We start from the raw sequence: 57671 nt of genomic DNA, 5'->3' as shown, positions 1-57671 counted from the left end.
GCCGGAATCAGTATACTTTAAGTTGATAGAATCAGCATCGCCGCTTGGAGTAAATTCGGATACGCCCATTTTTTGTACGTCTTTAAAATTACTTTCACACGAAGCAATGGTAAGGCAAAAAATGACTGCAAAAAGTGGTGTGCTATTTCTAAGGAATCGATTCATTACTTAACGGGAAAAGTGATGGTTTCGTTAATCCAACACCCGATGGTCAATGTTTTACCATTCATTTTTTCTTTGCTGATTTCGGAGGCTGTTAATGCTTGTGGTGCAAAATCTTCCGCCATTTTATCGGCAGCTGCTTTTAGTTTTGGATCCGCGATTGCTGCTTTTTGGGCTGTTTGAGCCGCTAACGTGAACACAGCTTTCTTTTCAAAATCGGTTTTGCCACATTCCTCAGCGCTGTAAGAATAAAGTTGGGCAATGAACAAATAAGCTCTTCCCATTTTCGGGTCAAACTGTAAGGCTTTGTTCAGGGTTTCTTTGGATTTAGCCATATCATTAGCCAACAAACCGGTGCCAAGAGTAAAGTAAATTTTGGCTTTTTCCTGTGGGTTGGTTTCTAAATCAGCGGCTTGGTTGTAATATGTTACAGATTCTTCAAATTTTCTTTGCTTTAAAGTAGCTAACGCCATAAAGTAGGCGGATTTTGAGGAGGCTTTTAAACTGTATAGTTTCTCTGCCATAGAGCTGAAAACCGGTTTGGCACTGCATTTAGCGGCCATGTTGGTTAGTGCTGTAATAAGCCAGGCTTCATTTTCTTTGTTGATGTTAAATTTTTTTTGAAAATAGGATTCTAAATTGTCACAGGTTACCAAGTCTTTTGCCAAGGCATTGATGCCGCGTTGAGCTGTTTTATAATCATTGGTGTTTTGTGTTTCAGAATTTTGGAGGTCGGTTAATAATGCATTGACTAATACGTATTTGTCCAAGGTTGAATCGGCGTTGTATTGAGATTCACCGGCATTGTATTTTTCGTGGCACAAACTGAAAAAGGTATAGATAGCATTGGCATCTTTAACCTCTTTAGCGGCTTTAGCAAAACCGCTTTCTAATAGTGCTAAAATTTCATTTTTAGTGCCGATTTGGTTATGGTGTAAAGTCATCGCTTTACTAACTTCGTAGTAAGGTATTGCTTTTGGGAAGTTTGTGTAAAATTGATCGTAAAGGGTTAAAATTCCACGGACTAATTTTTCCTTTTCCTCTGCGTTGGCTGCGTTATCAATTTTATATTGTAATATGGTCAAGCCATCTTGGTATAAAGTTTCACTATCTTTCGGACACTTTTTGATTACTTCGTTCCAAACCTCGTAAGAACCTGTGAAGTTTTTGGCTTTTAAGAGTTCTTGGTATTCTTTAGTTTTTAGCGCACAATCATATTTTTGTGCTTGGCTTACTGTTAAAACCAAAATACTTAGTAAACAAAAAAGTGCTTTCATATGAATAAGTTTTAGTCGAATTTACGTTTTACAAACCATTTATCACTCAATGACAAGCCGACACTGATGTTAAAATAATTTTCTTCTACTAAGTTATAATATTTTGTACCTCGTTTACCGTATTCGAAGTTAATATCAACATTGGAGAAGGTTCCGCTTAACGGTAGGCCGAAACCTATGTTCATAGCGGCATCTGTGATGGATTTATTTTGAAGTACCAAACCGGTATTTTCATAACGCAAACCGGCCCGGTAAACTATCTTTTTCAAATATCCTGTATAGGAATTATAATTAGGGATGAAATAACCGCCCAGAACATATCGGGTAGAGTTTTCAAAAACAGCATCGTCAATGTCGGTAAAACGATTGCTCATTACACTATTGTTGATTAGCGTGACCTCGCCGCCTAACAACCACTTTTTGGGTTGACCAATTCCGGTTCCAAATGATAATTTCGAAGGAATTTTGATTTCGGTATTATCTACTTCAATCTCTTCTCTTTGGATAGGTGTGATGTTTCCGTTAACTGAAAATTGTATCAGCTCAATATTTCTTGAGTTATCCAACTTTAATTTCGATTCAGGGCTGTAAGTTATACTGCTGAATAACGAGAGTTTTTCATTTAGCTTGGTTCGGTGGGTTAATCCAAAATCAAGATTAAATCCTTTCAAGTCTGAGAAGTTATTCTCGCGGGTGCCGTATTGTACCGTTTCGAGATATCTTAAGTTTCTGGTTTCTATGTTGCCGAAATTATATTGGATATTGGCTCCGAAGTTGATTTGCTTGGTGATTTTATAGCCTATCCCGGCGAATACTTTGTTAACCCCTCCAACGCCTGTGTATCTTGAAAATGTTGGGATAGCATCATCGGTTAGACTTTGAATTTTATAACCAACGGAAGAAAATGGGATCAATCCGAATCCAATCCCGAACTTACCGGCAGGTATCCCAACAGCCAAATAATCTAAAGAAGTTCTTCGAGCTTTACCATCGGTGGTTTCTGATTGGAATTTTGTATTAGCATAAGTACCACCAACAGCAAAAGAAGTCAGTTTTAAACTGGCAAAATGTGCCGGATTTTGAATGTTTAAGTGAATACTATCGGGAAAAACAGTTAAGCCGCCCATAGAACGAGTATCGACTGTGCCTTTGAACTTTATGTCTCCAATTCCGTAAAAAGAATAGGGTGAAGAAGTTCCTTCTTGGGCTAAAGATGTCAATGAAAAAAGTAAGCTCAGGCTTACTACAATTTTTTTAATCATTTTGATTGTATTGAAATGTTTGGTTCAAACTTTCCAGTAAGAAATTTGAATTGGCAAATATGGTATTTTTTAATTGTTTAGCCAAAAAATCTGCATCGCCTCCCGTTAAAATTATGATAAATTTATCGTAATCTGACTGATAGGCTCCAATAAAGCCTTCGATTTCATATCGAATACCGTTAACAACTCCGGAATGGATGGATTCTGCAGTAGAATTTCCAACGTAGTTGTCCAGATTTTTTTGATCCAACAAAGGCAGTTTGGCAGTGAATCGATGTAACGATTCGTAACGCAAACGGATTCCGGGAGAAATGGCACCGCCAAGGTATTGGTTGTCTTCGTTAATAAAGTCATAAGTAATGCAAGTACCGGCATCAATAACCAAACGATTTTGATTAGGAAATTGCAAAACTGCTCCGGTAGCCAAAACCATGCGGTCTAATCCAAGCGTTTCAGGTGTGCTGTACAAATTTTGAAAAGGAAATCGGCTTTGACGTGTAATCTCATAAATAGCGACCCTTTCTTTGAAATAATCGAAGAAGTTTTTGTCTAATTTCCCAACGGAAGAGATAATAAATAGTTCAATTTTGGGATACTCATGTAAAATAAAGCTAATTTTTTCCAGCACTTCTTTGTACTCGATATGAAACACTTTTAAAAGAGTATTGTGTTCAAAGACAGCGCTTTTAATTCGGGTATTCCCAACATCAATGGCTAAAAGCATGGCATGGTTTTTAATTAGGCTAAGGTAAGAATAGTTTTTTTTTATTATTTGTTTTGGATAAATTAAAAATCGTTCTATATTTGCACCCGCAACAGAGAAGGCCTAGACTTCGATGTAAAGTAAAAATGGTACCTTAGCTCAGTTGGTAGAGCAATGGACTGAAAATCCATGTGTCCCTGGTTCGATTCCTGGAGGTACCACTTCAAAACCCTGATAAACCCTTATCAGGGTTTTTGTTTTTATGCTCTTTATGATCCCAAAAGTTACTTAAAATGTTTTTTTGAACTCAAATGTTGCTCGGTCTTTGCAATTTTTTAGTTCAAATTTTTGTATTTCATTTAGTTATATTGATTGCTTGGCCTTTTTTGTAAGTCTATTAGTCGATTCTTTTTTGTTTTATAGTTAATTTACTATAGGAAATGCAAACCGCTTATCGACGCTTTTATGCCTTTCATATGGGTTTTACTTTAGTTTAACTAAATTCAAAATGTAGTAGGTTTTTCTAAGAGAAATTTGCAATTCAATATTTCGAAATTTAACCTCATGAATACTCATTTTAAGAGCATTCGTCTCGCTTTTTGCTTTTGCTTACTCTTTGTAAGTACACTATTCTCCCAAACACCCGGAACAATTTACAAACAAGCCAATTCTGTCCTAGGATAATCAATTTTGGATCCTAACGGTGATGGGTTTATATCCTTGACTAACAGTGGTTTTTCAGGAACGGATTATGGCGCAAATTCAGAACTCAGAATGGTGCCTTTGCCAATTATCGTTGGAGAGCCCGTTAATGATATTGTAACCGGTTCTAACGGAGGTCATACAGACATTGTCAGTTTCCAAGTTTCCGGAAGTAATTCGAGAGAATCTGCTTATGTGTTGTTCAAAACTGTTAATGGAGTTGATTATGTAATCATTAGGATGCGAATAGGGAAGGCGTCAACTTCTCCAAAAGGCTACTCTTTTTTAATTGATACCGATGGTGTTTTTGGTAACCAATACCCAAGTAATGCCAAAAACCCCGGTTTTGAAAGAGAAATAGTGTTACAAACCGGAAATCCGGATGCCGTTGTGGTTTATTCTCACGGTAACGGCGCACCAGTAGCTATAAAAACTTATCCGAACAATACCAATGTGCAACGCTCAGTAGCTTTATCTACAGTGAGTGGTGATGCAGATTATTTTTATGATTTCTTTATTCAATATTCAGATTTACAACTTTCCAGCGGTTCTCAACCGGTTGGGATAACTGCGGTAACTGTTACATCTGCAGGTAGTGGAATTTCAGGGACCATTTCCGATTTTAACGGAATTAATGACCAACAATATGGTGGAGACCCAATTAACATCATGAATGTGTTGATGACCACTTTTCCACCTTTGCCTTTATCAGCATTGACAGAAGATTTCAATCCCGATACATGGACCACCAAAACTACCAAGCCTATAGTTAATGAAGGTATAGTTGCCTCTAGCACCTCGATATCCGGCACTAGTTTAGAGGCTAATGGGACTGTAATAACAGTTTATAAAAACGACGTTTCAATTGGAACTACAACAGTAACTGGGAATTCATGGACATTGACCGGCGTTTCAGGATTGGTGTCTGGTGATTTAATAACTGCCAAGGCATTGGCCAGCAATAAAACCTTATCGGATATTTCCAATACTGTTATTGTTTCCCCTACACAGGAATGTTACATAGCGCCACCAGTAATTACCTCAAGATCCTCAACGAACATTTTGGGTACTTGGAGTGGAACCTCTCCGGTGCCAAACGGATCAAATATTCGAATTCAGTTGTACACACAAACAGACGAAAATACGATTACACTTTTTTCACATGCCAATGCTTTTGTTTTAGCGAATGGGACATGGACAGTGGTTACAGGTTTGGCAACTCCGGATTTTAACAATACAAACTTTGTCGCCAAGGCCGTTGATGTTAGCGCTAATTGTTTTTCAGGGCTTTCTAATGTTTCCCGTAAGTCTAGTGGAAGTACAAACCAAATTGGTGAAATTACGACCACTCCTACAGTAAATACTAATCCAATTTACCAGTCTGCTTCGGCTCAAACCATCAATGTAACTAACAATGCAACCTATGTAGCTTATTTAATCCTATACGTTAATGGATCAGAATTCAGCAGAACGTCAACTACCGTAGCTGCTGCCGGAAGTGCTAATTTTTCAGTTCCTGGGTTGCAGGAGGGAGATGTAGTTACCGCACGTGCTCAAGGCACCGGGACAACACCATCGTATTGGATTTCTAATGTTTCTAATGCTGTTGTTGTTCAGTTAAATACACCAACTCAGTCTATTGCTCCTGTTATTACTGGAACATACACCGCTGGTTCAGGAAAAACGATTACAGGAACGAGCACAGAACCTGCCGGTACTGAAATTAAAGTCTATAAAAATGGTGTTTTGTTAGGAACAACTACTGTAACTATTTTCGGGACTTGGCAGTTAACCAATCAAACATTGGCTGCAAATGATGTTTTAATAGCCACAGCTAAAGCAGTTGGGAAATCGGTGAGTGGGAATTCAAATAGTGTAACGGTTCAAGCTTCAGCACCTTCCCCTCCAACGGTTACCGGCTCCTATGTTGTTGGAAATACCAGTATCACAGGAACGGGGGGCAACACTTTAGTTAGGATTTATGTTGATGGTGCGCCTGTAGGTACTGCTACACCAAGTTCGGGGAATTGGACCTTGAGCGGACTATCCAGTAGTGAATTATACAGAGGAGCCGTAATCCACGCAACCAATGTTGTCAATGGTATAGAGAGTGCTATTTCTAATACTGTAACTGTTGCAGGTGTCGTGAGCTTTTGTATCACGGATGAAAATGGAAATCCATTAACAGACAAATATTCAGGCCAACCATTCAATATTAAAATCACAGCAAAATCTGCTTCTGGATGTGGTGCTTCAGATTTTACTTCATTTCAAAATAATGCCAATTTGTCTTCAAACAAATGGTTTGATCCATCAGGTGCTTCTCCAAATTTCACAAACGGAGTGCTCATTATTAATAATGTAATATTAGGTGGTACAGGTTCCGCTACCATTAATGCAATTAATCAAGATGATCCATCAGTTACCGGCAGCGCCACAATTAATATTTTAAATCCGGCTATTTGGGTTGGATCCATTAGTACTGACTTTAATACAGCTGGTAATTGGCTATACAATTATGTCCCGGGACCTAACGCTGATATTCGTTTTGCTACCCTTGCTTTAGACGGTGTTGATGCCATTCGAAATTGCCACTTAGATACTTACAGAATTATTGGAAATTTAGACTTTAAGAATTCTGATTTTAAGTTTAATTTAAATGGCAATAAACTTCAGTTGCGCGGTCAAATAACCAACAGTAACAGTACCTCCGGTTCATGGATGTCTAATAGCACTTCAGAATTGGAAGTGAAAGGGTATGGCAACACCGGTACTTTGCATTTTGCTACCGGAAGTGAAATACTGAATCTAACTTTAAACAATACCTCTTCGGGTGCCTTAACCTTGGCGAGTCCTCTTTCTATTAGAGGTGTTTTGAATATAGCAAATGGTACTTTCACTACAGGAAATGAGCTGACTTTTAAATCAGATGTCAATAAAACAGCTATTGTTGCTCCGGTTACTGGGTCTATTTCAGGTGCCGTTATTGTAGAGCGCTATTATCCTGCCAGACGAGCTTTTAGATTTGTTACTTCATCTGTTACAACTACTTCAACCATAAGAGCTAATTGGCAAGAAGGGGTTAATAATTTGAGTACCGATTACAGTTTGAACAGCAATCCTAATCCGGGCTTTGGCACCCATATTACCGGTGATATCACAGCAGATTATGGTTTTGACAGAACCAATACCACAAATCCTTCTATGTTTACATACAATTACCTAACCAATACTTGGACTGCTGTTCCCAATACCAATGTATTAACGTTAACAGCAGGTGTACCTTACAGAATGATGATTAGAGGAGACCGATCCATCGATTACAATACCAATACACCTCCACCTACCAACACTACTTTACGAGCCACCGGATTGTTGTATACCGGGACAAAAACGTATAGTTTCAGTAATATTCCTACCGGAACAGGATATTTGTTTATCGGAAACCCATACCAATCTCCGGTAGATTCCAAGAAAGTGCTCAGAGCCTCATCAGGTGTAGTGACTAACTACTTTTACTATTGGGATCCAAGGGTCAATACCCGAGGTGCTTATGTAACATTACAACATGACGAATTGGATGAAGCCAACGATATCAAAAGTGTGTCTCAAAGTAATGTTAGCCGATATATTCAGCCCGGACAGGCCGCTTTTGTTAAAAAAGCTGCCAATCAAACTAATGCCGCTGTTGTTTTTCAGGAAAGCTTTAAAAACACAGCAGCCAATGCTACCAATACACCGACAGTTTTTAGAAACAGTTCAGTGGTAAATTCATCAAATGCCTTTTTGCGTTTAGAGCTTTTTGAAAGTCAAATGTATCAAAATCAGCAACAAGCTTTAGATGGTTTGGTTATTAAATTCAATACCGATTATACGAGTACTGTGGACGAACAAGATGCTTCAAAGCTTCTAAATCAGGATGAAGATTTAGCGTGTAATTTAGAGGGTCGTTATTTCTCTATTCTAAGTCATAATTTGCCAATTGAAAGTGAAGAAATTCCGTTGTATACTAATAAGTATAGAAATGTTAACTACACTTTTGTAGCCAAGCTGACCAACTATCCGGGTATCAATACTTATATCTATGATGCCTATACACAACAATATTACCCGCTTACCAACGGAGAAACGCTTATCAATTTTACGGTTAATAGCACTATTGCCGAAACTACAGCTACTAATAGGTTCAAAATTGTGTTCTCTACTGCTGCTTTAGGAACCAATATGTTTGAAACAGGAGCTTACCTTTATCCTAATCCGGTAAATGAAGGAATGTTTGCCATATCTACCCAAGCTAATAATGAAAACATCAAAGTGTCTTTATACAATTCATTAGGTCAAGAGTTAGAAATCAGTACCAACAAAACCAATTCCAATTTGTTGCAGTGTAAGTCAGTAACAAATTTACAGTCGGGGATTTATCATGTGGTGATTGAGAATGATGGAGTAAGAACTACTAAGAAAATAATTGTAAAATAAAGAAAAAATGAAAAGTATAAATATAGCAAACAAGAAAGTGATTTTTTTATTTCTTGTTGTTTTCGTTTGTTCAACCATAAGCACCTTCGCACAAGACGAGCCTACATTTGATGATGATGTTTTGGATAATCCGCCGCCAACAGCTCCAATAGACTTTTGGCTGTACCCTATGATACTATTGGGTTTGTTATATGTTTATTTCTTTCTAAAGCGTTACAATAGTAAACTTAAGAGTGAATAATTTATCCGAAATTGAGAAGCAAGATTTTCTAATCGCTTTTGCGGCATCAAATCTTTATAACTACAGTTGCTGTTCTTTTTTAAGTATAGTTAAACCACTTAACCCTGATGAAAAATATCAGGGTTTTTTGTTTTCAGGAATTTTGCCAGTGAAAAATACATGTACAAACGCATTTAACACAAAAATAAGAGGTCAATTGTAAAATTTTCACTAAAATTGACGTCTTTAAACAGTCATCTATACAATGAAAACGAATTCAGTTTTAATCTTTTTGCTGTTATCCGCTTGGGTTACAGTAGCGCAACAAAAAATAAGTGTAGAAGAAATTTACGGTGGTGCCTTCAGAGCCGAAAACATGGAGGAGCTTTTTGCCATGAAAAACACCAATCAATACGCGGTTTTAAACTTTGACAGAAGTACCCGCAGTATGCAAATTGATTTACATGATTTTGCCACACTTCAAAAAGTAGCTACGATTATCGATACCAAAAAATTCCCTGAATTGGCCAACGGTATCGATAGTTTTGTTTTTAGTGCCGATGAAAAGCAGTTGCTTTTGGCCAATAATACCAATCCGATTTTCCGTCACTCGTTCACGGCAGATTATTTTTTGTATAACCTAAGTACTCAAAAATTAACTAAGGTATTAGAACAAGTACAAGAACCAACGTTTTCGCCCGACGGATCTAAAATAGGTTTCGTCAAAGCGAACAATTTGTACATTTTTGATATTACTTCAGGAAAGACAACACAAGTCACTTCCGACGGCAAGAAAAACAGCATCATCAACGGAATTACCGACTGGGTTTACGAAGAAGAATTCGCCTTTGTAAGAGCGTATGACTGGAGCGCCGACAGCAAAAAATTGGCTTACATCCGTTTCGATGAAACCGAAGTGCCGGAGTTTTCGATGAATGTTTTCAAAAAAGACTTATATCCTACGGTAGAAACTTTCAAATATCCTAAAGCCGGAGAGAAAAACGCCTTGGTTTCTTTGCATATTTACGATGTGGCTTCGAATGCTGTCAAAACAGTTAATTTGAGTAATTATAACGACTTCTACATTGCCCGCTTAAAATGGACCAACGAGGCCAATGTGCTTTCTGCTCAAGTATTAAACCGTCATCAAGACAATTTGGATTTGTTGTTTATCGATGGCAATACAGCTATTGCCAAAGTGGTTTTAAACGAAAAAGACAAAGCTTATGTAGATGTAACCGATAACTTGACTTTCCTTAAAGACAATAGTTTTATTTGGACTTCCGAAAAAGACGGCTTTAATCACATCTACTTATACGATAAAACCGGAAAACTCAAAAATCAAATTACTAAAGGACCTTGGGAAGTAACGGCTTATTACGGTTTTGACGAAAAAACAAAAACGGTTTTCTATCAATCGGTAGAGAAAGGTTCTATTGTTCGCGATGTGTACCGAATTAGTTTAGACGGCAAAAACAAAGTGAAGTTGTCCAATCAAATCGGAACCAATAACGCTACTTTCAGTCCGAATTTCCAGTATTTTATCAATTCGTATTCCAGCGTAAGCCAGCCTACTATTCATACTTTAAACAATGCTAAAGACGGAAAAGTAATCCAAACTATTATCGACAACAAAGCCTTAGCTGAAAAAGTCAAGAAATACGATTTGCCTACTAAGGAATTTTTCGAATTAACCACTGAAAAAGGACACAAATTAAACGCTTGGATGATCAAACCGAAAGATTTCGATGCGTCCAAAAAGTATCCTGTTTTCATGTTTCAATATTCCGGTCCGGGTTCACAACAAGTAGCCAATCAATGGTTAAATGCCAATGATTATTGGTTTATGATGTTATCGCAACAAGGATACATTGTAGCTTGTGTAGACGGAAGAGGAACCGGTTTTAAAGGTGCCGAGTTTAAAAAATGCACCCAAAAAGAGTTAGGGAAATACGAAGTGGAGGACCAAATCGATGCCGCTAAAGTCATTGGGAATTATGCTTATGTGGATAAAACCAGAATCGGTATCTTTGGCTGGTCTTACGGCGGATTCATGAGTAGTAATTGTTTGTTCAAAGGAGCCGATGTTTTCAAAATGGCCATTGCGGTAGCTCCGGTTACAAACTGGCGTTTTTACGATAGTATCTACACCGAAAGATACATGCAAACACCTCAAGAAAATGCAAGTGGTTACGATGATAATTCGCCTATCAATCACGTGAGTAAATTGAAAGGAAAATTCCTTTTAATCCACGGGACAGCCGATGATAATGTGCATGTACAAAACACTATGCAAATGATTGAAGCTTTAGTGCAAGCCAACAAACAATTCGACTGGGCCATTTATCCTGACAAAAATCACGGGATATACGGAGGCAAAACCCGCATTCAGTTGTATAACAAAATGACCAATTTTATCAAAGAAAATTTATAATCAACCTAATAAACTAAAACCAATTTTATGAGTGAAACTACAGTAAAAAAAGGACATCCAAAAGGGCTGTATTTCCTATTCTTTACCGAGATGTGGGAAAGATTCAGCTATTACGGAATGAGAGCCATCTTCATTTTATTTATGACTGATCAGGCCATCGGATTAGCGATGAACGATGCCGAGGCTTCTCAAATCTACGGAAGCTACACCGGATTAGTCTACTTAACACCTCTTTTGGGAGGTTATCTTTGTGACAAGTACCTTGGTAATCGAAGAAGTATTGTTATCGGTGGTTTGTTGATGGCAATCGGACAGTTCTTTATGTTTTTAAGTGCCTCTGCAGGGTCGGAAGGTGGTGTTTCTTTAATGTGGATGGGATTAACAGCATTGATTGTAGGAAATGGCTTTTTCAAACCAAATATTTCTACAATGGTTGGTCAGTTGTATCCGGCTAACGACAGAAGAATTGATAGTGCTTTTACCATTTTCTATATGGGAATCAACTTAGGAGCGTTCTTCTCGCCTTTAGTTTGTGGTTCCATGGATTTCAAATGGGGCTTCTTAGCTGCTTGTATCGGGATGTTACTCGGATTGGTTGCTTTTGTTTTATTCCAAAAGAAATATTTAATTTCTGAAGAAGGTAAAGCCATTGGTCTTCCGGTAAAGAAATTAGATGCTAAAAGTATTGCCATGATTATCGGTTCAATAGCCATTATTTTCTTTATGCTTAATTTCAAGCAAATGTTCCAAAGCGATATTGACATCATCAGTTATTTTATTTATGGTGCGATGGTTTTGATGCCGGTATTAATTTTGACTGATAAAAGTCTCAGCAAAATTGAGATGCAAAGAATTATCGTTATTTTCATCTTGGCCTTCTTCGTAATTTTCTTTTGGGGTGCCTTTGAACAAGCCGGAGCTTCGTTAACCTTATTCGCTGAAAGACAAACAGAAAGAACGCTTTTCGGCTGGGAAATGCCGGCGTCCTACTTCCAATCGGTTAATCCTTTAGCCGTTATTGCTTTAGCGCCAATATTCACCATTATCTGGGGCTTTTTATACGCCAGAAAATTAGAGCCGTCATCCCCAAAAAAGATGGCTATAGGATTGGCTTTGGTGGCTTTAGGGTACGTTGTTATTGCAATTGCAGTTAAAGGATTAGGAGTAGAAGATAAAGTGTCTATGTGGTGGTTAATTGCGTTGTACATTATTCATACCATGGGTGAATTGTGTTTGTCTCCAATCGGATTATCAATGGTGTCTAAATTAGCCCCTTTGAGATTGTCTTCTTTGATGATGGGAACTTGGTTCTTAGCCAACGCTGCTGCTAATAAATTTGCCGGAACGTTGAGTGCTTTAATTCCACCTACAGCAGGTGCTGATGCTACTACAGAGCCGGTAGTTTATCCAACGTTTTTAGGTTTTCAAATCACCAACTTGTATGAGTTCTTTATGTTGTTTATCATCATGACAGGTTTAGCGGCTGCTATATTGTTTGTGTTGAGCTCTTGGTTGCAGAAAATGCAACACAACGACCATATCGAAGTAAGAGAAGAAGTTGGACATTAATAGTTTAAAATATTTTTATATCTTTCAAACCTACAAGCAATCCTTGTAGGTTTGTTTTTTAAATTCAAAAAATTATGTGGAAAAGTCATCCTAAAGCACTGCCTTACTTGTTTTTATCCGAAATGTGGGAACGATTCGGTTACTATTTAATGATTGGTATTTTTACCTTATACCTTAAAGATGTTGAAGCCGGTTTTGCCATGACCGAGAAAGAAGCCTCCGATTTATACGGGACTTTTATTGCCTTGGTGTTCTTAACGCCTTTTATTGGCGGATTGATAGCCGACCGTTATTTTGGGTATAAAAAATCTATTGTTATTGGTGGGTTAATGATGGGTTCCGGGTATATGTTGATGGGAATCCATGATATTACCATGCTTTACATAGCAATGACTTTGGTAATCTTGGGGAATGGTTTCTTTAAGCCGAATATTTCGACTTTATTGGGGAATTTCTACAACGATGAACAGTACAAAGACAAGAAAGATGAAGGGTACAATATCTTCTACATGGGAATCAATGTGGGAGCTTTTGTTTGTAATTTCTTTGGTGCGGCTTTACAAATTTTGTTAGGTTGGCAATATGCCTTCATGGCTGCTGGTGTTGGGATGTTCATAGGAGTAGTGGTTTTCTTAATGGGAACCAAACACTATGGTGATAAAACCGAGAAAAAAGGCGTACAAGATGGTGATATGCCGTTCTATAAAATTGTGTTGTTTATCCTTTTGCCTTCAGTAATCTTCGGGGTTATCGGCTGGTTGATTAAAGGGATTCAGTCTGACACCAATTTAGACAGTTATATTTTTGGTTCCGATAGTACCGATGCATTTATCTTCGCCTGTATCCCGGTTATTTTCTTCTATGGTAGTTTGTACTTTAAAGCCAAAATAGAAGACAAACGACCGATAGGTGCTTTATTGGCCATTTTTGCAGTGGTAATTTTATTTTGGGCGGTATTCAAATTGAACGGATCGGCTTTAAATACCTGGGCGGATCGATATACCGACAGAGAAATTACCGGCACAACACAAACGGTTTTCAATAGTTTAAAATTGGCCAAAGAAGTCGAATACAAAAAGGATTCCACCGAACTATACGATGCAGGTTTCCGTCTGCAAAAGGAAAACGGAGAGGTAAAAAAAGTAGTCGATTATCCAATTTATTTCAGAAATGTAAAAGAAGACCAAAAGCCTGAAGAAGGAAGTAAAGTTAGTATTTGGGCAACTAATTTAAGTCAGTCCATCAATCCTGGTTGGGTAATCATTTTAACGCCTTTGGTAGTGGCCTTTTTCACCTTTTTACGAAGCAGAAGAAAAGAGCCTAGTACACCAACCAAAATTGCTTTCGGACTATTAATCTCCGCTTTGTCTGTTTTGGTTATGGTCGCCGCAGTGCAAATTGGAAACAACGGCACCGAGAAAGTTTCTGTTTGGTGGTTGGTGGCCAATTACGGGGTAATCACAATCGGGGAATTATTTTTAAGTCCGATGGGATTGTCCGTAGTATCCAAACTCTCTCCAAAAAATATCACGTCTTTAATGATGGGAGGTTGGTTTTTATCAACCTCTATCGGAAATAAAATGTCAGGTGTTTTGGCCAGTTTGTGGGATACTTATGATGACAAAGCCAATTTCTTCTGGGTAAATTTTGCTTTGTTGATGTTTGCCACTTTGTTAATGTTTGCTTTGTTGAAACAGTTGAATAAAGTCATGAAAGAAAAAGGAATAAACTAAACAACTTATGGCAAAAGATTTAACCCTCGAACAAATTCAAAATTTTGAAGGCAAGTATCCGAAACAACTTTGGTATTTGTTCTTCAGTGAAATGTGGGAGCGTTTTTGTTTCTACGGAATGCGCGGAATGCTTACCTTTTTTATGGTAGACCAATTGCTGATGAATGAAAAAGTAGCCAATTTGCAATACGGTGCTACTCAGGCATTCGTTTATGCATTTACATTTATAGGCGGTTTATTTGCCGACAAAATATTAGGCTATAGAAAATCGCTTTTTTGGGGCGGTATCATGATGATAGTCGGAAGTATTATTCTGGCTGTTAACCCACAAGAGTTTTTCTTTCTAGGAATTTCATTTACTGTAATCGGAACGGGTTTCTTCAAACCGAATATTTCCACTATGGTCGGAACTTTGTACAAAGCCAACGACACTCGTAGGGATGCAGGTTTTTCCTTGTTTTATTCAGGAATCAATATCGGGGCTTTACTCGGAGGATACGTTTGTATTTATTTGGGTAAAAATTACTCTTGGAATGTAGCCTTTGGTTTGGCCGGAATTGTGATGACGATTAGTCTATTGACCTTTGTATTTACCCAAAGAAGTATGGCAGACATAGGAATTTCTCCACTATTGCATCTTGATAATTCTAAAAGAAAGGTTTACGAGTATGCGACCTATATCGGAACTATATTAGCGATTCCATTAATCATGACGATGGTATCCAATCCCGAGTATACCGATTATTTTATGTATACCATCGGACCCATCACGCTGATTTACTTGGCCTATGAAATGCGTAATTTCTCTCTCAACGAAAATAAAAAGCTGTTGGCAGCGATGGTCTTTATCATTTTCTCCATTTTGTTTTGGGCCTTTTTTGAGCAAAGTGGCGGTTCTTTGAGTTTATTTGCAGCCAATAATTTAAGCAATGACATATTAGGGGTACCATTAGATCCTAACGGTGTAAACAACGCGGCCAACTCTTTGTTTGTGATCATTTTTGCGCCTTTGTTGGGAATTGTTTGGATATGGTTAAGCGGAAGGAAGAAAGAGCCTAATACCGTAGTCAAATTTGGCTTTGGCTTTTTATTCCTGGCTCTGGCTTTTTACACTTTCTATGCCACCCGATTTTTTGCTAATGCTGAAGGACTAACTTCCCTGGAATTATTCACGTTAGCTTATTTCATCATTACCTTTGGTGAATTGTGTTTGTCACCCATCGGACTTTCCATTATGACAAAACTTGCGCCGGTAAAATTACAGGCAGTTATGATGGGGATGTGGTTCTTAGCCAGTGCATATGGTCAATATGCGGCGGGAATTCTGGGAGCAGGAATGGCTAGCGCTGATGAAAACGCAACCAAAATCGAGAAGTTAAATACATATACCGATGGTTATCAGCAATTGGCTATTTATGCCTTAGTAGCCGGAATAGTGCTTATAGTGATTTCTCCGTTGGTCAAAAAATTAATGCAAGACGTAAAATAGCCTACTGTAGATGGTATTGTTTTTGTATATATTTGTAAATAAAATTAGTTAATATGAAAAAAGTAATCCTTACGTTATTCTTGATTCTGGGATCGTTAACGATAAATGCTCAGGAACTGACATGGCAAACCGATATCAACAAAGCCATGGAAATCTCCAAAAAAACAAAAAAACCTTTGCTGTTATTCTTCACCGGAAGTGATTGGTGCGGTTGGTGTATTCGTTTGCAAAAAGAAGTGTTGAAAACGCCTGAATTTGCTAAATGGGCCAAAGATAAAGTGGTTTTAGTGGAATTGGATTTCCCGAGAAGAGCGCAACAAAGTCCGGAATTGGTTAAACAAAACATGGAGTTGCAGCAAGTTTTAGGCGTACGTGGCTATCCTACGGTTTGGTTTGTGAATGCTTCTAAAAAAGATGGAAAAGTCAACTTAGAGCAAATTGGCAGTACCGGTTATGTGGCCGGAGGTCCAAGCGTTTGGTTAGATGGTGCCAACAAAATTTTAGCCAATAAAAAATCGTAATTCAACACCAAATTAAATCTTATAGAATCCCTTTTCATTTGTATAGTGAAAAGGGATTTTGGCTTTATGGCAGGTCGCTTTCCATAGCTGAACATAACTTTTAAAATTGGAACCGTCGGCTACAATCTGTTTGGGGTTGTATACTGAAATGTATCGTTCTAAATTAATTTTAGGTGAATTCACTAAGACGAGTATATCCGCTTTTAGCTCTGGCAAGACGGTCATACTACTGTCAATCAAAAGAATTTTTTTCGAATTGAAGTAATACAAGTGTCGCAACGATTTCGATTGTGTCCGTTCTGTAAAATTAGCTGTCAGATAGGATTGAAGAGTTCTGTTGTCTTTAACCGAATTTTGGATGCTGTCGTTGCCGAATACAGTCACAATATTTTGTTTTCGCACGGTTATCATCGTGGTTTTTTTGAGGTGATAAACAATCATTTCCTGAGTGTTTACTGTATTCCATTTGTTATGAATAAAAACGACTTGTAACAGCAAAATACTAATCAGAGTAGTAGCCGCTCTTCTATAAACCGGTTTTTCTAGCCAAAGCACCAAAGCTATGATAGTGAAATAGGAAGTCCAAAGCATACCCGAAGTAAATCCGATGTTTTTAAATACAAACGAATCCAACGAAGCCACCCATGCAATGCACTTATTCTGAATGGCAATCATCATTTCTAACGGGACAATCACGAACGATGGAACCATCCCGAAACATCCGATTATAACTGCCAACAAGCCAACTATCATTATGATGCCCAGCAAAGGCAATACCACCACATTAGTCACAAAAAACAAGCCCGGAAATTGATGAAAGTAATAAATACTCAAGGGTAACGTTCCCAATTGTGCTGCAAATGAAACGGTTAAAATATCCCAAATGTAGCAAGCAATTTTGTTTTTAGGTTCCCATAATTTAGCCAATAACGGTTGCAGCCAAAGAATGAAAAATAGGGCCAAATAGCTCAATTGAAAACCAACATCAAATAAAAACGAGGGTTTCCAAAGTAAAATGAGTAGTATAGAAACCAGAAGGCTGTGGTAAATATTAACATTTCTACACAAATGATGACCAACTGCTACAAAAGAAAACATTGTAACCGACCGAACAACCGATGGTGCCAAACCGGCTAAAATGCCATAACTCCAAAGAGCTAGGATAATAATTAATAATTTTAAATAGCTGTTTCGACGCGTATTCGGAATGGACTTCAACAGAAAGCCAATGAAGAGCATGATAAAGCCCACATGCAAACCCGAAACCGACAAGATATGAACGGCGCCGGCCAATTGATAGTCTTGTAGAGTTTCCGGATCGATGTCTTGTTGTTGCCCGAGTAAAAGTGCAATCATTATGGCTAATTCCTTCGAATTGAAGTTGGAGCGTTTTAGATTGTCGATAATCTTTGATCTGAAATTGGAGAATTTAGACCAAATTGAAGTTCCTGTTTTAACAACTTTTAGCTTTGGCCAAGACGCATAAATTTGGGCGTAAATCTGCTGGTTTTCTAAATAATGACTGTAGTCAAACTGATTCGGATTGAAAGGTGCTTTATTCCGGTAGAGCAAGCCTTCAACGTTCAATCGACTACCGATGGGTAAAGTTTTGTTTTGTGATGAATGCCTGATGTTAAGCAGTATAGTGCCCTCGCTTTTGTGGTTGTCAATGCGTTCGATAATGGCGATGTATCTTTCGTTTTTAGGTGTATTCTTTAATTTTTCATGAATGATGAGCCGAAAGTTGTAAGCTGCTTGGTCTTCGGTTTGGTGTGTGTAATGATGGCGACTTTTATTTTCCTGATGAAAAGTCGCCGTAGATAATCCGATACCGAAGGATATCAAACATACCAATCCTCCGAAGCCATTCCATCGCCCTAAATATTTCTTTTTGAAGTGTAAAAGCGATAGTACGCCTAAGCCAAGTAAAAGGGCAATAAAAATTTGGGTTGTCTTGGGTTGAAAGCCTTGTTGATACAAAAGCAATCCCAATACAAAGAAGATACAAACACGTACTAATGGAAATTGTAAGATTTTCATGTAACTAAATTACACAATAAATCTTTTTCTTACAATAAAAATACTACAAAACCCTGTTTATTTGTACGAATGTCTTGTTGTAATAAGGTTCTTTGGTCGAAGAGATGATTACACCACTTTGGGTAGAGGAATGAATAAACTTAACTTCCTCATTAGTAACTTCCACCACCATGCCTACGTGATTGATTCTTCTTTGACCTCGATTAATAAAGAAAATTAAATCTCCTTTTTGAGCACTCTTTAAATCTATTTTGGTACCAACCGTAGCCATTTGGTGAGAAGAGCGCGGTAAAGTAATATCAAATTTTTTGAAAGTAGTATAAATCAAACCTGAACAATCAAAACCATCTTTAGAAGTTCCGCCACCACGGTAAGTAACGCCTAAATTTTCAGAAGCCGTGTTGATTAATTGACGAACCAAATAGCTGGTGTTTTCATCATCAACAATAATGTCAGGCTCATTTTGGTTTTCTATATTTACTTTTTTGGCTAAAGTTGAAGTCGTGACCACCGGTTTTGAAGCCACCACGGTATTGGTGTGTTTCTTTTTCTTTTCAGGCGTTTTTGTTTCTGCAGTAGTTAAGGGTTTCGGTTCCGAGTATAAGCCCTTCTTTACAGCAACTTCTTTAGAGGTCACTATAGTGGCTGTCGGTTTACAAGCTAAAAACAGCAAAGATAAAACGAATATGTATAGGTGTTTTTTGATAACTAAGACATTTATGCAAAGTTAAAAATTACCTTTTAGGAATCAAAACTACTTTAAATCATTTATAATAAATTTAGCAGTTTTGGCACTCGCCCCGATTCCGCCAAGTTTGTTTTCTAATTGGATGTATTTTTCTAAAAGTCCCTTTTTATGGTTTTCGTCTAAGAGTTTTTTGAGCTCTTTTTTCAAGTTTTCGGTGTTGAATTGGTCCTGAATTAATTCGGTCACCACTTCTTCATCCATAATCAAATTCACTAATGAAATATATTTCAAAGTAATAATGCGTTTGGCAATTTGATACGAAATCCAACTGCCTTTGTAGCAAACAACCTCAGGAACTTTGAACAATGCGGTTTCCAAAGTGGCTGTACCCGAAGTAACCAAGGCTGCTGTGGCTATGCTTAATAAATCATAGGTTTTATTCGAGATGAATTTAACATTCTTATGTGCTAAAAATTGCTGGTAGAAAGCGTATTCCTGACTCGGCGCACCGGCAATCACAAATTGATAAGTCGGAAAATCGTCTGCCACGCTCAGCATGACGCTTAACATTTTGGCAATTTCCTGTTTTCGACTTCCGGGAAGCAAAGCAATAACCGGTCTTTCGTCAAGTTCGTTTTCTTTTCTGAAAGCTTTTTCATCAGTAGGAATTCTGTTGTTAATAGCATCAATCAATGGATGACCAACAAAATCCACAGGAAAATGATGTTTCTTTTCAAAAAAATCTTTTTCAAACGGCAGAATTACAAAAAGCCTGTCAAAATCTCTTTTAACCGCTTTGATTCGGTTTTCTTTCCAAGCCCAAATTTGCGGAGCAATGTAATAATGGGTTTTGATGCCTTTTTGTTTTGCCCATTTGGCGATGCGCATGTTAAAACCGGGATAATCAATAAAAATTATCACATCTGGTTTGAATTTTTCGATATCGCTTTTGCAAAACTTGATATTGTTTAAAATGGTTTTCAGGTTCATCACCACCTCGGCAAATCCCATAAAAGCCAAATCGCGGTAGTGTTTTACCAAAGTACCGCCAACGTTTTGCATCAAATCGCCACCCCAAAAACGAATCTCAGCCGAAGCATCTTCTTGATACAATGCTTTCATCAAATTGGACCCGTGTAAGTCGCCCGAAGCTTCTCCTGCTATGATGTAATATTTCATGCGATTTTCGTTATTGAGTTCTATTTACTGTTACAAATCCCAAGTATTCAATTGTTGAATGGCGTGATGCGCAGTCAAATCAAATTGCACCGGAACCACCGAAATATAACCATGCGCCAAAGCCCATTCATCGGTATCTTCTCCTCTGTCCTGATTGACGAAAGCACCGGTCAACCAATAATAATCTTTGCCGTAAGGTGTTTGTCGTTTGTCAAATTTCTCCATCCACATGGCTTTGGCTTGACGGCATATTTTAATGCCTTTGATTTCTTCGTATTTCAGTTTCGGGAAGTTGACATTCAAAACCGTTCCTTCCGGTAATTTTTTATACAAAACTTCCAATGCGATTTTTTTAATAAAAGGTTTGATGGTGTCAAAGTCGGCATTCCAATCGTAATCCAACAAAGAAAAACCAATGGCAGGAATGCCCTCGATTCCGGCTTCCACTGCGGCACTCATCGTACCCGAATAAATTACATTGATAGAAGAATTTGATCCGTGATTCACACCCGATACACACAAATCGGGTTTCTTTTTCAAAATTTCATTGACCGCCAATTTGACACAATCTACCGGAGTGCCGGAGCAGGCATATTCGGTAATGGCAGCGCCGTCGGTTGAAATTTTATTCAAATACAAGGTGTTGTTAATCGTGATGGCATGTCCCATCGCACTTTGCGGACTGTCGGGTGCCACCACCACCACATCTCCGATTTCTGCCATAACAGCAATTAAAGCTCTGATTCCCGGTGCATTGATACCGTCGTCGTTGGTTACTAATATAGTAGGTTTTTGAATCATCTTTTTGAATTTTTGTAACAAAGTTTGGCTTTTTAACGTCAAACAGCGCATGCAAAATTAACCATTTTAAGGCTTTACAGCGCTACATTTTTTTATAACTTTGAGCCAATAGACGAAGCCGTAAGAGCAAATCGTTTATTTTAACAAAAATTTAGTCCGACCGGAAATTCTTGGCATGGTTTTTTGTTTAATTTAGAAAAAAATTAATGAATGTTATAATGCAATTTATGAGAAAGAATTATAAAATACTGTTGGTAGTTTTAACACTATCAGTGGCTTTGCTTGGATTTAGCCTATTTCCAAGCAAAAAGGAAACCGATCCGGAGAAGGATAAGTTGTTGATAGAATTGTTGACTTTTGTCATAGAAAAAGGACATTACAGTCCGGCGGACATTGATGATAATTTTTCTAAAGGAGTTTATAAAGATTATTTGAATGCGTTGGATCCTTCAAAACGCTTCTTTTTGCAATCGGATATTGATGAGTTTGCCAAATTCGAAACACAAATCGATGATCAGATTTTAAATAGAGACTTGTCGTTTTTCGAACTGACTTACAGTCGTTTGATGCAACGTATGGAGGAAAGCAAAAGTTACTACAAAGATGCTTTAGCTAATCCGTTTGACTATAAAGCAGACGAAACTTTTAATGCTGACTATGAAAAGATTCCATATTGTAAATCGACTAAAGAGTTAAAAGAAAGATGGCGTTTGCAAGTGAAACTTTCGGCTTTGTCAACCTTAGTGGAAAAACAAAAGTTGGAGGAAGACAAAAAGAAAAATCCAGAAGCCGGCAAAAACGACGCTCCTAAGTCGTTCGAACAAATGGAGAAAGAATCCAGAGAGTCTACTTTAAATTCTTTAAATGACAATTTTAGTTTTATCAAAGATTTGGACAGAAACGATTGGTTCTCAATCTACATCAATGCCATTTCCTCTCGATTCGATCCTCATACATCTTATATGGCTCCTAATGAAAAAGATCGTTTTGATTTGAGTATGAGTGGGAAACTGGAAGGAATTGGAGCACGTTTGCAAAAGAAAAATGATTTTACAGAGATATCAGAATTAATCTCCGGCGGCCCTGCTTGGAGAGGAAAGCAATTGGAATCAGGTGATATTATTCTCAAAGTAGCACAAGGAAGCGGAGAACCGGTGGATGTGGTTGGCATGCGTTTAGATGATGTTGTAAAGAAAATCAAAGGGCCTAAAGGGACCGAAGTGCGCTTGACTGTTAAAAAACAAGACGGTACTATCAAAGTGATTACCATTATCAGAGATGAGGTGGAGATTGAAGAAACTTACGTTAAATCAAGTGTAGTAGAAAAAGACGGTTTCAAATACGGGATTATTTATTTGCCTAAATTCTACATCGATTTTGAAGACCAAAACAGTCGTGATGCCGCTAAAGATGTAGCCATCGAAGTAGAGCGTTTGAAAAAAGAAGGCGTTCAAGGTATTGTTATGGATGTGAGAGACAATGGCGGTGGTTCATTGAAAACCGTTGTAGATATTGCCGGATTATTCATCGAGCAAGGGCCGATTGTACAAATCAAATCGGCTGCCGGTAAGAAAGAAGTACTATACGACCGTGATGCAAAAGTGCAATGGGACGGACCTTTAGTAGTCATGATTAACGAGTTTTCGGCTTCGGCTTCCGAGATTTTAGCCGCTGCTATCCAAGATTACAAACGCGGCGTGGTTATCGGTAGTAAACAATCGTACGGAAAAGGAACCGTTCAAAATCTAATCGATTTGAATCAGTTTGTACGAGGTAGTACTTACGGAGATTTGGGTGCTTTGAAAACAACAACTCAAAAATTCTACCGTATTAATGGCGGTTCTACCCAGTTAGAAGGAGTGAAGAGTGATATTGCTATACCGGATAAGTATGCCTATTTGAAAATGGGTGAACGCGATATTGACAACGCTATGCCTTGGGACAAAATTGATCCGGCTAATTACAATATCTGGGACAAGCAAAACAACTTTGAGTTGGCTATTAAAAAGAGTAAATCCAGAATGCAAGCGAATCTTCAACTACAGTTGATTGATGACAATGCCAAATGGTTAAGTGAACGCAACAAAGAAAATGTGTTCAGTTTGAATATTGATAAGTTCAAAGCAGAGCAAAAAGCATTGGAAGACAAAAATAAAAAATACAAACCTATTGCCGATTACAAAAATGAGTTTGTATTCAACTCACTTCCTTATGAGCTGGAAGCTATGGAAAAGGATAATGTTTTGAAGGAAAAGCGAGAGAGATGGCATGAGAGCTTGTCAAAAGACATTTATATTGAAGAAGCCATTCATATCCTAAACGATTTGCAAACGGAAAACAGTAAAGGACTTTCCAATAAATTAAAGAAAGAAAAAGTTGTGATTAAATCATAATGGATTTCAAGTCCATAACAAAAAGCCACCCAATTGGGTGGCTTTTTTTAGTTTCTGAGTTTGTTGACTTTCTTTTCGGCTTTGTCAATATCTTCCTGAATTTCTTTTATTTTAATTTGTTGTTTACTGATTTTGATGTTTTCTTTCTCAATATCAATTTCGGAAATTTTACCTTTTCGTTTGTTTTTTTCAAGTTTGGCTTGCATTTTCTCTAGCTGCTTTTTCTCTTTGATTAACCTCTCTTTAGATTTAATCAATGATTTTTCGGCAGAAGCGATTTTCTTTTGTTCCTTTTCAAAACGCTTTTGTTCTTTTTCCAGTTTGCGCTGTTCTTTTTCCAGTTTTTTAACATCTCTCTCTGCTGTGATTTTCATTTTCTCAGCCTCCTTTTGTTTCTGATTTGCCATTTTTTTGATGGCTGCAGCTTCTTCGGGAGTCAGTGCTTTGTCAATGGTTACTTTGGGTAATACAACTTGTTTCAATGCAATGGAATCCACAGGTTTGGAAACAGTATCTTTCACCACTTGAGCAGACATGGAGAAACCGCTTAAAAGCAAGATTAATGTTAAGGGCAATGTAGTTTTCATAATGAGATGATTTAGTGTAATCCCAAATTTACAAAAACTATTCAGCATTTACCATTCATTCACTTTATTAGCATCCATTTTTAAGAAAATAAAAAGCAAAATAGTAAAGCCCCACAAACCGGAACCCCCATAGGAGAAGAAGGGTAACGGTACACCTATGGTTGGAAATACACCTACAACCATGGCAATATTCACAAAGAAATGAATAAATAAAATAGAGGCAACACAATAGCCGTAAACCCTGCTGAATTTCGTTTTTTGTCGTTCAGCCAAATAGATAACTCTTGTGATTAAGATAACAAATAAAGCAATAACAAAGAGGGAGCCTACAAATCCCCATTCTTCACCCACAGTGGTAAAAATATAATCGGTATGTTGTTCGGGCACGAATCCGCCTTTGGTTTGGGTGCCTTCCAAATAGCCTTTGCCAAACCAACCACCGGAGCCAATGGCAATTTCCGATTGGTTAGTGTTGTATCCTACTCCTTTCATATCGACTTCTTTCCCCAATAAAATATTGAAACGGTCGCGGTGATGTTGTTTAAAGACATTCTCAAAAACATAATCAACCGAAAAAACAAAACCTGAAATGGCAACAAGCACTATAGTACTCAGAATCCAGTTTCTGTTGATAATACGACTGCGGTAATAGATGAACAAAATGACGGCTAAAGCTATGCCGATAATTACCAGTGGTTTCAGAATCAAAGCCAGTACGAATAAAATGATGGCAATAAATCCGGTCCATAAATACCACGACGGTAATCCTTCTCGATATAAAACCAATACAAAAGCACTGTAAATCAAAGCACTTCCTGGATCGGGTTGCGGTAAAATGAGTAAAACCGGTAAAAAGATAATAATCATGGCTTGCAATTGCCTGTTAAAATCTTTTAAGTTTACCTGAACATCACTTAAATATTTAGCTAAGGCTAGTGAAGTGGCGGCTTTGGCAAACTCGGAGGGTTGCAATGTGAAACTTCCGATGCCGTACCAACAGCGCTGTCCGGCTATGGTTTTACCAAAGACAAAAAGCCCGACTAAAGATAAAAGCGAGACCGCAAATATGATACTCGAGTATTTTTCGTAAAATTTGGCATCGACAGATAGCACGATGAAAATAATCGGAATCGAAAATAAGATGAATAAGAATTGTTTTCCGTAAATCTGACTGAAATCAAAAATCGAGGTTTCTCCTTCGATGGAAGACAAAGAAGAGGAATAAATATTCAACCAGCCTAATATTACCAATACCAGGTAAATTACCACGCTGATCCAATCTAAATTATTTGTAACACTCTGATTTTTCATGTGCAGAAATTATCCTTGTGATGCAGCACTTTTATTGGCCGCACTGCTGTCTTTAGCAGCGGGTTTTAGAAGACTGTTGTTTTTGTTAACATTGATTAAAGTATCTTTTACCGGATTTTTAATGTAGCGGTTGTATTCTGGGTTTAAGTCTCTGGCCAAAATTCTGGTTTCTAAATCTTTACGGGTTATTTTTCCCCTAATGTATTTTTCAATCATCAAACTGGCAATCGGTCCGGCAATGGTAGCACCATAACCGCCGTTTTCAACCAATATGGCAATGGCAATTTTCGGATTGTCTTTGGGAGCAAAAGCTACGAAAATCGAGTGGTCTTTTAATTGAACCCTTTTTCCTTCAATGATAGCAAAGTTCTCTGCCGTTCCTGTTTTACCGCAAATGTCAATGCCTTCTACTTTTAAACTGCTGGCAGTACCAAAATTATACACATCAAACAATCCGCTAACCATCGTTTCGAAGTGGTCTTTGTCTACCGTAGTTACGTGTTTTGTTCTGAATTTTTTGTCGATTACCTCTCCTTTGATCTTCTTGATGATATGAGGTGTGTAATAATAGCCTCGGTTCGCTACTGTGGCCATCATATTGGCCAATTGAATCGGAGTCATCAAAACTTCTCCTTGCCCAATAGCATTAGATACAATGGTCTTACTACTCCAACGCCAACCCGGATAAATCTTTTTATAGGTTTTAGAATTAGGAATATTCCCTTTTCTTCCGGTCGGTAAATCATAACCCATAAATTCTCCTAAACCAAAAGTTTTCAAATGCTTACTCCAAACATCAACGCCTACAGAAGCATTGCCGAATTTGTCCAAAGTACGCATGTATGAAGTAGAAAAGAAAGTATTACAAGATTCATAAATACCGCGATGCAATTGAACAATCCCTCCGTGACAGTGACATCGCATGAATCTACCCGGAGCAAAACTAAAACCGTGATTACAGGAGACAGAAGTGTTTAAGTCGATAGCACCTTCTTGCAAAGCAATCAAACCGGTTAAGATTTTAAATGGCGAACCCGGCGGATATTGTGCTAATAATCCTCTGTCGTATAAGGGTTTGGCAATAGAATCGTGATACAACATGGTGTAGTTTTTGGAACGCTGTCTTCCAACTAAAATTGCCGGGTCATAAGATGGTGCAGTTACCAAAGCTAATATTTCTCCGGTTTTAGGTTCGATGGCCACAATACCGCCACGTTTGTTAATCATCAACTCTTCTCCGTATTGTTGCAAAACCGCGTCGATGGTTAAGGTGATGTCTTTTCCTTGTTCGGCAATGGTGTCAAATCGACCTTCCTTGTACGAACCGATTTCACGGTTGTATTTGTCGCGCTGGATATATTTTACACCTTTAATACCACGCAAAATTTCTTCATAACTTTCTTCAACACCTTGTTTACCAATCAAATCTCCGCTTTTGTAATACTTGTTCTTTTCAATGATACCTTCGTTTACTTGAGTGATAAAACCAAAGATATTGGCGCCAACACTCACTTGATAATCGCGCAAAGAACGTTTCTGAATGTAAAAGCCACTGAAGTTACGTTGTACTTCCTGAAAGGCGGCGTATTCTTTTTTGTTCAATTGCGCTAAAAACAAAGATGGAAGTCTCGGACTGTACACTTTGGCTTTGGCAATTTTTTTCAGAAATTCTTCTTTGGTAATATTGAGTAACTGACAAAACTCCACAGTATCAATATCCTTGACATCTTTAGGGATTACCATGATGTCATATGAAGGCTGATTTGCTACCAGAAGCTTTCCGTTTCTGTCGTAAATGTAACCTCTCTCAGGGTATTCGTATTTAATCTTGATGGCATTATTGTCTGATTTCAGTTTGAGTGAATCATCGATAATCTGTAAATAAAACAAACGCAATACTAATAAAGCAGTAGCCACTAAAATGATGGTTGGCAATAAAACTTTTCTCATCGTTTACTTGGCTTTATAATGTAGATTATTATAATACAAGTGATAAGGGTAAAGATAGTACTCAAAAAAGTACGCATTAAGATTTCCCAAAGGAAACTCAATTTGAATACTTCCAGTAAAAACATAATAGAGTGATGTAACACTACGGCAATCAATAGAAATGAAAAGCGTTCCGGTGTAATAACATCGTTGAGTTTTACCGTTTGGTATTCATAACTCAAACCGAAAGAGAATTTAAAAATAGCCGGTCTGAAATAAGCTAAAGTAATGCAAGCCGCCGCATGAACACCGCCCGAATTGCAAAACATATCCATTAACAGGCCTAAGAAAAAGCTTGCTGCCAGAAGTCCGGTTTTATTTCCGTTTACCGGGAACAAGATGATGAATAAAATATATGGGAACGGATTGATAAACCCGAATAAATCAATTCGGTTAAAAATCAGTACCTGTGCCAAAAGCAACAAGATGAAACGGGCGATATTTCCAAGTAAAGCACTATTCATCTTTTTTGGTTTGTTTTTCTAAATTGGTTATTTCTTCGGCATCCTTATTTTTAATGATGTAAACATGACCGAGATTTGTCATGTCGTTAAATAGTTTAACTTGAATTACATAAAAGTTGGTGTCTTCTTCAATATACACTTTGTCAATGGTGCCAATGCCAATGTTCTCCGGGAAAATAATAGATTGTCCACCGGTTACAATAGTGTCACCTTTTCTAACACTAGCCAATCGCGGAACGTCAATTAATTGCACAAATCCGGTACTTTTCCCGTTCCAAACTAAAGATCCGAAGTGATTCGATTTTTTGAGTTTGGCATTGATTTGCGATTTTACATTCAGTATACTGATGATAGTAGCGTAATTTTTCGAGGTTTTATCAACTATACCCACAATTCCGGCACTGTTGATGACACCCATATTGCGCTTGATGCCCGAAGCGGAACCGTTGTTAATGGTCAGGTAATTTTCGAAAACACTGTAAGAATTATGGATGACTTTTGATACAATGATGTCCGTTTTTTTAACGCCTTTGATGGAGTCAACTTCCGGTAATTTGGTAGTGTCTTTTTGGTTGAATAACAACGATTTTAATCGGGCGTTTTCTAAAGCCAATTCTTCGTTTTGCGATTTCAGATTGAAATACTCGTTTATGTTGTTCACCCTTTCATAAATACCGCCGGTAAAGAAATTTGCCGAACTGATGATTTTGCTTTTGTGATAAGAATGCGACTGAATAGTTAGTGAAAGCGATATGACCAAAAGCAGCAAAAACAGTAAGCGATTACTGTTTTTTAAAATAAAATTAACTATTTGCTGCATCTTTTTCTAGGCTTCAGTGTTCAGTATTGAGTCTTGAGTATTCGGTTAGTAACCGATACTATTTAATAAGTATGCTTCTGAATTTCGGGATGTTTTTAAGTGCCATTCCGGTACCGCGAACTACGGCTCTTAAAGGATCTTCGGCAATATAAACCGGTAAATCTGTTTTTTGAGAAATACGCTTGTCCAAACCTCTTAACATCGAACCTCCACCGGCTAAGTAAATACCGGTATTGTAAATATCGGCCGCTAATTCCGGCGGTGTTTGAGATAAGGTTTCCATAATCGCATCTTCGATACGTTGGATAGATTTATCTAAAGCTTTGGCGATTTCTCTGAACGATACTTCAACTTGTTTCGGTTTTCCGGTTAACAAGTCACGACCTTGTACCGACATATCATCCGGTGGTGTTTCTAAATCGTCAGTAGCTGCTCCGATAGTAATTTTGATTTTCTCAGCAGTACTTTCTCCTACAAATAAATTGTGTTGGGTTCTCATGTAGTACACAATATCGTTAGTGAAAACGTCACCGGCAATTTTAACCGATTTGTCACAAACAATACCGCCCAAAGCAATTACCGCAATTTCTGTAGTTCCACCACCAATATCTACAATCATATTTCCTTTCGGCTGCATAATGTCGATACCGATACCGATAGCTGCTGCCATAGGTTCGTGAATCAAATAAACTTCTTTACCGTTTACGCGTTCACACGATTCCTTTACTGCGCGCATTTCTACTTCTGTAATTCCGGAAGGAATACAAACCACCATGCGCAAAGCCGGCGTAAACATTTTTTTCTTCAGGGCCGGTATGCTTTTGATAAACATACTGATCATTTTTTCCGAAGCGTCGAAATCAGCGATAACCCCATCTTTCAACGGACGTATGGTTTTGATGTTTTCATGGGTTTTACCTTGCATCATATTGGCTTCTTTTCCAACCGCAATGATTTTACCTGATATTCGATCGCGTGCTACAATTGACGGACTGTCAATTACAACTTTGTCGTTATGAATAATCAGCGTATTGGCTGTACCAAGGTCAATAGCAATATCCTCGGTCATGAAATCAAAAAATCCCATAAGTCTTTTAAGGGTTTAAATGTTTATATAAAATTTTAACGCACAAAGTTAAACAAATTAATGTTTAAAATGACGTGTTCCTGTAAATACCATTGCAACTTTATTTTCGTTGCAAAAATTAATGCTCAACTCGTCTTTTATAGAACCTCCGGGTTGAATAACTGCCGTGATTCCTGCGTTGTGAGCGATTTCTACACAATCCGGAAACGGGAAAAAAGCATCACTGGCCATTACTGCTCCGTTCAAATCAAATCCGAAAGTGTTGGCTTTTTCAATGGCTTGTTTCAAAGCGTCAACTCTGGAAGTTTGTCCTGTGCCCGATGCTACTAATGTACTGTTTTTTGCTAACACTATTGTATTCGACTTGGTATTTTTGCAAATTTTTGAAGCAAAAAGCAAATCTTCAATTTCTTGTTCGGTCGGCTTAGTATTAGTAACGTAAGTTAGGTGCGATTTATTGTCCGTAATATTATTTCTTTCTTGTACTAAAACGCCGTTCAAACAAGTTCTGACGTTAGTTTGCGGCAAAGCCGTTTCTTTTAAAACCAAAATAATTCTGTTTTTCTTTTCAGAAAGGATGGCGATGGCTTTCTCGTCAAAACTTTGCGCAATCACTACTTCACAGAACAAACTGTTGATTTCGTTGGCGGTAGCCTCGTCTATATTGCCATTGGCAATCAATACACCACCAAAAGCTGAAGTCGGATCGCCTGCTAAAGCCGCTAAATACGCTTCTTTCATGGTGCTTCTCGTGGCCAAACCGCAAGCATTGTTGTGCTTTAGTATAGCGAAAGTCGGTTCGTTTTCTTTGAATTCTAAAATCAGATTCACCGCGGCATCTACATCTAACAAATTGTTGTATGACAATTCTTTGCCGTGTAATTTGGTAAACATAGCGTCGAAATCGCCAAAGAAAAATCCTTTTTGGTGCGGATTTTCTCCGTAACGCAACACTTGTCCTTTTTGCTCACTGATTTTCAACACGACTTCTTCGTTGTTTTGATTGAAATAATTGAATATGGCTGAATCGTAGTGCGAAGAAACATTGAATGCTTTAGTGGCTAAGGTTCGTCTTTGCTCCAAAGTAGTAGCGCCGTTTTGTGTGGTTAACAAATCGAATAAAAATCCGTACTCATTTACCGAAGCCACAATAACAGTGTCTTTAAAATTTTTGGCAGCAGCGCGAATCAATGAAATCCCGCCGATGTCTATTTTTTCTATAATTTCAGCTTCACTTGCTCCGGAAGCTACTGTTTTTTCGAAGGGATATAAGTCAACTATCACCAAATCAATTTGAGGAATTTGGTATTCAATCATTTGTTGGGCATCACTTTCATTGTCCTGACGGTTCAAAATACCGCCAAATACTTTAGGATGTAAGGTTTTTACGCGACCGCCTAAGATAGAAGGATAGGAGGTGACGTCTTCCACCGGAACTACAGGAATACCCAATTGGTTGATAAATTCTTCCGTTCCCCCGGTAGAATAAATAGTGACGTTTTGTTCGTGTAGTTTGCGAACAATCGGCTCCATACCTTCTTTGGAAAAGACTGAGATTAAGGCCGATTGGATTTTTTTTGTTGTGTTCATGTGCGTTGTGTTGTGTGTGTAAAAAAGTTGTTTCTTATAAGACCGCAAAAGTAGTTTTTTTAAAAGCAATATTCAAGTTTGAGGTGTAACAATCTGTTGTTTTTTGACACAAATAAAGCGAAACAAAAAATAATAGGGATTTCCATTAATTTTATGGAAATTTACCATTAGATAAATCAACTCTATGCTACTCTATTTAAGACTGCTCAAAGAAAGTTTTGCTTTTGCCATGAATGCATTGCGAAACAATAAACTCCGAACCATGCTTTCTTTGTTGGGCGTTACCATCGGGATATTTTCCATTATTGCGGTTTTAGCAGCAGTTGATTCGTTAGACCAAAAGATCCAAAACGATTTGAGTACTTTGGATAAAAACACTATCTATTTAACAAGTCAGTCTTTTGGTCCGACCGAAGTGCCGCGTTGGAAAAGAGAGCAATTCCCAAATGTGACTTTCGAAGAATACCAATACATGAAAACAGCGATGAAGAATGTGGAGAACTCCTGTTTTCAGTACTTTACCGTGGGTCAGAATATCACTTTTGAATCGAGAACTTCCGAAGCCGTTAATATGGTGGCGGTTACCGCAGAATTTGTAGACATTCAGCGATTGGAGTTTTCGGAAGGACGCTTTTTTAACGAAGCCGAGTCCTATTCCGGAAAGCAAGTGGTGGTTTTAGGATATGATATTGCCCAAAATTTATTCGACGGTTTTAGTCCGATAGGAAAAACGGTTAGAATGTACGGTCAGAAGTTTACCGTTATCGGCGTCACTAAAAAGAAAGGAAGTTCCGGAATCGACATAGGTGGAGGCGATGATACTTCTGCATTTTTACCGGCTACTTTTTTGAGAAAAATTTATGGCGATAACAACCAGCAAGTTTTGCCCGTAATTGTAATCAAGCCAGAAAAAGGAACCGATATTCCTGCTTTGAAAAGTGATATTTCTCAGAAACTACGCAATTACAGAGGTGTCAAACAAGGCGATATTGACAATTTCTTCATCAACATTCTATCGGGTTTGACCGATATGATTGACGGACTTTTGGGCAGTTTAAGAGTGGGTGGTATTATCATCAGCATCTTTTCGTTTTTAGTCGGCGGTTTTGGAATAGCCAACATTATGTTCGTTTCTGTAAAAGAAAGAACCAATCTTATCGGTATTCAAAAATCGCTCGGTGCCAAAAATAAATTCATCTTGTTCCAGTTTTTATTCGAAGCGATTATCCTTTGTTTGATTGGTGGCGCTATTGGTTTGTTGATTGTTTGGTTGTTAGCCATGTTGCTCACCAATATTCTCGATTTCGAGTTTGTGCTGAGCTTCTCCAATATACTTATCGGAACGAGTTTGTCCGTTATCGTAGGTCTCATTTCCGGAATTTTACCAGCTATTTCTGCTTCTAAATTAGATCCTGTAGAAGCCATCCGCAGCGGAATGTAAGCAAGTTGGCTTAAGTTTAATACCATAAAAAAAGGCACAAAATGTAAAACTTTGTGCCTTTTGCTTTTCGAGTAAACCGATTGTTATCGGATATCTTGATTCAAAATCAAATCGATGTACAAATTGATTTTGTTTTTCAATTCTTTTCGGTGAGCGATGAAATCCAAGAAGCCATGCTCTAAAACGAATTCAGCGGTTTGGAAACCTTCCGGTAAATCTTTTCCGGTAGTATCGCGCACTACACGCGGTCCGGCAAAACCAATCAAAGCACCCGGCTCCGAAATATTGATGTCGCCTAACATAGCGTATGAAGCTGTTGTTCCTCCTGTAGTAGGATCGGTACATAACGAGATGTACGGAATTTTAGCTTCAGCCAATTGAGCTAATTTAGCCGATGTTTTGGCCAACTGCATCAACGAGTAAGCAGCTTCCATCATACGAGCACCACCCGATTTCGAAATCATGACAAACGGCGTGTTGTGTTTGATGGCATAGTCTATACCACGAGCGATTTTTTCACCCACTACTGCACCCATAGAACCACCGATAAAGGCGAAATCCATACAACAAACTACCAAGTCTTTTCCTTTGGATTTACCAACGCCGGTGCGAACCGCATCTTTCAATCCGGTTTTGTCAATGGCGTCTTTTAAACGATCCGAATACTTTTTAGTATCTACAAAGTTCAAAGGATCTTTGGAAGTCATTTTAGCATCCAACTCTTTGAATTCGTTGTTGTCAAACAAAATTTCAAAGTATTCTTTACTGCCGATTCTCACGTGAAAATCATCTTCCGGACTTACCCATAAATTTTTGGCTAATTCCTCTTGATCGATAATTTTTCCGGTAGGTGATTTGTACCAAAGTCCTTTAGGGACGTCTTTTTTATTTTCCGTAGGTGTTTGAATCCCTTTTTCTGTTCTTTTAAACCAAGCCATAATTAAGTTAGAAGTTAGAAGTTGGAAGTTAGAAGTAATCAATCTTCTATTCCAACACTATATTATTACTATTCTGTTTTTTCTACTTCGTACTTTGTACATTGTACTCCGTACTTTATAATGTGTTTACGTTATTTAAGTCGGCAAAAGCTTGCTCTAATCGTTTGTTGAAAGTCACTTCTCCTTCACGAATCCATTTTCTCGGATCGTAATGTTTTTTGTTAGGAGAGTCAGCACCTTCAGGACTTCCGATTTGGGTTCTTAAATAATCAATTTTTGAAGTCATGTAATCTCTGATACCTTCGGTGAAAGCGAATTGTAAATCGGTATCGATATTCATTTTAATTACTCCATAAGAAATTGCTTCTCTTATTTCTTCCAAAGTCGAGCCTGACCCGCCGTGGAATACAAAATCAACAGGATTGTGTCCGGTGTTGAATTTATTTTGAACGAAATCTTGTGAGTTTTTCAAGATTTTCGGAGTCAATTTTACATTGCCCGGTTTGTACACGCCGTGAACATTTCCGAAAGCAGCCGCAATGGTAAACTTAGGCGATACTTTCATTAATTCTTCGTAGGCGTAAGCTACTTCCTCCGGTTGGGTGTATAATTTTGAGCTGTCTACATCGGAATTGTCAACACCGTCTTCTTCTCCGCCGGTAATTCCTAATTCGATTTCCAAAGTCATTCCCATTTTGCTCATACGAGCCAAGTATTCCTTACAGATTTCTATGTTTTCGTGTAATGGTTCTTCCGACAAGTCAATCATGTGAGAAGAGTACAATGGTTTTCCGGTTTCGGCAAAGTGTTTTTCGGAAGCGTCTAACAAACCGTCAATCCAAGGCAAAAGTTTTTTGGCGCAGTGGTCTGTATGTAAAATTACAGTGGCACCGTAAGCTTCGGCTAAAGTATGGATGTGTTTGGCTCCGGCAACTGCTCCGGCAATGGCTGCTTTTTCTCCTTCATTTGAAAGTCCTTTTCCGGCATTAAATTGCGCTCCTCCGTTTGAAAACTGAATGATAACGGGTGCTTTTAGTTTAGCAGCCGTTTCTAAAACACCATTAATGGTGCTGGAACCGATAACATTAACAGCGGGTAAAGCAAATCCTTTTTCTTTAGCGTAGTTGAAAATTGCTTGAACTTCGTCTCCGGTAGCTACTCCGGGTTTGATATTGTGAGCCATTGTTTTGTGTCGTTTTTAAGTTAAGGGTACAAAAATAATAATTTCTGATTTTAGAAAGGGTAATTTATTCCAATATTTAAAACCGATTTGTCGAAGCGCATTTCTTTCAACCATTTGTCTCTCACAAACTCGGAAGGATTATAGGTTTTGAATCCTAAATCCAATCGGACGATGAAGAAATTAAAATCGTAGCGGAAGCCGAAACCACTGCCAACGGCAATATTTTCAAGTGATTTAAAGCCTTCAAAGATGGCTGCTTCGTTTTTAGAATTGTCTAATACGTTCCAAATGTTTCCGATATCGGTGAAAAGCGCACCATTGAGTTGTTGGAAAATATTGAATCGGAATTCGGCACTGAAAGCCAATTTCATATTAGCTTCGTTAAAATCCAAGAAACTACCGCTGGCGCCCGGTCCTAAACTGTAAGATTGCCAAGCTCTGTTGTCGTTGGTTCCTCCGGCAAAATAACTTCGAGAGAACGGCACGTCATCCGAGTTGCCGTAAGGAACTGCAATTCCGGCGAAGATTTTAGTAGCGAACACTTTTTTGCGACTCAAATCCCAGTGTTTGATGTATTCAAATTCGCCTTTGAGGTATTGGGAAAATTCGACATCCAGAAAAGTATTGGCCCCGTTTTGGTTTTGTAATTGTTTGGAAGCTCTGGCTAAAAGTGACAACAAGTTTCCGGCCGATTCTATTTTGGCTTTGAAGGCATAAAATTCATTGTCTAAAAGATCTTTTTTCGAAGTTTTAGTGAACGAAATATTGGAGGCGAAGATCAGGTTGTTTTCAATTAATCTTTGTCTTCTTTCCACAATGCTTAAAATCGATTTGGCATCATTTAAACTGACCGGAACAGTAGCATTGGAAACATCTTGTAAAAAGTTGAGTACACCGTTTTCAATAATCAGATTGCCGTTTTCGTTGAAATATGTCGGGTCAACACCGGGATAACTTTGCGCTATTTCATTAACTGTATTGTAAGACGATTGGTAAATGTTGAAATAATTGGACGGATTTAGGTTTTTTACAAACTGAATATTGACTAAGTCCAGCTTAAAGTTAGTGTTTCTTTTTGGGGTCCAATTGTAAGTTAGCGAACTGGTAAAGTTTTGTTTGTCGAGTCCGATATTGGTCTGTTTGGCATAACCCACGCTCAATGTAGTGAACGGAATCATGGTTTTCGGAATAATTTTATCAGTTTTGAACGGCAAGAAAATCCGCGGAAAATTCAGCTTGGCATCCACCCCGATTTCCGAAATATTAAAGAAGGTATTGTTCGGATTGGCTAAATCTTTAGAGGAGCCAATATTGCCTCTGAAACCAATTTCAAAAGTTTCGGCACCGTTAAATACATTTCGGATACCTAAAAAAGTACTACCTGTAATACCGAAATCCTGAATGTTCGAATGGGTAAAATCGGTCGAAAAACCAAATGTGTATTTCTTTCTCGGCGTCAGATAAACATTGGCAATTAAACTGTTTTTTTGGGTTTTGTCTTCTACATACTGAATCAGCGGATAGTTAAATACTTTTAGGTTGCTCAAATAGCGCGACGTAATAGACGACCTGAAGTCGGAGAAGTAATTTCCTTTGGTGACAAAAATACCGTCTGTAATGGCTTTTGGTCTGTATTTTAGTTTGTTGGTGCTATACAGTGTAAAATCGTTATACACTAAACTATCTTTTATTGGCGCATTTACGTTGGTCGGACTGTGATCGGTAAAAATGTTAACCTTGCTGATTTTGTACAACTCGAATGGCTGCGTCTTTAAACTGTCTTCTACGCGGATGGATTCGTTTTCAATCACCAAATCAACGTTGGCAATGTGTGTCTTTTTTAAAGTATCGATATCAAAAGTGACATAGTTTTGTTGGAATCGGAAAGCACCGTTGTTTCGGAAATCTTCGGTAATTCTTTTGCGTTCTTCGTCAAAAACAGCCGTTTCAAATTTCAGTTTCGATTTGAGTAAAGAATTGCGTTTTCTGGACTGGTAAATAGAATCGAGGGCCGGACTGGAGATAAAGGTTTTGAGGCTGTCGATGATGTAAGGTTTGCCGGTTTTGATGTCGTAGCGCAACTTCACTTTTTTCTTGTCGATGCTGTCTATTTTGTATTGCGTAGTAACATCGAAATACCCACGATTGAAAAAATAAGAGCGCAATCTTTTCAACGATCTTCTCGTGCTGCTGGTGTCCAATATTACCGGTGCTTCACCTGTTTTTCTTAAAAAATTATCTACGCCTGAATAGAGGAAAGATTCTCCCAATCGCTTCACTTGTTTTTTCGATAGCCATTTGGCTTTGCGGTAATAGCGTTTCGGATTTTGAATCATTTTGGCTTTGAAAAGCGAATCTGATTTGGGTTGGGCTAAATTGTAAATGTTCAAACGAAGCGGAAAACCTAAAATAGCACTGTTTTGTTTTTGGTACAACTGATTGAAGACTTCTTCAGCATTGTCTTTCTTGTCGTCAATATAAATGTTGTTTTTGGTGAGCAAGCTTTTGCCGTCGGGAACTCTTTTGGTCGAGTTGCAACCAAAGATAATTAGTCCAATTAGAATAAATAGTGATATTTTTGCGAGACTCTTTTTCAAGCGGTGTAAATATTTAATTCAAAAATACAGTATTTTATGGTTAGTAAAAACCAAATAAAATTAATTACCGGTTTACAACAAAAAAAATACCGAAACGAGCATCAGTTGTTTATAGCCGAAGGGGTAAAAGTAATACAGGAATTGTTGCAATCAAATATCGTGCTCGACCATTTATTTGTGACCGAAAGTATTTTTGATATTGTACCGACCGCCAAAAAAACTTTGATTAAAGAAGTTGATATGAAACGCATTTCTGCGCTAAGTACTCCGAGTTCTTGTTTAGCCGTTTTTCATATTCCACTACCCAAAGCAATTTTGTCTCAAGGTTTGATTGTAGCTCTGGACGATATTAGAGATCCCGGAAATATGGGGACTATCATTCGTTTGTGCGATTGGTTCGGTATTGCTCAATTATTGTGTTCTAAGGAAACTGTAGACCTCTATAATCCTAAAGTTATTCAGGCTACTATGGGCTCTGTTAGTCGGGTTCAAGTGAATTATGTTGATTTGGAAGCTTTTATTTCGGAAACGACTTTGCCGGTTTTCGGGACTTTTATGGACGGGAAAAACATCTACAAAGAAAATTTGCCTTCGGAAGGGATATTGGTTTTCGGTAACGAAGCCAACGGCATTTCTTCGGCTTTGGAGAAAAAGATAAAAAACCGAGTGGCCATACCAAGATTCGGCAACTTGCAACAAACTGAAAGTTTGAACGTGGCTACAGCTACCGCTATCTTTTTAAGCGAGTTCAGAAGAAATTCTTAGTGGAAGGTAAAGTTAATCAAAACCGCACGGGTTTTCAATGATTCGATGTTGCCTGTCCATGGACTGTTTGGGTCGTCATCGCGAATCAATTCGTCGCCGAATCCGAAAACACCACGAATCGACGGAGAAAATTTGAAGTATTCAAAATACAAGTCAATTCCAAATCCAAACGTATAATTGTTGGTCCAAGGTTTGACTCTGAATTTTTGCTCGGAGTTGTCATCTTTCGATTTAGAGTTGCTCGATAAGTTTAAAGTGGTTCCCACACCGCCTAATAAATAAGGTCTTACATTTCCGGTGCGCAATGATGAGAATTTTAACAGTAACGGAAAGTCAATATAAGTAGCTTTTACTTCTCGAATGGCGTCTCGATCGTTGGTGAATCCCGGATAGGTTAGGGTTCGACTGGCATAATACAATCCGGGCTCGAAACGCAATTCTACGTGTTCATGAAGTCGCAAAACGCCTACCAATCCTACGTTAAAACCGGTATTGCCTTTTACATTGATATCTTGTCCGGGCACTTTGTAATCAGTTTTAAAATCGAAAGTACTAAAACCTAAAAAGTAGCCCCAATACACGCGTTGCTTATCAAAATTCTCCAAATTGATAATAGGATCTTTTGAAAAAGTACTTTTCCCAAATTGCGCTTGGGAAACGGAGGTGATTAGTAAAAACAGGGCAATTAACTTCTTCATGCTTTGGCTAAAGTACATATTTTATTTTTTGGTCGCAGTATAAATAGTAGCAACGCCAAAAGTTTGTGGCATGGCTTTACAGTCTATAAACGAAACTTTTCTTAAAATATTGTTTAAAGCTTCTCCAAACGGGAAATGGCTGGCCGATTCCGAAAGGTATCCGTAAGCGCTATTGTCTTTAGAAAATAGTTTCCCTACTAAAGGTAATATCACTTTAGTATGAAACGCATATCCTTGTTTGAAAGGGAATTTTGTCGGTACCGAAGTTTCTAAAATCACAAAAAGGCCGCCCGGTTTTAACACGCGGTAAATTTCTGCCAAACCTTTCTCTAAAGTTTCAAAATTGCGTATGCCAAAGGAAACGGTAATGGCGTCGAAATGATTGTCGGGATAAGGAATATTTTCACTGTCTCCCACTACCATTTCGATTTTGTCGGCTAAATTTTTAGAAAGCACTTTCTTCTTCCCAACTTCCAACATGCCTACTGATAAGTCTAAACCGATAATTTTCTCAGCTGCGGTGGCTTCCGCCATCATGATAGCTAAATCTCCGGTGCCGGTGGCAATATCGAGAGCGATTTTAGGGTTGTGGGCTTTGACCAATGCAATGACTTTTTTACGCCATTTCATATCGATTCCCAAAGAAATTACTCGGTTCAAACCGTCGTATTCGCCCGAAATATTATCGAACATTTGGGTTACTTGTTCTTTTTTGCCTAAAGTAGATTCTTTGTAGGGTTTGATTTGCTTTGACATGGTTGCAATTTTCTGCAAATATACGCTATTATAGTGCAGAGTTGCAAAGTTCCTTAGTTTCAAAGTTTTGTAAAAAGTGTAATAAAATGAAGTGCCGAAAGTAATGGTTGTGACCGGTTACTTTTTCAGATACGTTTGAAAGGTAAAAGCATAGTCATGACGTTCGTCTTTCGGATGGAATTCCTCAAAAACCAACTCCCATTGGGTCAGATTGATTTCCGGGAAATAAGTGTCGCCTTCGAAAGAAGCGTGGACTTTAGTCAGATCGAGCTTGTCTGCTACTTCAATAGATTGTTGGTATATTTCTCCACCGCCAATGATAAAAACTTCTTCTGTTTTCGGGCAGGCTTCAATGGCTTTTCCCAAGGAGTTTACTACAATACAGCCTTCCGGGTGGTAGTTGGGCTGACGGGAAATAATAACGTGCGTTCGATTGGGCAATGGTTTTGGGAAACTCTCAAAGGTTTTTCGTCCCATTATAATATAATGTCCCGAAGTGATGGCTTTGAATCTCTTAAAATCATCGGGTAAATGCCAAAGCAGTTGGTTTTCTTTTCCCAAGGCATTGTTTTCGGCCACTGCCGCAATTACTGTAATCATTAGGGGTTGAGTTTGGAATTTTCGAGGTCGTTTTTGAGTTGTTCTATTTTCTTGGTTTGCTTGAGCATGAGCTTGTCTATTTGGGCACGCTCCCAGTTTTTATTCATAAAACTGTCGGTAATTAAAACCTTGATGGCGTGAAAAACAAACAAACAGCACCACAAACTAGCCACCCAAATCCACCAATTGGTTTCATCGTGATAGGAAAGCAAATGGTTGGCCGCAAACAAAAACACACAGCCAATTACAAAAACTATAAAATGCTGGAATAATCGTTTTTTTTGTCTGATACGATCACGCGCATATTCGTATAATTCGTGTTGGTTAGGCTCCATAAGACGAAATTTATGGTTTAAAGGTAAAATTTATTTTCAAAACAGTAAAATCTGTTTTTAAGATAATGTATTACGAAACCGATTTCTTAACTGCAGATGTAAAATTAAAGGCTATGGAAATTGTAAATCTTCTTTTAAACAGGTGCTCTTTTTAGTAATGTCGTAAAAATAAAAGGGCTTGTAAAAGCTACTCTAAAATCGCTTTACTTTGCTACAGTAATCTATAAATGAAATAGTTATGGCTATTAAAAAACAAGTTATTAAGACGAAACCGGTTGTAAAAGTTACTTTTTCAATCCAAGCGAAAGGAGCCAATTCGGCTGCCGTAGTAGGTGATTTCAACAATTGGAACCCGGCTGAAGGAGAGTTGTCTAAATTGAAAAACGGCACTTTCAAAGCTACTTTTGATTTGCCCAAAGACAACACTTTTGAGTTTAAATATTTAGTGGATGGTTCCTATGTGAATGATCCTGAGGCTGACCGTTATGCCTACAACGAGTTTGCCGGTTCAGAAAATAGTGTTTTAGCACTATAGGTTTTAGTTTTGGTTAGAAAAAATCCGTTTCGAATTTCGAAACGGATTTTTTATTTACTGAAATCAAGTGTGATTGGTAAGGAATACATACATCTTACAGGGATACCTCTTTGTTCTCCCGGGAACCATTCAGGGTATTTTTCAAGTACATTGATGGCTTCTTCATCTAAACCATGGCCCAATCCTCTTGCGATTTTAATATTACTTATTTTGCCTTCTTTATCCACTACAAAATACAGAACAATTTTTCCTTTTACTTTGTTTCTGACGGCTTCACGAGTTGGTTTAAAGTTGCTGGAGATAAACTTATAAAAATGTTGTAAGCCTTTTTTGGGTTCAGGTTTTTTCTCTAAAACTTGATATTCCTTCATGAACCCGTTTTTGTCAGTATAATAACCGCTGATAAAATTACCGTCTTTATATTCATCAACATAGGTTTTTTCAATACTTGTAATGGTCCAAACACCATTTTTGACGCCGTTTTTATATTCGCCTTTTGTATGAATTTTATCCTTTTGAACATCAAATAAGCCATTGCCGCTTTCAACCATTTTGGTTCCGTTTTCGTTCCAAATAGTTTCAACTAAGTAATATTCATTGGTGTTGAATTTTTCAGGGTTAAATTTCCCTATTTGCTTTAAATTGCCATTCTCAAACCATTCCGTATGTATCCCGATTTTTCTTTTATTTTCGTAAAAGGTGGAACTTTTTTTCTGCCCATTTTCATAATATTTAATTTCTTCTCCAATGGGATATCCGTCATCTTTATAGTTCGATTTTTGTTCTGATTTAAGAGTGCCTGATTTGTAATATTCTAAAACTTGGTACTCACTTTTTTCGGTGTAGTACTCTTTGATAACTCTCTTGTAGCTATGATTTTCAATGGTTGTTTCTTTGTTTACAGAATCCAGATATACAATCTTATCTTGGTCGTTTTGCGCCAAAATAAATGTTGAAAAAGGGAGAAAGAAATAAAGTAGTTTTATTTTCATAGCTAATTACACGGCTACTTGTCCTTTGATATGCGGATGCGGATCGTAATCTACTAAGGTGAAATCCTCAAAAGTAAAATCGAAGATGTTTTTTACCTCCGGATTTAAAATCATTTTAGGCAATGGTCTTGGTTCACGTGACAATTGCAATTCTACTTGTTCGAAATGGTTGTTGTAAATGTGTGCGTCGCCAAACGTATGAATGAATTCGCCCACTTGTAAATCGCAAACCTGAGCAATCATCATAGTAAACAAGGCATAAGAAGCTATATTGAAAGGAACGCCTAAGAAAATATCAGCACTTCTTTGGTAGAGTTGACAAGACAATTTGCCGTCGGCTACATAAAACTGAAAGAAGGCATGACATGGTGGTAAAGCCGCTTTTCCGTTGGCTACGTTTTCGGCAAACGATTTTGAAGTATCCGGTAAAACCGAAGGATTCCAAGCCGAAACCAACATGCGTCGGCTGTTTGGATTGGTTTTAAGGGTTTCAATCAATTCCGTGATTTGGTCAATTTCTTCGCTGTTCCAGTTTCGCCATTGGTGACCGTAAACCGGACCTAAATCGCCGTTTTCATCGGCCCATTCGTCCCAAATTCGAACACCGTTTTCTTTTAAATAGCCAATGTTAGTATCGCCTTTTAAGAACCATAGCAATTCGTAGATAATCGACTTTAAATGCAGTTTTTTGGTGGTTACCATAGGAAATCCTTCGCTTAAATCAAATCGCATTTGGTAGCCGAAAACACTTTTGGTTCCGGTTCCGGTTCGGTCTCCTTTTTGACAACCGTTTTCTAAAACGTGTCGCATTAAATCGTGGTACTGCTTCATGTTGGTTTCGCGTTTCGGGTTAAAAGTTTCACGGTTTTAAGATTCGCGTTTCGAAATTTCATCTCTAATTTTGGCTGCTTTTTCATAGTCTTCATCTTGAACGGCTTTTTCTAAAGCATCGTGCAATTCGGTCAGACTCATGCTTACATAAGCGTCGCCGGCATTGCCTTCGCTGTCCAGGCCGAAAGTTTCGGGAGTAGACAATACGCCGTCGTCGTCGGCATTTTGATTGTCGATATCAGTTGGGTTAGGATTCAGGTATATTCCGGCTTTGTCTAAGATGTTTTTGTAGGTAAAAATCGGTGCGCTGAATCGCAGTGCCAAAGCGATGGCATCTGAAGTTCTGGCATCGATGATTTCTTCTATTTTATCGCGTTCGCAAATGATACTCGAGTAAAAAACACCGTCGACCAATTTGTGGATAATGACTTGTTTCACTACGATATCAAAGCGATCGGCGAAACTTTTGAATAAGTCATGTGTTAACGGACGCGGTGGCTTGATTTCTTTTTCTAAGGCGATGGCAATAGACTGCGCCTCGAAAGCACCGATAACAATAGGGAGTTTTCTTTCGCCGTCTACTTCATTTAAAATTAAGGCGTAAGCACCGTTTTGCGTTTGGCTGTATGAAATTCCTTTGATGGTTAGTTTTACTAAGCTCATTGTAGCTTTTAGATTGCTGATATTAGAATTTAGATTTCAGATTAAATATGTAAGAAACCCAGTTACCCGACATTCAATACAAATCCTTCATAGCCCTGACAGGAGTGAAAATCCTTTTTTTGTGCACTCGGTAGTTGACGTAAAATCAAAAAAGTGAACGAACAAAAAAAGATTGCAACGTATGGCAGGAATACGGACTGCAAAGTAACAAAAACTTTTCGCTTCTTAAAATGGCAGGCATAAAAAAAGAGCCGCTAAAATCAGTTTTAACGACTCTATATTCTATGTGTCCGAAAGCTTAGGCGTTTTGCGCTTTAAAGGCTGCCAGTTTCTCGGTTAATTTTGGTAAAATTTCGAAAGCATCCCCTACAATTCCGTAGTCCGCTACTTTAAAGAAAGGCGCTTCGGCATCGCTGTTGATGACTACTTTTACTTTGGAAGAGTTGATTCCGGCGATGTGTTGGATCGCTCCGGAAATACCCACGGCGATGTACAAATTGGTCGCTACCGGTTTTCCGGTTTGGCCTACGTGCTCACTGTGAGGTCTCCAACCCAAATCGGATACCGGTTTAGAACAAGCTGTGGCAGCGCCTAAAACTGAGGCTAAATCTTCCAATATTCCCCAATTTTCAGGACCTTTTAAGCCGCGACCTCCGGATACTACTACGTCAGCATCGGCGATGGTTACTTTTCCGGTTGTTTTTTCTACTGAAGCCACTTTTACGTTGAAATCGGCTTCGTTTAAACTCGGTGCGAAATCTTCTTCAGTTGCTGAAGCAGTACTTTCAAAAACCCCGTAAGAGTTTTTGGCTAAGCTCAATACTTTGACATCGGTAGCAATTTCGGTAATATTGAATGCTTTATTAGAGAAAGCTGTTCTTTTTACTTGGAAAGGTGAAGTGCTTACCGGTAATCCAACAACGTTAGAAGCAAATCCGGCGTCTAAGCCAACGGCTACCAACGGTGCCATGTACAAACTGTCGGTAGTAGAAGACAATAAAATTACTTTAGCACCTTCTTTTTGAGCAGCTTGTTTTACCACATCTGCGTAGGCTTTGGCGTTGAAGTTGGCCAATTTATCGTTGGTTACTTTTAATACTTTGTCAACACCGTATTTGGATAAATCCGATACATTTCCGGCGTTTACCGTTACAGCTGTAACAGTGGTTCCTAATGATTCGGCTACTTTTTTGGCATAAGATGCTAATTCAAAAGCTACTTTTTTGAATTTTCCATCAGCCGATTCTGCATATATTAATAATGACATGATTTTTTTGTTTTTAAGTTGTACGTTCTAAGTTGTAGGTTAAAAACTGCCTACTGCGACTGAACACTGAATACTAAATTACCTTTGCTTCGTTGTGTAAAGCGTTGATTAAACCATCTAAATCGTCGGCAGCAAATAATTTTACAGCCGATTTCGGAGCCGGTTTTTCAAATTTTACGGCTTTGGTGTTGTTGTTAGCGCTTACCGGTTCTAATACCGTTAATACTTTGGTTCTGGCGGTCATGATTCCGCGCATGTTTGGGATGCGCAAGTCTTTTTCTTCCACCAAGCCCTTTTGACCTCCGATTACTAATGGCAATGAAGCTGAAATAGTTTCTTTTCCGCCGTCGATTTCACGAGCCGCTTTGGCAGCGCTACCGTCGATGGTTAATTCGGTACAAGAGTTCACAAAGTTGTAATCTAACAAACCGGCTAACATACCCGGAACCATTCCACCATTGTAATCTAACGATTCTTTACCGCAGATTACCAAGTCGTATTGACCTTGTTTTACCACTTCGGCCAATTGTTTGGCTACAAAAAAGCCGTCAGTAGGAGTAGCGTTTACGCGAATCGCTTCGTTAGCACCGATGGCCAAAGCTTTTCTCAGCGTTGGTTCGGTGTCCGGTCCGCCCACATTAACTACAGTAACATTGGCGCCTTGTTGTTCTTGGAACCAAATGGCTCTGGTTAATCCGAACTCGTCGTTAGGGTTGATTACGAATTGTACGCCATTGGTGTCAAATTCCGCATCACCGTTCACAAAGTTAATTTTTGAAGTAGTATCAGGCACGTGACTGATGCAAACTAATATTTTCATTGTTGCGTTTATTAAGTGAATTTTTTTTTCTGACCGTAAAAGTATAAAATATATTTCTATTTTTTGTATGCGCGCATAATATTTTTTCAAATTTCAATCGATTTCGTAGCGGGTTGAAATTGGCCAAACGAACGGCACATCATTTTAAGCCGTTATTTAACCAACAGAAATGTTTTTTAATCGTATTTAATTTTTATTTTTGCCTTTCAAAATTATAGACAGTAACACTATCCGAAATATGAGAACGATACAATTTAGAGAAGCAGTTGCCGAGGCGATGAGCGAAGAAATGCGTCGCGACGAGTCAGTTTATTTAATGGGTGAGGAAGTAGCCGAATACAACGGTGCTTACAAAGCTTCTAAAGGAATGTTGGATGAGTTCGGTCCGAAAAGAGTCATTGATACCCCGATTGCAGAGCTTGGTTTTGCCGGAATTGCTGTGGGTTCAGCGATGAACGGATGCCGACCGATAGTAGAATTCATGACATTCAATTTCTCTTTGGTTGGAATTGATCAAATTATTAATAATGCTGCTAAAATGCGCCAAATGTCGGCCGGGCAATTTCCTATGCCGATGGTGTTCCGTGGCCCAACCGCTTCTGCCGGTCAGTTAGGTGCTACACATTCGCAAGCCTTTGAAAACTGGTACGCGAATACACCGGGATTGAAAGTAGTTGTTCCTTCTACACCTTACGATGCTAAAGGATTGTTGAAATCAGCTATCCGCGATAACGATCCGGTAATCTTTATGGAATCGGAACAAATGTATGGCGACAAAGGCGAAGTGCCTGAAGAAGAATACACTATTCCGTTAGGGGTTGCTGATGTGAAAAGAGCAGGAACCGATGTGACTATTGTTTCTTTCGGTAAAATCATCAAGGAAGCTTTTATTGCGGCTGACGAATTAGCCAAAGAAGGTATTTCTTGTGAAATCATCGATTTAAGAACGGTTCGTCCGATGGATTATGATACGATTATCAACTCGGTTAAGAAAACCAACCGCTTAGTAGTTTTGGAGGAAGCTTGGCCTTTTGCCAGCGTGGCTTCTGAAGTGACGTATATGGTTCAAGAAAGAGCTTTTGATTACTTAGATGCGCCTATCCAAAGAATTACAACTGCAGATACACCGGCTCCTTATTCTCCAACCTTGTTGAAAGAGTGGTTGCCTAATGCCGAAGATGTAATAAAAGCAGTAAAAAAAGTAACATATAAATAATTTTGCAGACTACTAGACTTGAGGAATGTTAGCAAATCTTAAAATTCCATGAAGTCTGAAATCTAGCAATCTAAATAACTATATTTGAAACTTCATCTGAAACATAGATGAAGTTTTTTTTTTACACATGAAAAAAATATTTACGCTACTTGTATTCTTTTTGGCTTGCAGTCTTTCGGCGCAAACCAAAGTAAGCGGGATTGTATTGGACAATTCCAATCAACCGGTGCCCTACGCCAATATTGTTTTTAAAGGGTCAAAAATAGGAGTAGTCTCCAATGAGGATGGTCGCTTCTACATTGAATCTTCTGAGAATTACACTTCGATTATTGTTTCTTTTGTGGGTTTTACGGATAAAGAAGTCAAATTGCCTAAGCAGGTAAACTACGATTTTAAAGTGGTTTTAACCGAAGGGAATGCGCTCAAAGAAGTTAAGATTTACTCCGGTAAAACTTCTAAAAAAGACAATCCGGCCCTGGATATCTTACGTAAAATTTGGGAACGTCGTCGCAAAAACGGATTGAAGATGTTCAAGCAATACCAATACGAAAAGTACGAGAAAGTTGAGTTTGATATGAATACCATCGACAGCGCTTTTATGCAAAATAAGCTCTTTAAAGGAATGGAGTTTGTCTTCAAAAACATTGATACTTCGAGCGTTACGGGTAAAACGTATTTACCTATTTTCATCAACGAATCACTTTCGGATTTTTATGGTGATAACGAAGCCAAAAAGACCAAAGAAATTCTCAAAGCCAACAAAAATTCAGGTTTAGGAAACGGTGACGGTGTGAACATGTTTATCAAAGATTTGTACAACGATTTCGATATTTATGACAATTACCTGAACTTTTTCGATAAGAGTTTTGTCAGTCCGTTATCACGCACCGGGATTGATGTGTACAATTATGTCTTAACCGATACTGCTTTTATCGACAACAAATGGTGTTATAATATTGTGTTCTATCCGCGTCGCAAAAACGAGCTGACTTTTAAAGGTGATTTTTGGGTAAACGATTCCACTTTTGCTATAAAAACCATTAATATGGCAGTGACCAAAAGCGCCAACATCAACTGGGTAAAAGACATTTACATCGAACAGGAATTTGAAGTGTTGAACGATTCGATTTTTTTACCAACCCGAGATTATATGATGTCGGATTTCGCGCTTCGTAAAAAAGAAGAATCGAAAGGTGTTTACGGAAAAAGAACCACTTTATATCGCAATTTTAAGTTCGATGAAAAGAAGCCTGAGAAATTCTATAAAGAAGAAGTCAATTACATCGACAATTCGGTTTACGCTAAATCCGATGCGTATTGGGAAGAGAATCGTTTTGAAAGACTCAGTAAAGATGAGGTAGGCATTTACAAGATGATTGACACTTTAAAAACCGTGAAACGCTTCAAACAAATGTATAGTTTGGTGTCGATTTTGGGTAGCGGTTACATCGAAATTCCTAAATGGAAAATGGATTACGGGCCGATTTTTTCTACCGTAGGTTTTAACGATGTAGAAGGTTGGCGCTTGCGAGCCGGCGGAAGAACTTACTTCGGGCCGAATGATTTATGGAGAATCCAAGCGTACACCGCTTACGGTTTTGACGATAATAAATTCAAATACGGCGTTTCCGGAAAATGGATGGTCGACAAGAAAAACCGCATCATCATCTCCGGTGGCAACCGAAGAGACGTGGAGCAAATAGGCGCTAGTTTGACTACTACCAACGATGTTTTGGGCAGGAGTTATGCTTCGTCAGGTTTGTTCATGACGGCGGCCAACGGGAAGCTGACCAATATCAATTTGAGTACACTTGCAGTAGAAATGGAGCCTGTGAAAAATTTAACATTTCAGTTAGGCTTTTCTTATCGAACACTTGAATCGGCCTCGGATACATTCAGCTTGAATTATTTTACCGACGATACTTTTACTACCACAGCCAGTGAAGTGAAACAATCGGAACTGAATTTACAGGTAGAATTCACGCCGAAACGGAAAACCATTGGTTACGGTGTGGAAAGAAGAGAAATTGACAGTCCGTACAGCCGATTTTTTGTCAATTACAGTCAGGGTTTTAAAGGTTTAATTGATAGCGATTTTGATTATCAAAAAATTCAATTGTACTACAAACAACCCATTGTTATCGGACCGTTAGGTCGTTCCAATTTTACTATGGAATTAGGAAAAACGTTCGGTCAGGTACCACTAGGATTAATGAGTGTAGTGCCGGGGAATCAAACGTATTTCATCATTCAGAACACTTTTAGTAACCTCAATTTCTACGAATTTGTAGCCGATGAATATGCCACGTTCCAATGGGAGCACAACTTCAACGGTAAGATTTTTGCACGAATTCCGGGTATCCGAAAATTGAACTTGAGGGAAATCATAGGGGTAAGGGGTGTTTACGGAACTGTTTCAGAGGAGAATAAAGCCATCAATGCCTCGGGCTTAGTTTACCAAGCTCCGGAGAGACCGTATTGGGAATACAGCGCCGGAATTGGTAACATCTTCAAAGTATTCCGTTTAGATTTTGCATGGCGCGCCAATTATAGAGATGTGCCTGATACCAGCAATTTCACCATCAAAGGTTCGTTCGGGTTTTATTTTTAATCATGAAGGAAGCTATAGCTTTTTTGGTTGCTAAGGATTCAGTTTTTAAAGAGCTGTATGCTCAATACGGTAATCCGCTTGTGCCTACTCGACCGGAAGGTTTTCAAACGCTGGTCAAACTGATTTTAGAGCAACAAGTTTCTTTAGAATCCGCTCGGGCTTGTTATGTGAAAATCGAAATGGCTTTGGGTGAACTCACTCCGCAATTGATTTTGACAGCTTCTGATGAGGTTTTACGAGCCTGTGGTGTAAGTCGCCAAAAAAGCAGTTACCTTAAAGCGTTAGCAGAGGCTATCCAAGAAAAAAAGTTGGTTTTGGAAAACCTTTCTGGAAAGCATCCCGACGATGTTAGAAAAGAGTTAATCCAAATCAAAGGTATCGGCCATTGGACCATTGATGTGTATTTGATGTTTTGCTTACAGTCACCCGATATACTTCCGATAGGAGATGTGGCTCTGGTCAACACCATCAAAGAATTATACGGTTGTAACGATAAAGCCGAGATGTTGGTGCTGGCCGATAACTGGAAACCGTATCGCAGTATGGCCACCTATTTCTTTTGGCATCATTATCTGAAAAAAAGAAACCGTAAGTTTATTTATTAGCGGAGTAGCATTTGCTTCAAAATGAGATAAATGATTCTGGATTCTTGTTTCTAAATTCCTTTTTCTTTAGCATTTTTAAGTCTGTTTGTCAGTTGTTAGATGCGCATCAACAACAAGACGAAATCCATGTATATCAAATTCGCTAATATTCCCACGCGATATTGTTTTTATTTGTTAAAGTTTTGTTACTTTTGCGACCGATAAATAAAAAAACAATGGAAAAATTTATGATGTACGTGCCAATTGTAATGGCAGTTTTAGGACTTGTATTCATGGGAGTTAAAGCCATGTGGGTTAACAAACAAGATGCCGGAGATGAAAAAATGCAAAGCATTTCCAAAAGTATTCAAGAAGGTGCTATGGCCTTTCTAAAAGCTGAATACAGAATCTTGGCAATATTCGTTGTTATTGCCTCTGTAGCCCTTTTTGCAGTTTCCCAGGTAGTTAAAACCTCTCATTGGATGATTGTAGTTGCCTTCATTTTCGGTGCTATTTTTTCTGCATTAGCTGGAAATATAGGTATGAGAATTGCTACCAAAGCTAACGTTAGAACCACACAAGCTGCTAAAACCAGTTTGCCAAAAGCCTTAGATGTATCTTTCGGAGGTGGAACGGTAATGGGATTAGGTGTAGCCGGTTTAGCGGTATTGGGATTGAGCATTTTCTTTTTATTATTCTTAAATCAATTCATGAGTGATGCTACCAAGTCATTCTATGAAAATATGACTTTAGTATTAGAGACGCTCGCCGGTTTCTCTTTAGGTGCTGAGTCAATCGCATTATTTGCCCGTGTAGGTGGTGGTATTTATACTAAAGCTGCTGACGTAGGTGCCGACTTAGTTGGTAAAGTGGAAGCTGGGATTCCTGAGGATGATCCGCGTAACCCTGCTACTATCGCCGATAACGTAGGAGATAACGTAGGTGACGTTGCCGGTATGGGTGCTGACTTGTTTGGATCTTATGTGGCTACTGTTTTAGCTTCAATGGTATTAGGTAACTACATCATTAAAGATATGACCGAAGCTTCAGGAGCTCAATATACTGATGCTTTCGACGGAATGGGACCAATTTTATTGCCATTGGTTATTGCCGGTGTTGGTATCTTGGCTTCTATCATTGGTACTTTCTTCGTGAAAATCAAAAACAATGAAGCTAAAGAAGCACAAGTACAAGGTTCCCTAAACTTAGGAAACTATGTGTCTTTGATTTTAACCGTTGTGGCTTGTTGGTTCCTAATCGACATGATGTTGCCGGAAAAAATCAGCATGAAATTCTTTGGAGAAGGTGTTAAAGAAATCGCACGTATCAACGTATTCTATGCTACTTTAGTTGGTTTAGGTGTTGGTTTGTTGATTTCAGCTATTACAGAATATTTCACGGCTTTAGGTAAAAAACCTGTATTGAATATCGTTCAAAACTCTTCAACCGGAGCCGCTACTAACATTATTGCCGGTTTAGCTACCGGTATGAAATCTACTTTCGGTTCTGTATTATTATTTGCTGCTGCTATTTGGGGCGCTTACGCGTTAGCCGGTTTCTACGGTGTAGCAATCGCTGCTTCCGCAATGATGGCGACTACTGCCATGCAGTTGGCTATTGATGCTTTCGGTCCAATAGCTGATAACGCAGGAGGTGTAGCTGAAATGAGTGAATTGCCAAAAGAAGTGCGTCAAAGAACAGACGTATTAGATTCAGTTGGAAATACTACAGCTGCTGTAGGTAAAGGTTTTGCTATCGCTTCTGCAGCTTTAACTGCTTTAGCTTTATTCGCAGCTTATGTAACATTTACCGGAATTGACGGAATCAACATCTTCAAAGCCGATGTATTGGCTGCTTTATTTATCGGAGGTATGATTCCTGTGGTATTCTCTGCTTTAGCAATGCAATCGGTTGGTAAAGCGGCAATGGATATGGTACAAGAAGTACGTCGTCAGTTCAGAGAAATTCCGGGTATCATGGATGGTACAGGAAAACCGGAGTATGGAAAATGTGTTGATATTTCTACCAAAGCGGCTTTACGTGAAATGATGTTGCCGGGTGCTATCACTATCATCACACCAATCATCGTTGGAGCCTTAATGGGAGCTGAAGCTTTAGGAGGTTATATGGCCGGGGTGTGTGTATCAGGTGTGCTTTGGGCTATCTTCCAAAACAATGCCGGTGGTGCTTGGGATAACGCTAAAAAATCATTTGAAGCCGGTGTGGAAATCAACGGAGAAATGACTTTCAAAGGATCTGATGCTCACAAAGCTGCGGTAACCGGAGATACTGTTGGTGATCCATTCAAAGATACTTCAGGTCCGTCAATGAATATCTTAATCAAATTGACCTGTTTGGTAGGATTGGTAATTGCTCCTATTTTAGGTTCAGGTCATGGTGCAGAGACCCAAAAAATGGAGTGCACTGTGGAAATGAAAAAAGAGTGTAAAGACGGAATGATTGGCAAATGCGATATGAGCAAATGCAAAGACATGACCAAAGAAGAATGTGCTAAAATGTGCGATTCTTTGGGTTGTACACCGGAGCAAAAAGAAGCTTGTTTATCTCACTACGATGCTGACGGTAAATTCATTGCTGATAAAAAAGCTGATTGTTGTGTGAAACCGGGTGCTGTTGCCACTAATAAAGATGTTAGAGTTGAAATCACTAACAACAATGGTAAAGCCACAGCGACTGTTACTACTACAGTTGGCGGTGTAACAAATACTCAAAAATTTGAAGGTACTGAAGCGGAAGTTAAAGCTAAAGTTGACGCTTTGAAATAATCGAAAGATTTAAATATAATAAAGATGCCTCGCAACTGCGGGGCATTTTTTTTGTCTTTTTTGTTTAAATTAGCCAAGACAAACACAACTTACATGACTAATAAATTAGCTTTCTTTTTACTGTTCATTTTCAATATTGCCTTTTCGCAAAATCCATTACCTTTAATTCCTCAACCCAGTCATATTAAAATAGAAAAGGGTAATTTTTTATTAACCGATAAAACTGTTATTCAGGCTGACGCGAATAGTTTTGAGGCCCAATATCTTCAAATGGCCATCAAACAGCTAACAGGTTTAAACTTGAAAATCGTTCCTGTTTCAAATGGCTCTAAAATCAGTTTGAGTTTTGAGGTAGAAGGTCCCGCCGCAAGTGGTATCAAAGAACCCTATAGTTTATCGGTTTCCGAAAAAGCAATCGCTATTAGAGCCGAATACAACAATGGTTTTTTCTATGGTATTCAAACACTGTTACAATTGATTCCTTCAGAAAAGCAGCGTGAGATCAAAATCCCTTGTTTACAAATCAGTGATTATCCTAAATTCCAATGGCGAGGCATGCACCTCGATTGCGCCCGACATTTCTTCTCAACAGATTTTGTCAAAAAGTATATCGATTACCTGGCGATGTACAAGTTCAATACCTTTCATTGGCACTTAACCGATGACCAAGGTTGGCGCATCGAAATCAAACAATATCCAAAACTTACCGAAGTCGGCGCATGGCGCAACGGTTCGATGGTTGGTCATTACAATGAACAAAAATACGACACCATCCGCTATGGCGGGTTTTACACCCAAGACCAAATCAAAGAAGTAGTGGCTTACGCCCAACAACGTCACATTACCGTCGTACCCGAAATCGAAATGCCCGGTCATGCGGTTGCTGCTTTGGCGGCGTATCCGCAATATTCATGCACCGGCGGTCCGTTTGAAGTCGAAAAACAATGGGGTGTTTTAGATGATGTGTTTTGTCCGAAGGATGAAACCTTCACGTTTCTGGAAAATGTTTTATCCGAAGTTATTTCACTTTTTCCTTCTCATTACATCCATATCGGTGGCGATGAATGTCCGAAAACCCGCTGGAAAAGTTGCGCTCATTGTCAAGGACTGATGAAAGCTAAAGGACTCAAAGACGAACACGAACTCCAAAGTTATTTCATCCAAAGAATGGAAAAGTTTGTGAACAGCAAAGGCCGAAAAATCATTGGTTGGGATGAAATCTTGGAAGGCGGTTTGGCACCCAACGCTGCGGTCATGAGTTGGCGCGGCACCGAAGGCGGCATCGCTGCGGCCAAAGAAAAACATTACGGAGTGATGACACCGGTTTCCCATTGTTATTTCGATTATTATCAGGGCAACCCGCAAAACGAACCTTTAGCCATTGGTGGCTATACTCCGGTGGAGAAAGTATATGCCTTTAATCCGATTCCGGAAGGATTGTCTAAAGAAGAATCTAAGTATATTTTAGGGGCACAATCCAATTTATGGACCGAATACATCACGTCACCCGAACATGTCGAATACATGATTTTCCCGCGAATGATGGCATTGTCAGAAGTCGTTTGGGGCACGGCCAAACCGGAACAATACCCCGATTTTGTTAGCCGAATGATACAACACTTCAAAAGATTAGATCAAAAAGGCATCAACTACAGTAAAGCGCTTTTCGAAATTACGACAGATGTTATGCCAAGGCCCGGAGGCAATGGCGTCTTGTATCTGTTAAAAACCAATCAATCCACTAACGGAATTCGCTACACTACTGATGGAACGCTACCTACAGCACAATCCAAGTCCTACGATCAACCGTTAGTAATTACAAAATCTCATACTGTAAAAGCGACTTATTTCGAAAATGGGTTGGCCAAGAGTAATATCGCCGAACAATCATTTCATATTCACAAAGCGGTGAGCCGATTGGTGTCGTTGCAAAATCCACCTAACGGGAATTACGCCAAAGGCGGAGGCTTCACCTTAGTTGATGGTATTAAAGGTGACAAAGCAAAATTCGGTCAGCATTGGCTGGGTTTTTCGGGCACTGATTTAAATGCGACTATCGATTTAGGCAGTAAACAAAAAATCAATCACTTAAGCATCGGATTGTTGAGCAGTCCTTCGTCGTGGATTTATTATCCCAAAAAAGTGACGTTCCAAGTGTCGGAAGATATGCTCCAATTTGAAACTGTCGGTACTTTTTCTTTTGAAGAAATCCAAAAGACCAATGGCCAAGTCGAAATTCAATGCAATCATAAAAACATTCAATTTGTAAAAGTCACCGTCGAAAACTTCGGCACTATTCCCGACGGGCAACCCGGCGCCGGAAACAAAGCGTGGCTTTTTGCAGATGAAATAACCGTCGAATGACCATGAGCAATCGCAGAAACTTTCTCAAAACAGCCGCCGCAGGTTCCGTAGCCTTAGCCCTGCAATCGTTTACTTCGAAAGAAGATAATTCGGTAAAACCCAACAGTAGAGTCAATAAGCCTATCGTGATTTCCACTTGGAACTTCGGAGTGCAAGCCAATGGTGCCGCTTGGGAGATTCTTAAGAATAACGGTCGAGCTCTTGATGCCGTAGAAGCCGGTGTTAAAATTCCCGAAGGAGATCCTACGGAAAGAAGTGTCGGTTACGGCGGACGTCCTGACAGAGACGGCAAAGTGACGCTCGATGCTTGTATTATGGATGAATTCTCAAACATTGGTTCGGTAGCTGCTTTGGAACACATCAAACATCCAATCTCGGTTGCCCGTGCTGTAATGGAAAAAACGCCACATGTGATGTTGGTAGGCGATGGCGCACTGCAATTTGCCTTGTCCCAAGGTTTTAAAAAAGAAAATCTCTTGGTGGAAGCTTCCGAAAAAGAGTGGAAAGAATGGCTCAAAACGAGTCAATATAAACCTATAGCCAATATCGAAAACCACGACACGATTGGCATGATTGCTTTGGATGTACATGGCAATTTATCCGGAGCTTGTACTACCAGCGGCATGGCTTTTAAAATGCACGGTCGAGTAGGCGATTCGCCTATCATTGGAGCAGGTTTGTATGTGGATAATGAAATCGGAGCCGCTACTGCTACCGGTCATGGAGAAGAAGTGATTCGCATAACCGGTTGTCATTTGGTAGTCGAGTTAATGCGACAAGGCAAATCACCGCAACAAGCGTGTGAAGAAGCCGTTTCGCGCATTGTAAAACTCACCCAAAACCGCAACAAAAACCTTAAAGATATTCAGGTTGGGTTCATCGCTTTAGACAAACAAGGGAATTACGGTTCGTATTGTATTCAAAGCGGATTCAACTATGCGGTAAACGACCATTCGGGAAGTAAGTTGGTTGACGCTGACTATTTTTTAAAATAAATCTGTGAAAATCCGTTTAATCTGTATAATCTGTGGCTAAATAAATGTCTTCAAATGCAAAATTAGAAATCGCTTGCTTTAATCTTGAATCAGCTCAAATCGCTCAAGAAAACGGTGCCGATAGAGTAGAACTTTGTGCCGGAATAGAAGTTGGTGGCACAACACCTAATTTTGAAATCGTAAAACAAGCCCGAGAAAAATTAAGCATCGATTTGTATGTTATGATTCGCCCACGAGGAGGGGATTTTGTGTATACGGATGTCGAGTTTAAGCAAATGCAAGCCGATATTACAGCTTTAAAACAATTCAATGTCAACGGTTTTGTATTCGGAATTTTGAAAGAAAACAAGAAGATAAATTTAGAACAAAATAAAGTTTTAGTTGAGTTGGCCAAACCTTTTCCCTGTACGTTTCACCGCGCTTTTGATGAGGTGGAAAGTGCATTTGAAGCTTTGGAAGACATTATAGCTTGCGGATTCGAAACGGTTTTAACGTCGGGCCAAAAACCCAATGTGAGTGAAGGAATGCATCGTCTGGCTGAATTAATTTCCAAAGCTGATAACCGAATCGTCATTATGCCCGGCGGTGGTTTACGTTCGTCCAATATCAAAATGATTCAGCAAAATACCCAAGCGGTTTTCTATCATTCTTCGGCCATAACCGAAGTAAGTGAAACCGCAAACGCCATCGAAATCCGTACCTTAAAATCAAATCTACAATGAACTTAAACGCCTTATATGGTTCCATTTTTAATTGGTGTTTAGTATTGCTGTACTTTTTTGGTTCAATACTAACTTCTGCACAAAACAACCATCGTAATCTTAGTGAAGAAAATTGGAATTTCAGAAAAGTAAACGATACACTATGGTTTCCGGCCAAAGTTCCCGGGACGGCGCACACCGATTTGTTGGCTAACAAACTCATTCCGGATCCGTTTATCGGTGCCAATGAAAAACAGTTGCAATGGATTGAAAACGAAGATTGGCAGTATCAAACGAATTTCATCATTACCAAAGAAGAACTCAATCATCAAAATGCCGTTTTGCAATTTGACGGTTTGGATACTTTTGCCGAAGTTTATTTAAACGGCACTAAAATCCTTTCCGCCAACAATATTTTTCGTACCTGGAAAGTTGATGTTAGAAAATGGTTGAAAGTCGGGCAGAATAAACTTCAAATCACTTTTGCTTCTGC

General features: G+C 38.7%; 45 protein-coding genes and 1 tRNA gene (1 of these 46 running past the window's edge). 19 read left to right on the top strand and 27 right to left on the bottom strand.

The features are described 5' to 3' along the window. The 4 genes in view from lptC to Q0M21_RS03240 are tightly spaced (at most 11 nt apart) and all read right to left on the bottom strand, a layout consistent with a single transcriptional unit that may run on beyond the window. Positions 1-165: the beginning of an LPS export ABC transporter periplasmic protein LptC gene (lptC, locus tag Q0M21_RS03255; protein WP_295334673.1), read on the bottom strand. 384 nt of this gene lie to the left of the window's left edge; only the first 165 of its 549 coding nucleotides appear in the window; the start codon lies at positions 163-165; its stop codon lies off the left edge, out of view. After that, entirely contained in the window at positions 165-1439 is a 1275-nt protein-coding gene (locus Q0M21_RS03250) for a hypothetical protein (protein ID WP_295334671.1), read from the bottom strand. The genes lptC and Q0M21_RS03250 overlap by 1 nt, the downstream gene beginning before the upstream one ends. An 11-nt stretch (positions 1440-1450) precedes the next feature. Continuing rightward, a complete protein-coding gene (locus Q0M21_RS03245; RefSeq protein WP_295334669.1) occupies positions 1451-2701 on the bottom strand; it encodes a hypothetical protein in 1251 nt (416 codons plus the stop codon). Beyond that, on the bottom strand, positions 2694-3425 hold the full coding sequence (locus Q0M21_RS03240) for a type III pantothenate kinase (RefSeq protein ID WP_295334667.1): 732 nt from the start codon (positions 3423-3425) through the stop codon (positions 2694-2696). Before Q0M21_RS03240 ends, Q0M21_RS03245 begins: the two co-directional genes overlap by 8 nt. Before the next feature lie 127 nt (positions 3426-3552). On the opposite strand from Q0M21_RS03240, the gene Q0M21_RS03235 reads away from it, so the two are divergent. From Q0M21_RS03235 to Q0M21_RS03205, 7 genes are all read left to right on the top strand, one after another. Next, a tRNA-Phe gene (locus Q0M21_RS03235) sits at positions 3553-3625 on the top strand. A gap of 469 nt (positions 3626-4094) precedes the next feature. Next, positions 4095-8585, top strand: a complete 4491-nt coding sequence (locus tag Q0M21_RS03230; RefSeq protein ID WP_295334664.1) for a T9SS type A sorting domain-containing protein — start codon at positions 4095-4097, stop codon at positions 8583-8585. Between the two features lie 485 nt (positions 8586-9070). Further along, a complete protein-coding gene (locus Q0M21_RS03225; RefSeq protein WP_295334661.1) occupies positions 9071-11239 on the top strand; it encodes a S9 family peptidase in 2169 nt (722 codons plus the stop codon). Positions 11240-11266: 27 nt separating this feature from the next. Then, positions 11267-12808: a peptide MFS transporter gene (locus Q0M21_RS03220; protein WP_295334658.1), complete on the top strand. Its 1542-nt coding sequence runs from the start codon at positions 11267-11269 to the stop codon at positions 12806-12808. A gap of 74 nt (positions 12809-12882) precedes the next feature. After that, positions 12883-14541, top strand: coding sequence for a peptide MFS transporter (locus tag Q0M21_RS03215; protein ID WP_295334655.1), 1659 nt, complete (start codon positions 12883-12885; stop codon positions 14539-14541). A 7-nt stretch (positions 14542-14548) separates the two neighbouring features. Then, positions 14549-16030 carry a peptide MFS transporter gene (locus Q0M21_RS03210; RefSeq protein WP_295334652.1) on the top strand — a complete coding sequence of 494 codons (1482 nt, stop codon included), beginning with the start codon at positions 14549-14551 and terminating at the stop codon, positions 16028-16030. A gap of 53 nt (positions 16031-16083) precedes the next feature. After that, complete coding sequence (locus Q0M21_RS03205) at positions 16084-16551, top strand: thioredoxin family protein (RefSeq protein WP_295334649.1); 468 nt, start codon at positions 16084-16086, stop codon at positions 16549-16551. A 12-nt stretch (positions 16552-16563) separates the two neighbouring features. On the opposite strand, the gene Q0M21_RS03200 is transcribed toward Q0M21_RS03205, so the two are convergent. The 4 genes from Q0M21_RS03200 to surE all read right to left on the bottom strand — a co-directional run bounded on the left by Q0M21_RS03200 (position 16564) and on the right by surE (position 21259). Next, positions 16564-18591, bottom strand: a complete 2028-nt coding sequence (locus tag Q0M21_RS03200; protein WP_295334647.1) for a ComEC/Rec2 family competence protein — start codon at positions 18589-18591, stop codon at positions 16564-16566. 43 nt (positions 18592-18634) lie between these two features. Then, positions 18635-19264 carry a C40 family peptidase gene (locus Q0M21_RS03195; protein WP_295334645.1) on the bottom strand — a complete coding sequence of 210 codons (630 nt, stop codon included), beginning with the start codon at positions 19262-19264 and terminating at the stop codon, positions 18635-18637. An 81-nt stretch (positions 19265-19345) separates the two neighbouring features. After that, the gene (lpxB, locus tag Q0M21_RS03190) at positions 19346-20458 is read right to left on the bottom strand and encodes a lipid-A-disaccharide synthase (RefSeq protein ID WP_295334642.1); all 1113 of its coding nucleotides are present in this window, start codon (positions 20456-20458) and stop codon (positions 19346-19348) included. Positions 20459-20488: 30 nt separating this feature from the next. Further along, entirely contained in the window at positions 20489-21259 is a 771-nt protein-coding gene (gene surE, locus Q0M21_RS03185; protein WP_295334639.1) for a 5'/3'-nucleotidase SurE, read from the bottom strand. 206 nt (positions 21260-21465) lie between these two features. On the opposite strand from surE, the gene Q0M21_RS03180 reads away from it, so the two are divergent. Then, positions 21466-23652: a carboxy terminal-processing peptidase gene (locus tag Q0M21_RS03180; RefSeq protein ID WP_295334636.1), complete on the top strand. Its 2187-nt coding sequence runs from the start codon at positions 21466-21468 to the stop codon at positions 23650-23652. Positions 23653-23699: 47 nt separating this feature from the next. Here Q0M21_RS03180 and Q0M21_RS03175 read toward each other — a convergent pair whose 3' ends face one another. Genes Q0M21_RS03175 through purH form a run of 7 tightly spaced genes read right to left on the bottom strand, consistent with a single transcriptional unit; the run spans position 23700 to position 31500 of the window. Next, positions 23700-24239 (bottom strand): hypothetical protein, encoded by a 540-nt coding sequence (locus tag Q0M21_RS03175; RefSeq protein ID WP_295334633.1) that lies wholly within the window; start codon positions 24237-24239, stop codon positions 23700-23702. 48 nt (positions 24240-24287) lie between these two features. Then, entirely contained in the window at positions 24288-25550 is a 1263-nt protein-coding gene (rodA, locus tag Q0M21_RS03170; protein WP_295334630.1) for a rod shape-determining protein RodA, read from the bottom strand. Positions 25551-25559: 9 nt separating this feature from the next. Beyond that, positions 25560-27500: a penicillin-binding protein 2 gene (mrdA, locus tag Q0M21_RS03165; RefSeq protein ID WP_295334627.1), complete on the bottom strand. Its 1941-nt coding sequence runs from the start codon at positions 27498-27500 to the stop codon at positions 25560-25562. Further along, on the bottom strand, positions 27497-28003 hold the full coding sequence (locus Q0M21_RS03160; protein WP_295334624.1) for a rod shape-determining protein MreD: 507 nt from the start codon (positions 28001-28003) through the stop codon (positions 27497-27499). Before Q0M21_RS03160 ends, mrdA begins: the two co-directional genes overlap by 4 nt. Beyond that, positions 27996-28823: a rod shape-determining protein MreC gene (mreC, locus tag Q0M21_RS03155; RefSeq protein ID WP_295334621.1), complete on the bottom strand. Its 828-nt coding sequence runs from the start codon at positions 28821-28823 to the stop codon at positions 27996-27998. Before mreC ends, Q0M21_RS03160 begins: the two co-directional genes overlap by 8 nt. Positions 28824-28881: 58 nt before the next feature. Further along, positions 28882-29910 (bottom strand): rod shape-determining protein, encoded by a 1029-nt coding sequence (locus Q0M21_RS03150; RefSeq protein WP_290872724.1) that lies wholly within the window; start codon positions 29908-29910, stop codon positions 28882-28884. Between the two features lie 57 nt (positions 29911-29967). After that, a complete protein-coding gene (purH, locus tag Q0M21_RS03145) occupies positions 29968-31500 on the bottom strand; it encodes a bifunctional phosphoribosylaminoimidazolecarboxamide formyltransferase/IMP cyclohydrolase (protein ID WP_295334616.1) in 1533 nt (510 codons plus the stop codon). A gap of 184 nt (positions 31501-31684) precedes the next feature. Between purH and Q0M21_RS03140 the strand changes: the two genes are divergently transcribed. Further along, positions 31685-32941 (top strand): ABC transporter permease, encoded by a 1257-nt coding sequence (locus tag Q0M21_RS03140; protein WP_295334613.1) that lies wholly within the window; start codon positions 31685-31687, stop codon positions 32939-32941. Between the two features lie 83 nt (positions 32942-33024). On the opposite strand, the gene accD is transcribed toward Q0M21_RS03140, so the two are convergent. The 3 genes from accD to Q0M21_RS03125 all read right to left on the bottom strand — a co-directional run bounded on the left by accD (position 33025) and on the right by Q0M21_RS03125 (position 37659). Further along, positions 33025-33879 (bottom strand): acetyl-CoA carboxylase, carboxyltransferase subunit beta, encoded by an 855-nt coding sequence (accD, locus tag Q0M21_RS03135; protein ID WP_295334610.1) that lies wholly within the window; start codon positions 33877-33879, stop codon positions 33025-33027. 115 nt (positions 33880-33994) lie between these two features. Continuing rightward, positions 33995-35062, bottom strand: coding sequence for a class II fructose-bisphosphate aldolase (gene fbaA, locus Q0M21_RS03130; protein ID WP_295334608.1), 1068 nt, complete (start codon positions 35060-35062; stop codon positions 33995-33997). A gap of 50 nt (positions 35063-35112) precedes the next feature. Next, the gene (locus Q0M21_RS03125) at positions 35113-37659 is read right to left on the bottom strand and encodes a BamA/TamA family outer membrane protein (RefSeq protein ID WP_295334605.1); all 2547 of its coding nucleotides are present in this window, start codon (positions 37657-37659) and stop codon (positions 35113-35115) included. A gap of 36 nt (positions 37660-37695) precedes the next feature. On the opposite strand from Q0M21_RS03125, the gene Q0M21_RS03120 reads away from it, so the two are divergent. Beyond that, a complete protein-coding gene (locus Q0M21_RS03120; RefSeq protein ID WP_295334601.1) occupies positions 37696-38424 on the top strand; it encodes an RNA methyltransferase in 729 nt (242 codons plus the stop codon). On the opposite strand, the gene Q0M21_RS03115 is transcribed toward Q0M21_RS03120, so the two are convergent. The 4 genes from Q0M21_RS03115 to Q0M21_RS03100 form a co-directional block, all read right to left on the bottom strand. After that, complete coding sequence (locus tag Q0M21_RS03115) at positions 38421-39122, bottom strand: porin family protein (RefSeq protein WP_295334598.1); 702 nt, start codon at positions 39120-39122, stop codon at positions 38421-38423. The two genes, Q0M21_RS03120 and Q0M21_RS03115, sit on opposite strands and share 4 nt — an antisense overlap. Before the next feature lie 21 nt (positions 39123-39143). Further along, positions 39144-39878, bottom strand: coding sequence for a bifunctional demethylmenaquinone methyltransferase/2-methoxy-6-polyprenyl-1,4-benzoquinol methylase UbiE (gene ubiE, locus Q0M21_RS03110; protein ID WP_295334595.1), 735 nt, complete (start codon positions 39876-39878; stop codon positions 39144-39146). Positions 39879-39995: 117 nt separating this feature from the next. Further along, the gene (locus tag Q0M21_RS03105) at positions 39996-40478 is read right to left on the bottom strand and encodes a dihydrofolate reductase (RefSeq protein ID WP_295334593.1); all 483 of its coding nucleotides are present in this window, start codon (positions 40476-40478) and stop codon (positions 39996-39998) included. Further along, positions 40478-40813 carry a 2TM domain-containing protein gene (locus tag Q0M21_RS03100; protein ID WP_295334590.1) on the bottom strand — a complete coding sequence of 112 codons (336 nt, stop codon included), beginning with the start codon at positions 40811-40813 and terminating at the stop codon, positions 40478-40480. Before Q0M21_RS03100 ends, Q0M21_RS03105 begins: the two co-directional genes overlap by 1 nt. Before the next feature lie 238 nt (positions 40814-41051). Here Q0M21_RS03100 and Q0M21_RS03095 point away from each other — a divergent pair, with 238 nt between their 5' ends. Next, positions 41052-41348 carry an isoamylase early set domain-containing protein gene (locus Q0M21_RS03095; RefSeq protein WP_295334587.1) on the top strand — a complete coding sequence of 99 codons (297 nt, stop codon included), beginning with the start codon at positions 41052-41054 and terminating at the stop codon, positions 41346-41348. Between the two features lie 50 nt (positions 41349-41398). Here Q0M21_RS03095 and Q0M21_RS03090 read toward each other — a convergent pair whose 3' ends face one another. The 5 genes from Q0M21_RS03090 to Q0M21_RS03070 form a co-directional block, all read right to left on the bottom strand. After that, entirely contained in the window at positions 41399-42340 is a 942-nt protein-coding gene (locus Q0M21_RS03090; RefSeq protein WP_295334585.1) for an energy transducer TonB, read from the bottom strand. 6 nt (positions 42341-42346) lie between these two features. Beyond that, the gene (locus tag Q0M21_RS03085) at positions 42347-43171 is read right to left on the bottom strand and encodes a thymidylate synthase (RefSeq protein ID WP_295334583.1); all 825 of its coding nucleotides are present in this window, start codon (positions 43169-43171) and stop codon (positions 42347-42349) included. Between the two features lie 36 nt (positions 43172-43207). Further along, positions 43208-43834: a bifunctional nuclease family protein gene (locus tag Q0M21_RS03080; RefSeq protein ID WP_295334580.1), complete on the bottom strand. Its 627-nt coding sequence runs from the start codon at positions 43832-43834 to the stop codon at positions 43208-43210. 298 nt (positions 43835-44132) lie between these two features. Further along, positions 44133-45101 (bottom strand): electron transfer flavoprotein subunit alpha/FixB family protein, encoded by a 969-nt coding sequence (locus Q0M21_RS03075; protein ID WP_295334577.1) that lies wholly within the window; start codon positions 45099-45101, stop codon positions 44133-44135. Positions 45102-45174: 73 nt separating this feature from the next. After that, complete coding sequence (locus tag Q0M21_RS03070; RefSeq protein WP_295334574.1) at positions 45175-45921, bottom strand: electron transfer flavoprotein subunit beta/FixA family protein; 747 nt, start codon at positions 45919-45921, stop codon at positions 45175-45177. A gap of 238 nt (positions 45922-46159) precedes the next feature. Between Q0M21_RS03070 and Q0M21_RS03065 the strand changes: the two genes are divergently transcribed. The 8 genes from Q0M21_RS03065 to Q0M21_RS03030 all read left to right on the top strand — a co-directional run. Beyond that, complete coding sequence (locus Q0M21_RS03065) at positions 46160-47137, top strand: pyruvate dehydrogenase complex E1 component subunit beta (RefSeq protein ID WP_295334572.1); 978 nt, start codon at positions 46160-46162, stop codon at positions 47135-47137. A gap of 127 nt (positions 47138-47264) precedes the next feature. After that, positions 47265-49748: a DUF5686 and carboxypeptidase-like regulatory domain-containing protein gene (locus tag Q0M21_RS03060; RefSeq protein WP_295334570.1), complete on the top strand. Its 2484-nt coding sequence runs from the start codon at positions 47265-47267 to the stop codon at positions 49746-49748. Positions 49749-49750: 2 nt separating this feature from the next. Then, positions 49751-50353 (top strand): DNA-3-methyladenine glycosylase 2 family protein, encoded by a 603-nt coding sequence (locus Q0M21_RS03055; protein ID WP_295334567.1) that lies wholly within the window; start codon positions 49751-49753, stop codon positions 50351-50353. A 215-nt stretch (positions 50354-50568) separates the two neighbouring features. Continuing rightward, positions 50569-53118: a sodium-translocating pyrophosphatase gene (locus Q0M21_RS03050; RefSeq protein ID WP_295334564.1), complete on the top strand. Its 2550-nt coding sequence runs from the start codon at positions 50569-50571 to the stop codon at positions 53116-53118. A gap of 93 nt (positions 53119-53211) precedes the next feature. Then, on the top strand, positions 53212-55482 hold the full coding sequence (locus Q0M21_RS03045; RefSeq protein WP_295334561.1) for a glycoside hydrolase family 20 protein: 2271 nt from the start codon (positions 53212-53214) through the stop codon (positions 55480-55482). A gap of 2 nt (positions 55483-55484) precedes the next feature. After that, positions 55485-56477: an isoaspartyl peptidase/L-asparaginase gene (locus tag Q0M21_RS03040; RefSeq protein WP_295334558.1), complete on the top strand. Its 993-nt coding sequence runs from the start codon at positions 55485-55487 to the stop codon at positions 56475-56477. A 44-nt stretch (positions 56478-56521) separates the two neighbouring features. Further along, positions 56522-57199, top strand: coding sequence for a copper homeostasis protein CutC (locus Q0M21_RS03035; RefSeq protein ID WP_295334553.1), 678 nt, complete (start codon positions 56522-56524; stop codon positions 57197-57199). After that, positions 57196-57671, top strand: a 476-nt coding sequence (locus tag Q0M21_RS03030) for a sugar-binding domain-containing protein (protein WP_367273705.1), incomplete at its 3' end; no start/stop codon positions are given. The genes Q0M21_RS03035 and Q0M21_RS03030, both read left to right, overlap by 4 nt.

It is taken from the genome of Flavobacterium sp., assembly GCF_024710485.1.
GTDB lineage: Bacteria > Bacteroidota > Bacteroidia > Flavobacteriales > Flavobacteriaceae > Flavobacterium.
Note: the sequence above shows the minus strand (reverse complement) of the source record. Positions and strands in the feature narration are given on the sequence as shown.

Excerpts from the sequence above, each read along its gene's own strand:
- Q0M21_RS03250 (WP_295334671.1), bottom strand. The coding sequence starts at position 1,439 with ATGAAAGCACTTTTTTGTTTACTAAGTATTTTGGTTTTAACAGTAAGC.
- Q0M21_RS03245 (WP_295334669.1), bottom strand. The coding sequence starts at position 2,701 with ATGATTAAAAAAATTGTAGTAAGCCTGAGCTTACTTTTTTCATTGACA.
- Q0M21_RS03240 (WP_295334667.1), bottom strand. The coding sequence starts at position 3,425 with ATGCTTTTAGCCATTGATGTTGGGAATACCCGAATTAAAAGCGCTGTC.
- Q0M21_RS03225 (WP_295334661.1), top strand. The coding sequence starts at position 9,071 with ATGAAAACGAATTCAGTTTTAATCTTTTTGCTGTTATCCGCTTGGGTT.
- Q0M21_RS03220 (WP_295334658.1), top strand. The coding sequence starts at position 11,267 with ATGAGTGAAACTACAGTAAAAAAAGGACATCCAAAAGGGCTGTATTTC.
- Q0M21_RS03215 (WP_295334655.1), top strand. The coding sequence starts at position 12,883 with ATGTGGAAAAGTCATCCTAAAGCACTGCCTTACTTGTTTTTATCCGAA.
- Q0M21_RS03210 (WP_295334652.1), top strand. The coding sequence starts at position 14,549 with ATGGCAAAAGATTTAACCCTCGAACAAATTCAAAATTTTGAAGGCAAG.
- Q0M21_RS03205 (WP_295334649.1), top strand. The coding sequence starts at position 16,084 with ATGAAAAAAGTAATCCTTACGTTATTCTTGATTCTGGGATCGTTAACG.
- Q0M21_RS03200 (WP_295334647.1), bottom strand. The coding sequence starts at position 18,591 with ATGAAAATCTTACAATTTCCATTAGTACGTGTTTGTATCTTCTTTGTA.
- lpxB (WP_295334642.1), bottom strand. The coding sequence starts at position 20,458 with ATGAAATATTACATCATAGCAGGAGAAGCTTCGGGCGACTTACACGGG.
- surE (WP_295334639.1), bottom strand. The coding sequence starts at position 21,259 with ATGATTCAAAAACCTACTATATTAGTAACCAACGACGACGGTATCAAT.
- Q0M21_RS03180 (WP_295334636.1), top strand. The coding sequence starts at position 21,466 with ATGAATGTTATAATGCAATTTATGAGAAAGAATTATAAAATACTGTTG.
- Q0M21_RS03175 (WP_295334633.1), bottom strand. The coding sequence starts at position 24,239 with ATGAAAACTACATTGCCCTTAACATTAATCTTGCTTTTAAGCGGTTTC.
- rodA (WP_295334630.1), bottom strand. The coding sequence starts at position 25,550 with ATGAAAAATCAGAGTGTTACAAATAATTTAGATTGGATCAGCGTGGTA.
- mrdA (WP_295334627.1), bottom strand. The coding sequence starts at position 27,500 with ATGAGAAAAGTTTTATTGCCAACCATCATTTTAGTGGCTACTGCTTTA.
- Q0M21_RS03160 (WP_295334624.1), bottom strand. The coding sequence starts at position 28,003 with ATGAATAGTGCTTTACTTGGAAATATCGCCCGTTTCATCTTGTTGCTT.
- mreC (WP_295334621.1), bottom strand. The coding sequence starts at position 28,823 with ATGCAGCAAATAGTTAATTTTATTTTAAAAAACAGTAATCGCTTACTG.
- Q0M21_RS03150 (WP_290872724.1), bottom strand. The coding sequence starts at position 29,910 with ATGGGATTTTTTGATTTCATGACCGAGGATATTGCTATTGACCTTGGT.
- purH (WP_295334616.1), bottom strand. The coding sequence starts at position 31,500 with ATGAACACAACAAAAAAAATCCAATCGGCCTTAATCTCAGTCTTTTCC.
- Q0M21_RS03140 (WP_295334613.1), top strand. The coding sequence starts at position 31,685 with ATGCTACTCTATTTAAGACTGCTCAAAGAAAGTTTTGCTTTTGCCATG.
- accD (WP_295334610.1), bottom strand. The coding sequence starts at position 33,879 with ATGGCTTGGTTTAAAAGAACAGAAAAAGGGATTCAAACACCTACGGAA.
- fbaA (WP_295334608.1), bottom strand. The coding sequence starts at position 35,062 with ATGGCTCACAATATCAAACCCGGAGTAGCTACCGGAGACGAAGTTCAA.
- Q0M21_RS03120 (WP_295334601.1), top strand. The coding sequence starts at position 37,696 with ATGGTTAGTAAAAACCAAATAAAATTAATTACCGGTTTACAACAAAAA.
- Q0M21_RS03115 (WP_295334598.1), bottom strand. The coding sequence starts at position 39,122 with ATGAAGAAGTTAATTGCCCTGTTTTTACTAATCACCTCCGTTTCCCAA.
- ubiE (WP_295334595.1), bottom strand. The coding sequence starts at position 39,878 with ATGTCAAAGCAAATCAAACCCTACAAAGAATCTACTTTAGGCAAAAAA.
- Q0M21_RS03105 (WP_295334593.1), bottom strand. The coding sequence starts at position 40,478 with ATGATTACAGTAATTGCGGCAGTGGCCGAAAACAATGCCTTGGGAAAA.
- Q0M21_RS03100 (WP_295334590.1), bottom strand. The coding sequence starts at position 40,813 with ATGGAGCCTAACCAACACGAATTATACGAATATGCGCGTGATCGTATC.
- Q0M21_RS03095 (WP_295334587.1), top strand. The coding sequence starts at position 41,052 with ATGGCTATTAAAAAACAAGTTATTAAGACGAAACCGGTTGTAAAAGTT.
- Q0M21_RS03090 (WP_295334585.1), bottom strand. The coding sequence starts at position 42,340 with ATGAAAATAAAACTACTTTATTTCTTTCTCCCTTTTTCAACATTTATT.
- Q0M21_RS03085 (WP_295334583.1), bottom strand. The coding sequence starts at position 43,171 with ATGAAGCAGTACCACGATTTAATGCGACACGTTTTAGAAAACGGTTGT.
- Q0M21_RS03080 (WP_295334580.1), bottom strand. The coding sequence starts at position 43,834 with ATGAGCTTAGTAAAACTAACCATCAAAGGAATTTCATACAGCCAAACG.
- Q0M21_RS03075 (WP_295334577.1), bottom strand. The coding sequence starts at position 45,101 with ATGTCATTATTAATATATGCAGAATCGGCTGATGGAAAATTCAAAAAA.
- Q0M21_RS03070 (WP_295334574.1), bottom strand. The coding sequence starts at position 45,921 with ATGAAAATATTAGTTTGCATCAGTCACGTGCCTGATACTACTTCAAAA.
- Q0M21_RS03065 (WP_295334572.1), top strand. The coding sequence starts at position 46,160 with ATGAGAACGATACAATTTAGAGAAGCAGTTGCCGAGGCGATGAGCGAA.
- Q0M21_RS03060 (WP_295334570.1), top strand. The coding sequence starts at position 47,265 with ATGAAAAAAATATTTACGCTACTTGTATTCTTTTTGGCTTGCAGTCTT.
- Q0M21_RS03055 (WP_295334567.1), top strand. The coding sequence starts at position 49,751 with ATGAAGGAAGCTATAGCTTTTTTGGTTGCTAAGGATTCAGTTTTTAAA.
- Q0M21_RS03050 (WP_295334564.1), top strand. The coding sequence starts at position 50,569 with ATGGAAAAATTTATGATGTACGTGCCAATTGTAATGGCAGTTTTAGGA.
- Q0M21_RS03045 (WP_295334561.1), top strand. The coding sequence starts at position 53,212 with ATGACTAATAAATTAGCTTTCTTTTTACTGTTCATTTTCAATATTGCC.
- Q0M21_RS03040 (WP_295334558.1), top strand. The coding sequence starts at position 55,485 with ATGAGCAATCGCAGAAACTTTCTCAAAACAGCCGCCGCAGGTTCCGTA.
- Q0M21_RS03035 (WP_295334553.1), top strand. The coding sequence starts at position 56,522 with ATGTCTTCAAATGCAAAATTAGAAATCGCTTGCTTTAATCTTGAATCA.